We start from the raw sequence: 56,440 nt of genomic DNA on the forward strand, positions 1-56,440 counted from the left end.
CGCGACTCTCACTTGGATGAAGTGCCGGGCTTTAAACAGTTCAAGATGCTGCAGGGTGAAAGCCAGGAAGATCACACCGTGTTTATCTCCCACAGCGTGTGGGAGTCGGAAGAAGCCTTCCGCGCCTGGACTAAGTCAGATGCGTTCCGGAAGGCCCATGCCAATGCCAAGTCACCCGAAGGTATTTATCTTGGCCCACCAAAGTTTGAAGGTTATGAGGTGGTGCTGTAAGGCGTGTACGGCTAAACGAAGCAGGTTATCAGCGGGGTGGTTGCCCCGCTTTGAGGGCTTTAAAACAATGCCAAGCCAATAGAGAGCAGTACGCTATAAAGCAGCGTTGAAATGGCCGTTTTCTTCAGCATATTGGTCAAAATCTCGCCATTACGGGTATGGCTCAAAGTTCTGGCCGCGTCAGTTAGAGGTTTGGCCACCAGCAGGCAGCTCCATCCCTCCCACGGTACCGGCAGTACAACTAAATAGATCAAGGTGAGTAGCAGCGCGATGCCCAGCAGCGCCCAGTGGTAGCTAATCGCCTTAGTGCGGCCTAACCGCACCGCCAGGGTGATTTTGCCATTGCGTGCATCGCTCTCTATATCGCGCACGTTATTCACATTGAGCACGGCGGTGGCCAGCAGGCCGCAGGCGGCGGCAGGTAGAAATGGTAGCCAGCTTAACTGCTGTACATGCAGATAGTAGGTGCCCAAGACGCCAAGCAGACCAAAAAACATAAAGACCGCAATGTCCCCAAACCCTCGGTAGCCATAAGGGGTGCCACCTAGACCAACGGTATAGGTCACTGCTGCCAACAGGGCCGCAGCCCCTAAGAGAATGAAGATGAGGATTTGCCCCCACTGATTTCCAAACGCGGCGACTAGCAGTAACAGCCCCAGTAACGCGGCAAACGTTGCCACAATGATCATTCCCGTGCGCATTTTTTCCGCGCTAAGCAAGCCAGAAGAGACCGCTCTTGCAGGCCCTATACGCTGTTCGTCATCAGCACCCGATGCAGCATCACCGTAATCGTTGGCTAAATTAGACAGCACTTGAAGCGCAATGGCGGTCAGTAGGGCAAGCACAAGCACTGCCATATTAAGAGCATCCACACTCGCGGCTAGCCCAGTACCTAGCAGAATGGAAGCACACGCTAGCGGTAGCGTTCGGGGGCGAGCGGCTAACACCCAGGCTTGGTAGTGGCGGCGCTTACTATTTTGATCCATTCCGTTGATATTCCTGTTGACCGTTTTCATTTAATAAACATTCGGCAATGTATGATTAAGTGCGGAAAAGTAGATCTAAGTCAAAATATGCCGCGTCATCTTGTCCCACACTGCAAGCACCCCTTGAGTAGGAGTTTACGCGATGATTGGCGACTTATTTAGACATAACAAATATATGGCGGTAGTTTGGTTACTGCTACGGCTCTATTTAGGCATCACCTGGCTAACCTTAGGCATCGGTAAAATGACCGGAGGCTTTAACGCCGAGGGCTTCTTAAGCAATGCTGTCGCCAACCCTGTGATGCGCGAGGGAAGCGCGGTTTACCCTAATTATGTCGCCTTTCTAGAGAATTTTGCGTTGCCCAATGCGGATGTCATTAATTTCATTATACCGCTGGGAGAAGTGTTAGTTGGCCTGGGTTTGATCGTTGGTGTGCTGACCTCGTTTGCTGCATTTTTCGCCATCGTGATGAACATGTCGTTTTTGATGGCAGGCACGGTGTCCACTAATCCATGGATGATTGCGCTGACTTTCTTGTTGCTGGTGGCGGGTGCCAATGCGGGGCGGTTGGGTGGCGATCGGTGGGTGCTGCCCTATATGAAAAAAAAAGCTAGGCTTGAAGTACGCTGGTAGTTAATTGAAAACGCGGGTCTAACAGGCGAATTATGCACGTTACACACCCTATTGAAGCACTCAAACATCAGCTTGATGCGCTTCGTCATACGGATAAAAAAGGGTTTATGCGCCTAAATACGCCCTGTCAGGTCGGTAACCTGATGGGGTGGTTAAACGTGCAAAGCGTTTATCCCCGTCTCTATTGGCAATCCCGTGATGCTGGCGCCGTTGAGTATGCTGCGCTAGGGGTTGTTAGGGCGTTTGATTCGCTAGCCGCGCTGCAGGCCGACCTTGCCACACTGGCCGATAGTGGTGGCGAGCAGCCGGACTACTTCGGGGGCATGGCCTTCGACCCCGGTACGCCAGGGTGGGAGCACTTTCCGGGCTGCCACTTTTTGCTGCCGCGTATAGAGCTTAGGCGCCAGCAAGCGGGGGTGATGTTATCACTCAATCTGCGCTTTGATGATTGCTGCCCAGAGGCCGAGATAGCCCAGGCTCGTGCCTGTTTGGCTGCGCTGGAAGAGGAGCAACGGCTGCCTTGTTGGCTGCCTCATGTTTATCAGCGTGAAGACCATCCTGCGCAGAAAGAGTGGGCGGCGTCGGTAGAGCAGGTCACCCATCCTGATCACCTGAGTCACACACCCAAGGTGGTGCTCTCACGGGAGACGTGCCTAACCACACCTGAAACGCCCAGCCCTTGGGCGCTGCTAGCACGCTGGCAGGCCGGTGCCGCCGACTGTTTTCACTTTGGCGTCCAATTTACTCCCCATGAAGCCTTTATCGGCTGCCCGCCGGAACGGCTCTACAAGCGTAAAGGTAGGCATTTAATGACCGAGGCGCTGGCGGGTACCACTCGCCGTGGGCGGGATGCCCAGCAAGATCAAGCGCTTGCCGATGAACTGCTTGCCGATAAGAAAAACAGTCTGGAAAACCAGTGTGTCTATCAGCAGCTTTTGACCCAGCTTGAGTCGCTCTCTTCTCAAGTGGACATGGGCGAGGCGCATATTGTTAAGCTGCGCTCGGTGCAGCATATCCGTCGTCTGATTCACGCCGAGTTGCACCGAGACGTCACCGACCAGCAGTTGCTAGCAGTGCTGCCGCCTACCCCGGCGGTAGGCGGCGTTCCCCGCGAGTCGGCGCTGGCATTTATTCGCCAACATGAGCGCCATCGACGCGGTTGGTATGCGGGCGTTTTCGGGCGAATTAGTCACACCAGCAGCGATCTGTCGGTGGCCATTCGCTGCGCCCATATCGGCCCAGAAGCGATTCGTCTTTATGCCGGTGCAGGCATTGTGGCAGGCTCCCAGCCAGACGAGGAGTGGCACGAACTGGATACGAAAATTGCTGACATTATGTCGCTGCTTGGGATGGGATAACGTAGATGACAGCACTGACATCGGACGGTTTTGTGAAGAGTGGTTTTATGGAAGAGTACGCCACCTTTAATCATATATGGGCGGCACTAATACTGGAGGAACTCTACCGCTTAGGCGTGCGCGATGTAGTCCTGGCGCCAGGCTCCCGTTCATCGCCTTTGACTATGTCCGCCAGCGAGCATGCCGGGCTGCGCTGCCACTGCCATTTTGACGAGCGTGGACTGGGGTTTATGGCGCTGGGCATTGCCCGGGGCAGTCAGCGCCCGGTCGTTATTATCACTACCTCAGGCACTGCCGTGGCCAACCTTTACCCGACGGTGGTGGAAGCAAATTTACTCGGCGTCCCGCTTATTGTGCTCTCTGCCGACCGCCCTATTGAACTGCTGGATAACGGCAGCAATCAGGCGATTGATCAGCGGGATATATTCTCCCGCCATACCATTGTTCACCACGACCTGCCGCCGCCGGATGCTGAGATAAAAGCAGCGTTTCTACTCAGTACTGTTGATCAAGCCGTTGATCAGCAACGCCGTACCTCTGGGCCGATTCACATTAATTGCCGTTATCGCGAACCGCTTTACCCCGGCAACTGCCTGGTGGATGCCAGTGACTATCTCGCCCCGCTAAGGGACTGGCTGACGACTTCAAAACCGTGGAGTGATTGGTCATCCAGCACTGCGGTTCCAGCGCTCAACAACGAGTGGGAAACGTTTGCCCAACAGCGTGGCCTGATTGTTGTTGGCAGGGTTGAAGATAGTGTTGATGACTCCCAGCAGGGGCAGCAGATTGTTGAGCTATCCAAGCAGTTGGGTTGGCCGCTACTGGCCGACATACAGAGCCAAATTCATTTTGACCCTCACAATCTGATTCACTTTGATCTGGCGCTGCATGATGAGCGTTTCAGCGCTGAGCTCGCCAAAGCCGAGGTGCTGCTGCAGTTTGGTGGGCGATTAATCTCCAAGCGGCTAACGCAATTTATTGCTCAGCAGCCGTGGCAGGATGCCTGGTTGGTTGATCCACTGCCCCAGCGGCTGGATCCCGACTACTGCGTTAAGCGCCGTTTGATATGCTCGCCCGCCGACTTTATAGCCGCTTTGCCAACGATACCTGAACAACTCTGCTGGCATCAGCTGGCCAGCCTCCAACGACGCACTAGTCAGCTTGTGGAAGAGCGCTGTACAGCATTCTCAGAGTTGGGTGTTTGTCACCTTTTAGCGCAGTTGGCTGAAGGGCAGTTGTTTATAGGCAATAGCCTGCCCGCGCGGCTAATGAATATGCTGGGTACGCATCGCCAAACGCCGGTACGGGTATTTGCCAATCGCGGGTCTTCCGGTATTGATGGTCTTATTGCCACGGCTTACGGCCTCAGTTGCACATGCTCAGAGCCGACTACTATTGTGCTGGGGGATACCAGCGCACTGCATGATCTCAACAGCTTGGCGCTGTTAAAGCAGGCCACGCAGCCTCTGGTGGTGGTTATCCTCAATAACGATGGTGGCAGTATTTTCCATATGCTGCCGGTGCCTAAAGAAGACGATCTGCTGGAGCGCTATTATCGCCAGCCCCACGGCTTGCACTTCGAGCATGCGGCGAAGATGTTTGGGCTTGGCTACTTCGCGCCAGAGTCACTGGATGCCTTTATGGCGGCCTACACTCAGGCTTTGCAGGCGGGCGTTACGTTGATTGAGATTAACGTGCCCCATCAGCAGGTGGCCAATGATCTCAAGCATCTTGGCGCAGCGATTCGAGGGGAGCCGCGTGAGCAGTAAACCTCAGGCGCCGACTCTGGTAATGCTCCACGGTCTGTTGGGCGATGCTCAGGACTGGGGTGAGGTCATCGCTGACTTGGAAGGCATCAACTCCCTCGCGCTGGATTTACCCGGCCACGGCCAGAATCACCACGTGCAGGTAGGCTCTTTTGAGGCCTTTCACCACTGGCTTGGCGATACACTGATAACTCACGGTGTTCGCCATTACTGCCTACTGGGTTACTCCCTGGGCGGGCGCTTGGCGCTGTACCATGCCAGCCGTCAGCCACCGGGGCTGGAAGCACTCTGGCTGGAGAGTGCCCACCCAGGGCTGCCCGCCAGTGAGCGCTCTGCCCGAATTGCGCACGATGAGCACTGGGCAACACGCTTCGAGCAGGAACCATTGGAAAACGTACTTGCCGACTGGTACCAGCAGCCGGTGTTCGCCGACTTAACCGAGGTTCAGCGCGGTCGGCAGATTCAACGTCGGCTAGCGAATCATGGGTCAGCTATTGCCAGCATGCTGCAATCAACTTCCTTGGGTCAACAGCCTACGCTTTGGCAGTGGCTGGAAAGCACCTCGCTACCGGTGGGGTACTTTTCGGGGCAGCGGGACATCAAGTTCCACACTCTGGCGTCTCATCTGGCAACAATGGCCCCGCGCCTGCGCCATATTACGCTGGAAGGGGGCCACAATCTTCATGCTGAGCAACCTGAGATGATTGCTCAGCAGCTCAATGCCTGGTATCGCACGCTAGGCTAATGTTTATCAGCTGATCACCATTAACCAGGGCAGGCCGACCACCAGCCAAATTACCAGAAATAGCAGCCCGAAGATCGCCCCTAGGCGCCAAAAGAGCGCGCTGGGCAGGTAGCCGCTGCCGTAGTAAACCGGGCTTGGCCCTGTGCCGTAGGGGGTCAGAATGCCCATAAAGCCAAGTGTGGGTAGCAGTAGCAGAACAAACATCTGCATATCCAGACCGGCAATGCCTGATGCCGCTGCCAGAATCACCGGTAGCAAGGCGGTAACGTGGGCAGTAACACTGGCAAAGAAGTAGTGCAGTAGATAGAAAATGACCACCAGCGCCACCATGGCCATTAGAGGGTTGAAGTGGCTTATTTGCCCGCCAACCACATTGCCAAACCAGTTAACGAACCCTACTTGGCTGAGCCCGCCCGCTAGTGCCACCAGAGTGGCAAACCATACAAAGGTATTCCAGGCTGCTCGGTTATCGAGAATATCGCTCCAGGTCACAATGCCGGTTAACAGCATGCCGCAGATCACCACCAAGCCTACCAGCGACCCAGAGATAATATCGCCCGCAAAAATCCATAGCAGCAGGGCGGTGACCACCATAATGACCAGCATTATTTCATGGCGGGTCAGTGCTCCCAGCTTGGTTAACTCCTGCCCCGCCCAGTCGGAGATTTCATTCCCCGCTTTCACTTCGGGCGCGCATAGCCAGTAGCTCAGCAGCGGCACCAGCAGGAGCAGCAGAATGCCGACAGGTGCTACTGCCATAAACCACTGCCCCCAGTTGATATGAATACCTGTCGCGCTCTCGGTTAGCGCGATCGCCAATAGATTGGGCGCCAGAGCGGTCAAAAATAGCGAACTGGTCACACAGGTGGAAGCCAGCGCGGTCCACATCAAAAAGCTGCCCATGCGCTTCATGCTGGGGTCATTGGGGTGCGAATCGTAAAGCGGCGGCAGGTTGCGAATCACGGGGTAGATCGTGCCTGCGCTACGTGCGGTGTTCGAGGGCGTAAACGGCGCCAGAATGCCATCGGCAATCATCACCGCGTAGCCAAGAGTCAACGTACGTTTTCCCATTGCCTTGACCAGCCAAAGCGATATTCGCCTGCCGAGTCCGGTTTTTTCATACCCCAAGGCAAACATAAATGCGCCGAAAATCAGCCATACGGTGGAATTGGTAAAGCCCGACACCGCCCATGAGAATGCCTGGTTAGCAGCACTGAATCCGTCAGTCGCCAGTTGCTCCGGAGAGAACAGCACCCACCGGGAAAGTAGTGCCACCAGGGTAACGCCGACCAGGCCCACCACTGCGCCCGGCAATGGTTCAAGAATAAGGCCAACCACACAGCCGAGGAAAATGGCGAAAAAGTACCACGCATGAGGCGCAAGCCCCAGGGGAGTGGGTATCAGCGCGACGATGATAGCAACTGCTAGCGGCGCTAACAGTTTCCATCGCGGCGAGGGTTGAGCATCGGTCGTCATGCGGCACCTCTCTTCAGTGTTGGTAGTGTGCTCTTTTTGCTTGGTGGGCAGTGGTCTGCCCGGCAGTGAGTGATTTGAAGAGTAGGCGGTGCAGCACTAGGGTAAAAGTGATGCTAGCTCGATTCCTCCCTTTCTTGATGTACATCAATAGTCCTTTGGACTAATGAACAGGGCCTTCCCCTTGTATGGTAAGTTCGAATAGACAAGACGGCAGCGCAGATTGCCGCCAGTACCACCTTTGACTTGGCTAATGAAGGGGCTTTTCATGCAACAGCGAGATTTTGATATCGTCATTGTTGGTGGGGGTGGTGCAGGCTTACGCGCTGCTATCGGGGCTGCCGAGCAGGCCAAAGAGCAGGGCACTCCCCAGCGCATAGCGCTGCTGTCCAAGGTTTACCCCATGCGTTCCCATACCGTGGCGGCTGAAGGTGGCGCTGCCGCCGTCACCAGTGCCGAAGATTCCCACCAAGCGCATTTCGACGACACGGTGTCAGGCGGTGACTGGCTGGTTGAGCAGGGCGTCGTCGACTACTTTGTTCATCACGCTTATCAAGAATTGGTGCAGATGGAGCGCTGGGGCTGCCCCTGGAGCCGTAAAGGCGATGGCCAAGTGCAGGTGCGCCGCTTCGGGGGCATGAAAACCGCACGCACCTGGTTTGCGGCCGACAAAACCGGCTTTCATATGCTCCACACCCTGTTTCAGACCTCGCTGAAGTACCCAGAGATTGAGCGTTTTGATGAGTTCTTTGTGCTCGATCTGGCGGTACACGAAGGTGCGGTTATTGGCGTTATAGCCCTGCAGATCGCTACCGGTGAACTGACCCTGCTGCGCGCTAAAGCGGTGATTCTCGCTACCGGCGGCGCAGGGCGCTTGTTCCGCTTCAATACCAACGCGGGAATTGTCACCGGCGACGGCATGGCGATGGCCTATCGTCACGGTGTGGCGTTGCGGGATATGGAGTTTGTCCAGTACCACCCCACCGGCCTGCCCGGTTCTGGCATTTTGATTACCGAAGCGTGCCGGGGCGAAGGCGGCATTCTGCTCAATAAAGAGGGCTACCGCTATCTGCAGGATTACGGCCTGGGCCCAGAAACTCCGCTTGGCAAGCCGGAAAACAAATATATGGAACTGGGGCCACGGGACAAACTCTCCCAGGCCTTCTGGCAAGAGCAGCAGGCGGGCCGCACCGGCAAGTTTGGCGACAGCGATGTGGTCTATCTCGACCTGCGCCACTTGGGTGAAAAGTACATTCTGGAGCGCCTACCGTTTATCTGTGAACTGGCTAAATCCTATATCAATGTTGATCCGGTGAAAGACCCCATTCCCATTCGCCCGGCGGTTCACTACACCATGGGTGGGATTGAGACCGACCCTCAGTGCGAAACCTCCATTGCCGGGCTTTACGCCGCCGGGGAGTGTGCTTCAGTTGGTTTGCACGGTGCCAACCGCCTGGGCTCCAACTCGCTGACCGAGCTGCTGGTATTTGGCCGCTTAGCCGGTGAACAAGCGAGCCAGCGAGCGGCCAAAACCGAGTGGGCTGATGAGCGCTTGCTGGAAGCCCAGGGCGATCGCCAACAAGCCAAGCTGTTGCGGCTCTGTGACGGAACCGAGGGGGCAGAGAATTGGGTAGCACTCAAGCACGCCATGGTGCAAGCCATGGAGAGTGGCTGCGGTATTTACCGCACTGAAGAGGGCATGCGCCATTCGCTGGATACCATGCGTCAGCTACGTGAGCGCTTTAATAAGGTTCGCGTTAATGATACCAGCAAGATATTCAATACCGAGCTACTGGAATGTCTTGAACTGGAGTGTGGCCTGGATATTGCCGAAGCCTCTTGCTTAGGGGCGCTTGAGCGTCGTGAATCCCGTGGTGCCCATCAGCGCCTGGATGAAGGTATGCAGAAACGCGACGACGTTAACTACCTCAAGCACAGCCAAGTGTTTTATCAAGGCGATGCCCATGCCGAGCTACACTGGCAGGATGTCGATGTGCGGTTTTCCGCCCCGGCGGAGCGGGCTTATGGCGATGCGGGCAAGGGGGGCAAGGCATGAACACCCAGCAGATCAGCACCAAACAAATCAGCGTTAAACGCTATTTGCCAGACAGTTCGGCTGAGTCCTACTGGCAGCAGTACGAACTGCCGGTGGACGACAGCACCTCTTTGCTGGATGCCCTCAACCACATTAAAGAACAGCTCGATAGCACGCTGAGCTACCGCTGGTCGTGCCGGATGGCGATTTGCGGCTCCTGCGGGGTCATGGTGAATGGCATTCCCAAGCTCGGCTGCAAAACCTTCCTGCGCGATTATGAAGGCGAGATCCGCATCGAGCCGCTATCCCACTTCCCGGTGCAGCGGGATTTGGTGGTGGATATGGAGATATTCCTTGAGCACCTGGCCGCGGTTAAGCCCTACCTGATTGATGACAACCCGGTAAAACCGTATGACCCCCAGGCGCCGGAAACCTATCAGCAGTCCCCTGAGCAGCTCGCCCGCTATAAGCAGTTCGCTAACTGCATTAATTGTGGCCTCTGCTACTCGGCCTGCCCGCAGTTTGGCTTGAATCCTGAGTTCCTTGGCCCGGCGGCGCTAACGCTGGCCCACCGCTACAATCTGGATAGCCGCGACCACGGCAAGAAGCAGCGCATGGCCGAACTTAACCGCCACGAAGGCGTTTGGAGCTGCACCTTTGTGGGCTTCTGCTCCAAGGTATGCCCCAAACACGTTGACCCCGCCGCTGCGGTCAATCAGGGCAAGGTCGAAGCGGCCAAACACACACTCATTGCGCTGTTTAAAGGGTAGGGGAGGAACGTCATGGATAAATCATCATCGCAACGCCTGCCGCCACTGAAACGCAACTGGTGGCTGAAACACCGCTTTTTTAAACTCTACATGCTGCGCGAAGCCACTGTGCTGCCGCTGGTGTTTTTCACGCTCTGCTTACTCGCCGGTATGGTTGCTCTTCTTCAAGGGGCAGAAAGCTGGCAGGGGTGGATCGCCTTTATGGGCTCCCCCATCGTATTAGTGCTGAATCTTCTAGCGCTGGCCGCCAGCCTGTTTCACGCCGCCACCTTCTTTGTGCTGTTCCCACGGGTAATGCCGCTGCGTATCGCCGGGCATAGCTTGCCTGATCAGGCCATTGTTGCTGGTCAGTGGGCAGGGGTAGTGGCGGTCGCACTGCTGTTTATCTGGCTATTCGGGAGGGCGTAATTATGGAAAAACTAGCCATGAATAAACACAACACTCAGCATAAACAAGCCTTTGATGAGCCGCTCTGGTGGGGGCTGTTTAGCGCGGGTGGCGTCTGTTTTGCCGTCTTTCTACCTGCTGTGATTCTCTTTATCGCCGTTCTACTGCCCCTTGGCCTGCTGCCTGCCGAGGCGCTGAGCTATGAGCGGGCATCGGCACTGCTGTTCAGCGTACCGGGCTTTCTGTTTGTGGGGGCGGTAGTTTGCTTGCCGCTTTTTCATGCCGCCCACCGCCTACGCCATGGGATGTTTGATATCAGCGTGGGCAATGACATACTCAATAAAAAGCTAATGTACGGTGGTGCTGCGCTGTTAAGCATTGTGGCGCTGGGTCTAGTCGTCACAGGCATGCTGGGTTAAACGGCTCGCTGTAAGCATTTCGCCCTAACAGATAAGAAGAGACAGGCATGATCAAAGGACTCACTGAAACGGAACTCTATGCGCCGGTAGAGTGGCAGGATCGCTCCGATGGCTATCAGGATATTTTGTACCACACCACTGCCGATGGCATTGCGCGAATCACTATCAACCGGCCCGAGGTGCGCAACGCCTTTCGCCCGCTGACGGTTAGTGAAATGGCCCAAGCGCTGAATCGCGCCCGCCACGACAGCTCTATAGGCGCCATTCTGCTCACTGGCTCAGGCGACAAAGCGTTCTGTTCCGGCGGTGACCAGCGCATTCGCGGTGACTATGGCGGCTACCAGGATGAAGAGGGCACCCACCACCTCAACGTACTCGATTTCCAACGCGATATTCGTACCTGCCCTAAACCGGTAGTGGCGATGGTGGCGGGCTACGCCATTGGCGGCGGCCATGTGCTGCATCTAATGTGCGATCTGACCATTGCCGCCGACAACGCGATTTTTGGCCAAACGGGCCCCAAAGTAGGCTCTTTTGATGGCGGCTACGGCGCCTCGTATATGGCGCGCATTGTGGGCCAGAAAAAGGCCCGGGAGATCTGGTTTCTGTGCCGTCAATATAGCGCCGCCCAAGCGCTGGAAATGGGGCTGGTCAATCACGTGGTGCCGCTGGAGAGGCTTGAAAAAGAGAGCGTGCGCTGGTGCCGGGAAATGCTACAGCACAGCCCCATGGCGCTGCGCTGCCTAAAAGCTGCGCTCAATGCTGACTGCGACGGCCAGGCCGGGCTGCAGGAGCTGGCGGGCAATGCCACCATGCTCTACTACATGACCGAAGAGGGACAGGAGGGTCGTAACGCCTTTAATGAAAAGCGCCGCCCAGATTTCTCCCGCTACCCGCGTAACCCTTAATGCAGCTGGCGCTCTACCGCTACTCCCTCCCGTTCCGTCAGCCGCTAATGTTTAAAAGAGAGCGGTTGGCGAACAGAGAAGGGCTGTTAGTTTCCATTAACGGACAGTGGGGTGAGATTGCCCCGCTACCTGGCTTCTCAACGGAAACCCTGGCGGAAGCTGAAGCTGAAAGTTTGGCCTGTTTGGCTGCTTTGAGCCGAGGCGAAATAGTCTCCCCAATGCTGCCATCGGTGCAGTTTGGGCTCGACTGCGCCCAACGCTCTTGGCCGCTCAATCTTCCTGCGCCTTTACCACCCTATCTGCTGCTCCAGGGAGCGCCTGCCGCGCTGATCCAGTCTCTTTCAACCGCCGATTGGCAAGCCTCGCCACCGTCTCGGCTCAAGCTGAAAGTGGCACGCTATGCTATGGAAGAGGAATTGGCGCTGATCGAACAGCTTGCTGCCCGGCTACCCACCACCAAGCTGATGTTGGATGCCAACGGCGGCTGGACGCGGGAAGAAGCCCAGCGCTTCTGTGAGCACCTCCCCCTTAAACAGATCGACTACCTGGAAGAGCCCTGCGCGGCCTTTGCTGACACCATCGCCGTCGCAGAAGCCACCGGGGTAGCCATTGCCCTGGATGAAACTCTATCCCGCAGGGACGCTTGGAACTATCACCCGCAGCTTAAAGCACTGGTAATCAAACCCACGCTAATCGGCTCGCTACGCGACTGCGAAGCACTCGTTCAACGGGCACGGACGGGTAATCTTCGCGTGGTGGTCTCCTCCAGCTTTGAATCCGATCTAGGTCTTGGGTTGCTTGCTCGGTTGGCCAGCGAGTGGGCGCCCAATGAGCCGCCGGGGCTGGATACCGGCCATTGGCTTACCGAGCGTTTGATCACTACCACGGGCGAAGTGATGACAGAAAACGTGCACTGTCTCTCTAAAATGGAAAATTCAGCATGACAGACACCTGCCCCATTCACTACTGGGCTAAAGAGACCCCCGAGCATATTGCGGTAGAGGCTGGCTCCGTGTGTCTTAGCTACCGAACGCTTAATCGCCGGGTGGCGTCTTTAACGCAGCAACTGAAGCGCGCAGGTTTTGTGCCCGGTGATCGCTTAGTGGTGCCCGCCAAAGGCTCGCTTAAATCCTTGCTGCTGGCGTGGGCCTGTCTGCGGGTTGGGGTTGTTTTCTGCCCGTTTAACCCAGCATTCCCTGTTACCCAGCAGCTCAATTTAGCTGAGCGCTTGCAGGCTGGCCGCGTCTGCCAAACGGAAAGTGACAATGATTACTCTTCACAGCTAACCTCTTCACCGCTAACGCCGATCACCCTGGATTTCCTGGCGGAAGCTGGCTCAGGTGAGTCGCCAGCGCTCGATGGCAGCCAGCTGTGTAACACCATTTTCACCTCTGGTTCCAGCGGTACGCCCAAGGCGGTGCTACATCGTGTGGCCAATCATTTAGCCTCCGCCCGCGGTTCGGCGTCGCTGATTCCCGTTGATCAGAACAGCGGTTGGCTACTGTCGCTGCCGCTGTTTCATATCGGCGGCTATGCGATCCCGTTTCGCGTCTTTCTCGCCGGTGGGCGGGTGATCCTCGACGATGCTCCCGATACGCTGGCGGAGCGCCTTGAGCAGCAGGCGATTAGCCATCTTTCCCTGGTGCCTACCCAGCTTTGGCGGCTGCTGAAAGCGGGCTTTACGCCCCAGCGCACCCAACTACGTGAGCTGTTACTAGGCGGTGCGGCGATTCCAGCACCGCTGGTGGCGAAGATGACATCACTGGGGCTGACGCCGAAGGTTAGCTATGGGCTGTCCGAGATGGCCAGCCAGGTATGCACTGGCATACCCACCGCTCCGGGCGTCGTCGGTAAGCCGCTGCCAGGTCGTGAGGTCAGAATAGTCGAGGGTGAGATACAGGTACGCGGCGAGACTCTGTTCTGCGGCTATTTGAATAACGGCAAAATGAATCCAGGTCTCAATAACGAAGGCTGGTTTGCTACCCGTGACAAAGGACACTTCACTTCGGAAGGCGCGTTGGTGGTGGAAGGGCGGCTCGATAACGGTTTTATCTCCGGCGGTGAGAATATTCAGCCAGAAGCTATTGAGCAGCGCTTGGTTGATCACCCTGGCGTTGCCCAGGCGTTGGTTGTAGCAGTGCCCCACCCCGAGTGGGGCGAGCGCCCGGTGGCGTTTATCGATTGGCACGGTGAGGCCGTCCAAGAGCAGGCGCTAAACACCTGGGTGCGTGAGGCACTGCCCGGCTTTATGGTGCCCGACGCCTGGCTAGCCTGGCCGCCAGGAGTGGGCTTTAAACCCTCCCGCACGCGGTTTGCTGAGCTGGCGCGGGCACGCGTGAATTTTACCGTTTAGCGGCGCAACCCATTGGTGACTTAATACCTATTCCGCTAGGCCAGCAGCGTCCAGCATGGCGTGGAGCAGAACGTTACAGCCTGCATGAATGTGTTCCGGCGTGGCGCTTTCGATCTCGTTGTGGCTAATGCCGTCCTTGCAGGGAATAAAGATCATTGCCGCGGGGGCTACGCGGCCCACAAACATTGCATCGTGGCCCGCGCCGCTGATGATATCCATGTGTGATAGGCCGAGCTTCTTCGCTCCTTCACGCACCGCATCAACACATTCTTTGTTGAAGTGTTCCGGGGCAAAATCCGCTGTGGGCGTTAATTCATATGCCAGCCCGTGGCGTTGGCAAATGTCTTCCACGGCGGCGGCCACCGCCTTGCCCATTGCGATAAGGGCTTCAGGCTCCCAGTGGCGCATATCCAGAGTCATTTTAACCTGGCCGGGAATCACGTTACGTGAACCGGGGTGCAGCGTCATACAGCCCACTGTGCCACGGCCGTGGGGCTGATGTTCAAAGGCGATACGGTTGAGCGCTTGGGTGACTTCGGCTGCGCCCATCATGGCATCCCGACGTAGGTTCATCGGTGTAGGGCCTGCGTGGGCTTCAAGTCCAGTCAGCGTTAAGTCGAACCACTTCTGCCCAAGTCCGCCGATAACCACACCAATAGTGGTGTCGGTATCTTCCAAAATCGGGCCCTGCTCAATGTGTGGTTCAAAGTAAGCTTTGATCTCATCTGGCGAGACGCTGTCGCTGCCACGGTAGTGAATGGCGTCCAGGGCATCGCTTACCGTGACGCCATCGGCGTCGGTGCGCGCCATCATGGCATCAAATTCCAGCTCGCCGGTAAATACGCCGGAACCCATCATGCAGGGCGGAAAACGGCAGCCCTCTTCGTTAGTCCAGGCTACGACTTCGATTGGGGATTGCGTGGTGATGTTGTGCTGGTTAAGGGTGCGGATCACTTCCAGGCCAGAGAGCACGCCGAAGCAACCGTCGTACTTGCCACCGGTAGGCTGACTATCAAGATGGCTACCGGCCATAACGGTTTTGGCGGTTGGATCGCTGCCTTCCCTACGGGCAAAGATATTGCCGATATTATCAATGCGAATAGTGCAGCCCTCGGCACGGCACCACTGGATAAATAGGTCACGTCCCTGGCGTTCTAAATCGGTAAGCGCCTGGCGATTAACGCCGCCCTTAGGGGTGGCGCCTAGTTTGGCCATCTCCATTAGTGCTTCCCAGAGGCGGTCACTGTCAGTGCGCAAATCAGCTGTAGCGATTTTCGGTTCAGCAAACGAGTTCATATGACTTCCTTTTATTGAGCACGGAGGAAGCTGGCGACTCCCCGATTATTGTTTGGCTCATTGCTAGAGTAGAGATAAAAAAGCCGACGTTACGTATAGATTCTCTAACGTGAACAAAAGAAAAGCATAATTTTATAAACGTGTTTGCTGGCGCATGCTGAGACCAAGTCTTATAGCGATGGAGCTGGACAGCATGTTTGGAATAAAAAGCAAAACGAAGCCTGAAGCATCGAGCTCTTCTATGGAGGAGGTGTCTTCTAAAACGGCACTTAATCAGCACTACTGGATGCCGTTTAGTGCCAACCGCGACTTCCATGCCAACCCGCGTGTGATCACCGGTGCGGAAGGGCGCTACTACATTGATGACCAGGGTCGTAAGCTGTTCGATTCACTTTCCGGGCTATGGACCTGCGGCGCGGGCCACAACCGTGAAGAGATTCAAAAAACCGTAGCGGCGCAGCTAGGTAGCCTCGACTTTGCGCCTGGCTTTCAAATTGGCCATCCGTTGGCGTTTAAACTGGCGGAAAAGGTGGCCAGCCTTACGCCAGCCGGACTGGATCATGTGTTTTTCACCAATTCGGGGTCAGAAGCCGCAGATACCTCGGTCAAAATGGCCAAGGCTTATTGGCGGCTAAAAGGTAAGCCAGAGAAAACGCGCATGATTGGCCGCGCCAAGGGCTACCACGGGGTAAACATTGGCGGCACCAGCCTGGGTGGGATCGGCGGCAATCGCAAACACTACGGCCAGTTGATGGATGTAACCCACCTGCCACACACCCTCCAAGCGGGTCACGCCTTCACCCGTGGCCAAGCGGAAACCGGTGCCGAGCTTGCCGATGCATTGCTCGATCAAATCGCCCTACATGATGCTTCCACCATTGCTGCGGTGATTGTTGAGCCGATGTCCGGCTCGGCGGGGGTGATCGTTCCGCCGAAAGGTTACCTGGATCGGCTGCGTGAGATCTGCACTGCCCACGACATCCTGCTGATTTTTGACGAAGTGATTACCGCCTTTGGGCGTAGTGGAGCAACCACCGGTGCGGAAGCCTTTGGTGTCACGCCGGATATCATGAACGTGGCGAAGCAGATCACTAACGGCGCAATTCCCATGGGCGCGGTGATCGCGTCCAGCGAGATTTTCGATACCTTTATGCACGCCGGTGGCCCCCAACATGCCGTTGAGTTTCCTCATGGCTACACCTACAGCGCCCATCCGGTGGCCTGTGCGGCGGGTCTGGCGGCGCTTGAGATGATGGAGCGTGAAAACTTCCCTGCTCAGGTCAGCGCCATCGCACCTACCTTTGAGCAGAAGCTACACGCCTTGAAAGGCCGCAATCACGTTGTCGATATTCGTAACTACGGCCTAGCTGGTGCCATTCAGCTAACGCCCCGGGAAGGCGACCCAACGATCCGTCCCCGCGATGCCCACATGGCGCTCTGGGAAGCAGGCTTCTACGTGCGTTACGGCGGCGACACGCTGCAATTCGGCCCTCCCTTTGGCACCACCGAGGCCGAGCTAGAGCGGCTGTTCGACGCCGTGGCCACCACCCTGGATTCGTTAGCCTAAGATTCGCTGGCATAACCGACTGACCTAAATTTCAGAGAGTTTAAATATGAGTGTTGTTTCCCATCTGATTAACGGCGAGTTAGTTGAAAGTAAGCGTACGCTGGATGTCACCAACCCCTCCACCGGCAAAGTGATTCGCCAAGTGGCGGATGCCAATGCCGCCGATGTAGAGCGCGCCATTACCGCCGCCCAAGAGGCGTTTCCCGCCTGGCGCGATACGCCGCCCGCCAAGCGTGCCCAGGTGATGTACCGCTTTAAGCAATTGCTCGAAGATAACGCTAACCGCTTGGTGCAACTGGTCAGTGAAGAGCACGGCAAAACTCCCGAAGACGCCATGGGCGAACTCAAGCGCGGCATTGAGAACGTCGAGTACGCCTGTGGGGTGCCAGAGCTGCTCAAAGGAGAGTATTCCCACAATGTAGGGCCGGGCATTGATGCCTGGTCAAACTTCCAACCATTGGGTGTGGTGGCAGGTATCACCCCGTTTAACTTCCCCGCCATGGTGCCGCTGTGGATGTACCCCATGGCGATTGCCTGTGGTAATACGTTTATATTGAAGCCTTCGGAGAAAGACCCTTCGGCGGCCATGGCAGTAGCCGAACTGCTTCAAGAAGCGGGGCTACCCAAAGGTGTAATGAATGTAGTCCACGGCGGTCGCGAAGCGGTGGAAACGCTGCTGGATGCCAAGGCCGTTAAAGCCATTTCCTTTGTCGGCTCAACGCCAGTGGCTGAGGCGATCTACTCTCGTGGTTCCGCCGCGGGTAAGCGCGTTCAGGCGTTAGGTGGGGCGAAGAACCACGCCGTGGTGCTGCCGGATGCCGACCTGGAAAACGCCGCCAACACATTAATGGGCGCAGCGTTTGGTAGTTGCGGCGAGCGCTGCATGGCGATCTCGGTAGCGGTATGCGTGGGCGACGAGACCGCAGACCGTTTGGTTGAAACCCTACTTCCTAAAATCGCTCAATTAAAAGTCGGCCCCGGCACCAAGCGGGATCTGGATATGGGGCCGCTGGTGACCGCTGAGCACCGGGATAAAGTCCTCGGCTACATCGAAGATGGCGTAAAGGCTGGCGCGACACTGGTTGCCGATGGTCGCGACCTTCAAGTCTCAGGCTATGAAGAGGGCTATTTCGTGGGCGGCTGCTTGTTCGATAACGTCACCGCCGAAATGCGCATCTACCAGGAAGAGATCTTTGGGCCGGTGCTTTGCGTGGTGCGCGTGGGTAGCCTGGATGACGCCATGCAACTGATCAACGACCACGAGTATGGCAACGGCACCTGCCTGTTCACCCGCGATGGCGAAGCCGCCCGCCGCTTTACCGATGGTATCGAGGTTGGCATGGTGGGCGTGAATGTGCCGCTCCCGGTGCCCGTGGCGTACCACAGCTTTGGTGGTTGGAAGCGCTCGCTGTTTGGGGATCTTCACGCCTACGGGCCGGACTCGGTGCGCTTCTATACTCGCCGCAAGGCGGTCTCCCAGCGCTGGCCGTCGGTGAGCGAGGCCACCCGGGCCGAGTTCTCGTTCCCCAACAATCAAAGTTGACGTCTTAGAGTAACTAGGACATCTTCTCAGCACCGTCGCTCTGCGATGGTGCTTTTTTTGGTGCGTACTTCAGACGTATAGGGACGAGAACAGCGTGGCGAGAACCCAGGACGAAATTCGGCAAACCAACGTAAAAAAGATTCTCCAGGCGGCAGAGCAGTTGTTTGCCGAAAAGGGCTATGCAGGTGCTTCCATGGGCGAAATCGCACAACTGGCAGAGATCCCCAAGTCCAATGTGCACTACTACTTCTCGACCAAAAAAGCGCTGTATCAAGATGTTCTGTTAGAGCTTCTCGAGGTGTGGAAACAGGACGCGCTCTGCTTCGAGCTCTACGATGATCCTCGTGTCGTGCTTTCCACCTATATTCGCGCCAAGATGAACCACTCCCGCAACCGCGCCCACGGCTCGAAAGTTTGGGCGGCCGAAGTCATGCAGGGCGCGCCGATTCTTAAGGAGCGCCTGCGCGACAACCTTTACGAATGGGCCAAGCTTAAGGAGTCGAAAATTCGCGAGTGGGTCGAGTCAGGTCAAATCAACCCCGTCGAGCCTTCCTACCTTCTTTATATGATTTGGGCCTCCACCCAGCACTACGCTGATTTTGACTACCAAATCTACCTGCTCAACGACGACCAACCGCTGGACGACTTGCAGTTCGAAAAGGCTGTGCAGTCGGTGACCTCGGTGATTTTGCGCGGGATTGGATTGACGGCGTGAGCAGCATTCAACGACTGAGCTGCACAGACGTATCAAACTTATGCCGCTTACGCGACAGTAGCGTGCGGAACTTGCGCAGGTTGTCGTCGCCATAGAGCACGCGATCACAAAAGCTGTCGTACTCATCTAAATCAGCGACTGTCACGATCAATACAAAATCACACTCTCCGGTTACCTGATAGCACTGCTTCACTTCAGGGGCGCTCAGCGCTGTTGTTAAAAAACGCTGGTAGAGTGATTTGTTATCCCGCTCCATGGTGACTTCTACCACCATGTGCAAGCACTGCCCCAAGGCGTCAGGATTGAGTAGTGCTACCTGCTGCTCAATGATTCCAGCGTCGCGTAATCGATTAACGCGCTTTAAACAGGCAGAGGGTGAAAGCCCTATCTCGTCCGCTAGCGCTTGGTTGGTCAGGCTGGAGTTACGCTGAAGTTGGTCAAGGATTCGTCGATCAATGGCGTCCATGAAATAAAATGTCCTTTCTGAGCTCATAAAGAACGAATAGTGATTGTTAGTGCGGAATTGAAAAGAATATTCTGCGCCAGCCCCATTATCATAACCGTTGTTCAAATGATGGCAACGGGGGCTTGATGCAGATAAAAATTCATCATCTATTGGCTTGGGTAACTCACCTATTACAAGACGCGCTGCGCGTGTACCTGACGCTGCTCAAAATCCTGATTCCAGCGTTGCTTATCGTCAAAGGATTAGAGCTCTTGGGGGTTATCGGCTGGCTGGGAACGGTATTAGCTCCCTTAATGAGCATACTCGGTTTGCCCGAGCAGTTGGGCGTTGTGTGGGCGGCGGCGCTCTTTACCAACTTGTACACCGCCATTGCGGTATTTCTCCAAGTAGCTGGTGATATGCACTTGAGTGTCGAGCAAGTGACAGTGCTGGGTGCATTAATGCTGGTAGGGCACTCAATTCCTGTTGAGGGGGCCGTTGCCAAGCGCGCTGGCGTACCTTGGTGGGCTACGTTAGTCCTGCGCGTAGGTGGGGCTTTGCTGCTTGCTTGGCTCTTGCACTGCTTCTATTCGTATTTTGGTTTGTTGCAAGCGCCAGTAGCATTGGTATGGCAACCAAGCTTGTCGACAGCGCCAACGCTAAGCAGTTGGGCTATTGCACAGCTTGAAACGCTAGCGCTTATCTTTGTGATTATTTTAGCGCTGATTGTGCTCCTAAAACTTCTGAAAAAGCTCGGCCTGGAGCGCTGGATTCATCTTGGTTTGCTACCGCTACTCAAGCTATTAGGCATTGGCCGTTCGGCAGCTAATGTAACGGTGATTGGTTTTACGTTGGGATTAAGCTATGGCGCAGGGCTGCTGATTCGGGATGTGCAGAACGGGGTGCTTAGCAAGCGTGATAGCACGCTTGCACTGTGCTTTCTCGGCCTCTGCCATAGCGTTATAGAAGACACGCTGCTGATCTTGATGCTCGGGGCCGATATAGCGGGCATCTTGTGGGCAAGGCTACTCTTTGCCGTTATTGTCACCGCGATGATTGCCCGTTGGCCCGCAGCCACAATCAATAGGGCGCTACACCGGCTGCCGTAAGCGTAAAATGGATAGGCCCAATCCGATAAAAGCACTGCCCATCAGGCGATTGACCCATGTCACCCGCGAGCGACTGCTCAGCCAGCGGGCGAGATGCTTGGCAAGGGTGCCGTAGGTCATCAAGGTGACAAAGGAGAGTGCCATGAAGGTGCTTACCATGATGGAGAACTGAGGAAGCAAAGCGTGCTGCGTATCCAGAAACTGTGGAAACAGGGCAGTGAAGAACAGGATCGCCTTAGGGTTGCTCATGGCGACCAGTATGCCTTCACTGACAGTGCGCCATCTGGGAGTGGGTTTTGCCGGGCTGGTTGAGACCGCAAGGGAGGTGTTGCTGCGCCACTGACGAATGCCCAGGTAGATCAAGTAGGCTGCGCCGCCCAGTTTAAGCAGGTTGAACAGCACTTCCGAGGCGTTCAACACCACCCCCAGCCCCAAGACTGCTGCACTGGCCAGTATGAGTAGGCCAGTGATATTGCCCAGCGACGAAAGCGCCACGCGTTTGGCTCCTCCTGCCATGCCATTGCGCACCGCGACTAGAAAAGCGGGCCCGGGGCTGGCAATGCTGACTAGTGCCACGGCAACAAAAAGCAACCAAGTGGAAAGCAGCATGGGCGCATCTCCTGACGGGGTTGAAGTGACTCATCGCATTAATCCTAATGGATAACACCCGTGTAGACGACTAAAAAGCGTATTTAAGGTGTGGCGAATAAAATGAATGTGTTTCGCGCAATATAGGACTTGTCCTTTCGGTTTCCGGGTCAGGAAGTGGTCGGGTCGGCGACTCAAACTCTCAGCAAGCCTCTAATATCTCTTTTGACAGAGACTCCCCGTTCAGTGTGCGTGCGTACTGTGACAGCTAAACTTTGCTGGCGACCAAAAGGGCGGTCAGCGATCTTAGGCAATTCTGCCCAAAATACCGGATTTTGTAAGACATTCGCTATTGGGTTTGTAAGATATCTCTTAAAAATCGATGACTGAATTGATTTTGCTAGGAGATGCTGTAGTTTTTCCCGGCGTTGCTATCAGGGTTAAAGTCCTAAGCAATAAATGGCATCGACTTAATACGACTTTTTATAGAAGAGCCCTTTCTCAACAAGATGAAAAAGGGCGATCCCTCATGGCGGCATTCAGTATTGATGGCGCTTGTGTTTAGCCTTACTGGGTTTCAGGCGCATGCCTTTATTTATTTCGATTATTACCAGCTTTCCTACCGTCATCTTTACAGTACTGCTAAGTGTCGCCGTTCTTTACTGGTTAGTTTCGCTATCGGGATTGGTCGATAGCGACGTAGTCGAGGGTGATGTTGGCGAAGGCGGTTCGCTGGCGCTGGGTGGTTTACTGGCAACGCTGGGCTTGCACGGCGTTCCCCTGCCGCTAGTGATTACGCTGCTGGCATTAACCGGCTGGCTGTTTAGCTATTTCGCAATGCTGTTGTTAGGAACACACCTAAACCCAGGCCTGTTGCTGTGGGTGTTTAATGGCGTCGTGCTGATATTAGGGCTTGTTGTCGCCACTATCGTCACGTCCTTGCTGATTCGCCCTTTGCGGCCCCTTTTTCGCCCCGCTCAGCACCTGCCTATTGAGCAACGTCTGACAGGTAAGCAATGCACTGTTCGCTCGGCAGAGGTGACAAAAGAGAAAGGCCGCGCCGATGCGCATATCGATGGTGACCATCTTATTTTGCAAGTGCGAAGCGACTCAGCGCTGGTGCGCGGTGAGCGCGCCATCATTATTCAGTACCTGTTTACTGAAGATGCGTACTGGGTGATATCTGAAAAAGATTTTGAAGCCGGCTTAGCCGATTAATTGCCTTGGTGCAGGAGATGAAGATGGATTTGTCGTGGATCATGCCACTACTGGTTAGTGTCAGTGTGATTGTTATTGCACTGCTTGCAATACTGGCACTGTTTAAAGCCTTTTATCGAAAAATAGATCAAGGCCAGGCATTAATCGTCAATGACCTTTCCGCAACGCCCAAGGTTTACTTTACCGGGGCTATGGTGCTGCCCGTTGTTCACCGTTCCGAAACCATGAAGGTATCGGTGATCACCCTGGAGCTCAATCGTACCGGGAAAGAGGGGCTGATTTGCCGCGATAATTTGCGTGCCGACATTAGCGTAGCATTTTACTTACGCGTCAATGCCACTGCCGAAGACGTCTTGCGCGTTGCTAAATCCGTTGGCGTAGGCCGCGCCTCAGACCGTGATGCCGTTAATGAGTTATTTAACGCCAAGTTCAGCGAAGCATTGAAGACCGTCGGTAAAAAGATGGACTTCATGCAGCTCTTCGAAGAGCGCCAGCAGTTCCGCGACGCCATTGTTGAGACCATTGGTCAGGATCTTAATGGCTATATTCTCGAAGACGTTGCCATTGATTATTTAGAGCAGACGCCGAAAAGCTCTTTGGATCCGAACAACATCCTGGATTCAGAAGGTATCAAATGCATCACCGAGATTACCGCCCGGCACAATGTTGAGACCAACCGCCTGGAGCGCGACCAAGAGCTGGAAATCCAGCGCAAGAATGTATCGGCTCGCGAGGCTGCATTAGAGCTTGAGCGAACTCAGGCCGATGCCGAGGCGCGTCAGCGTCGTGAAATCGAAAGCTTGCAGTCTCGTGAGCAGTCCGAAGCCGAGCAGGTGCTTCAGCAAGAACGTGCGAAAAGCGAAGCCGCGCGGATTAAAACCGACGAAGAGCTAGCGATTGCCGAAGAGAACAAGCAGCGCCAGATCGAAATGGCGACCAAGGCCCGCGAACGTGCGGTACAGATCGAAGAGGTGCGCATTCGTCAGGCAAAAGAGCTTGAGGATGTGACCCGTGAACGTGCGGTAGAAATTGAACGAATCGGTATGGAAAAAGCGCTGGAAGAAGAGCGCAAAGAGATTGCCGACATTACCAGCCAGCGTATTGCGGTTGAGCGCAGCGTGGCGGAAGAAGAAGAGAATATTAACGATGTGCGCAACCGCGCCGAGGCGGAGCGCCAGAAGGTCACTCGCTTGACCGCTGCTCAAGCCGAAGCGGAAGAGCGCAAGCTCAAAGAGGTGCGCGCCGCGGAAGCAGTCTTCGAGCGCTCCAAGCTGGAAGTGGAGGAAGCGGTTATTCGCGCCCAAGCCGATCTGGATGCGGCAGAGAAGAAATCCGCCGCAGAAGAGAAGCAGGCACGCGGTCACCAAGCGCTTGCCGCCGCAGACGGGCTGGCCGAAGCGCAAGTGCTGGAAGCGCGTGCTCAAGCCCAGCGCAGTGAAGGCTTTGCCCTTGCCGAGGTTAAAACGGCCAATGCGAAAGCTGACGAAGATGCCGGGCTGGCGGAGGTGCGTATTCTTGAACAGCGCCTTGAAGCCGAGGCCATGGGCGAGGAAAAACTGGGCACTGCGAAAGCGCAGTCCAGAGAAGCAATGGCCAAAGCCGAAGCGAATGGCTTGGTCGAGAAGCTGCGCGCTTACGACAATATGTCCGAAGAGGCTCGCCACTTCGAAGAGTTCCGTATGAACCTGGAGGTTCACGAAAAAGAAGTCATGGCGCAAATCGAAGCTCAGCGCATCGGTATGCTCGAAAATGGCAAAGTAATGGCTGCCGCGATGCACAATGCCAAGTTTGAACTGATTGGTGGCGACAGTGATGTGTTTGAAAAACTCACCGCTGGCCTAGGCTACGGTAAAGCAGTTCAAGGCGTGCTTGATAAATCACCAGCACTGCAAGCTACCCTTGCGGGCTTGGCAAATCGTGCCATGAGTTCTGGCAAATCTTCCGAAACTGCCTAAAGGATAGGGCGGCTCTCTATGTGGAGAGCCGCCCTACCTTTGCCGTTAGTGTCGCGCCAAGCGGCCGGTGACCTATCCAGGCAGTTTTCGTAAAAGCCAAAGACCGCAACTGTCACCCAATTGCGGTCTTTGCTATTTCTAGTGAGCACTTTTCAGGATGAATACCTATGTCGAAGGAGCACGCTTCGGTTGAAAACATCGTCAGAGAAAGCACCGCATTCGAGACGATTCAGCGGCGGTTGAGAACCCAGGGCGGCGAACTGGGCGCTTCGATCGGAGAGCTGAACGCCGCCCGCGCTGACGTTTTCGGTAGCAGCAGCATGGCGCTGCTGGGCAGGGCCAGGGTACGTACCGAAAATAACGCCATTGCTCGCGATATGGTACGCATTGGCGAGCAAATTTTGTTTGGCTTTAATGTTCAATTAGGGCTGCGCAAAGAACTGGAAGCGAGCGATATTTTTGCGCTCTACCACCTCAAAGATGATGAAGAGGGGCTTGAGTTAAGTGAAGCGCCAATGGCGAATAGCTTCCTCACCGAGAGCCGCTTTGTTCAGGATTTCAAAGAACTCCAGAAATACTACAGCCATGCCACGCTGGTTCAACTGGTCACCCTTAACAATAAGCTGCTAATTGCTTTTCAAATCGGTGAAAAACTAAGCGATCTGCGCGTCTTCCGTTGGGAGTTAGCCGCCAGCGGCGAGGTGAGCCGCTATATCGATAATCGCGGCGAGCGCGACCTGATCTTTCCTGACCGCTTCGCTTTTTCCTGGCAAACCGCAGGCCGGGATATGCAGGAGCAGGGTCGCGCGCCCCATCTGAATATCCTTGATACCGTCTTCGTGGATAACCTGCGCGGACATATTACCTTCAAGATCGAGAACAACACCAGTAGCGGCGAGGGTGTCTTTAGCGACCCGGTGGAGTCAGACTCCCAGTCGCTGGACGATGCCAGCTTTGAATATGCTGATCTTGGTGCGGTGGTGCTGATCCGTATTTTGCCCTTCAATGAGCAACAGTGGCGCTACTACCTTTTCAATCGTGGCGAGCAGCACGTTAAACGTGTTGATGCCATGGCGGGCTCCGTCGTTGAGCTGCCGGAAAACCACGGCCTGATTTTTCCCTCAGGCTACTACTTAAATACGGGTGAGTTGACCACCTACGAAGTACCCGAGGAAGACCTGCGCTTCAAACGTATGGTGCGCTCGCCAAACGGCGAAGATGTTCTCTACACTTTCTACGCGCCGCAAACCGGGCAGGTGGTGCTTTATCGCTACAACTTGATCCGCAAGCAGGTCGATACCCCCATGGTGGGGCACGGGGCGGCGATACTTGAAAACGGTCACCTAGCGATTTTTTACGCTGAAGACGAGCCTACGCTGGTTCATCCTATCCAGGTATGGGCGACGCCCTTTATGTCGGAGCGCTTCCATGCCCAGGATGCGGTGCGTAACGACACGCCACTAGGCCGAATTGGTAACCCGGATCTAGTACGCGGCATTGCCGAGCTCAATAGCATCGTGCAGCTCGCTAACGAGCAGCAGGCATCAGAACGCCACTTTAACGCCATCATCCGGCGGGTTGACCGCACGCTGAACCAGTTCCACTGGATTGGTGAAGCTGACTTTAAAACCATTCACGCCGCGCTTGAACAGCTAAAGCACACCGCTGAACTGATGCTAGATGAGTATGAGAAAGTCCAGGCGATTCGTGCCCAGACAGCCCAGGCGCTAGATGAGGTTGAAAAACAGCAGGCGACGCTGCTGCGGGAGCTAAAGCCCAGCAGTTGGAAAACTCCCGACCTATTCGTCACCTACCTGAAGCACTTACGCGACCATCGTGGCCGACTGATGGCGTTGCGTGAGCGCCGCTACCTGGATGAAGAGCGCCTGCAAACGTTAGAGCAAGCGCTGGATAAAGCGGAGCAGTCGCTTACCCAGCAGACCTTCAGCTTTCTTGCCCAGCCTGAAGCCTTGGACGGCTACCGGGAAACCCTGGCGGCGTTAAAAGAGCAGGTCGGTGAGGCGGAAAATCGCCAGCAGCTGGCGGAGTGCGTGGAGCGTTATCGCGAATTAACCGCGGGCCTGGATATGATTCAAGGGCTGCTGTCGTCGATGTCCGGCGGCGATGCTATTGAGCAGACGCGGATTACCGAGAACATCTCCAGCATCTACGCCTCTATTAATCAGCAGCGCTCCGAAGCGGAGATTCGTTTAAGAGAGCAGGGGAGCGCAGAGGCTCAGGCGCAGTTTGCAGCCCAGATCCGCCTGTTTGAGCAAAGCTTGGCCAACGGTGTTGGTGCGCTGCGGGAGCCCGACGACTGCGATCAGCTAATGACCCGCATACTCGACCAACTCCAGGAGTTGGAGAGTCAGTTCGGTGAATTTGATGAATTTTTGACCACCATTCTCGAACAGCGTGAAAGTGCCCACGAGAGCATCGAAGCACGCCGCCAGCAGCTGCAGGATGAGCGTCAACGTCGCGTCTCTACTCTAACGGACGCCAGTCAGCGGATTTTGGCCAACGTGGAGCGCCGTACGGAGCGCTTTGAAACCCTGGAAGAGCTGCATAGCTTCTTCGCAGCGGATGCCATGGTGGGCAAAGTGCGTAGCATGATCGATGAGCTACGCGAGATGGGCGGCAATCTTGAGGCGGATGATATCGCCGGGCGGCTTCGCTCCTCCCAGGATGCCGCCATGCGTAGCGTGCGCGACCGTTCCGATATTTATGAATCCGGTGGCGATGTTATTCGCTTAGGGCCGCGCCACCGCTTCAGCGTCAACCAGCAGCATCTCGACTTAACCCTGGTGCCGCGCCAAGAGCGCATCATGCTGCACCTGACGGGCACTCAGTATTACGAGCCGCTGGAAGATGAGCGGCTGATCGAACTGCAAGACTATTGGGGGATGCTGCTGCCTTCGGAAAGCCCCGCAGTCTATCGTGCCGAGTATCTTGCCTATCGTTTTATGGACGAGTTGGCGAAGCCCGGTGCTAAGCCAATTAATGTGGAAGATTTCAGCGAGCTACAGCGCCAGATTGCTAATTTTGCCTCACCGCGCTATCGCGAAAGCTACGAAAAAGGCATTCACGACCACGACGCTGCGCTGATCGTACGCACCCTGTGGCCGGCTCGCCAAAGTGCTGGTTTGCTAGGGTTTGGGCCGCTGCCCCGGGCGCTGGCGATGCTGTTCTGGGCCGACCGTATTCATGATGAAGACGCGACCCGTAACCTTCGCGCCCGCTGCCTGTCGGCGGGTATTTTGTGCCGCATTATGAACAACGAGGATCTGCTCAATGCCTTGATCCAGGAAGTACAGCCGCAGCTTAACGCTTTTGTAGCGGCCCAGCAGATCAACTGCTCGGTGAGTGAGATAAGCAGTGCCACGGACTTTCTGGTGCGCCAACTGGCGGAAGAGGGGGAGCGTTTTCCGGTCACCCAGTACGCCGCCAGCCTGGTGGAAAGCTTTACCACCTCCATGCAGCAGCAGGGGCACTACGCACATTTCCAAGAGGCCCTGGCCGTGGTGGCGGGTAACCCCGGCGCCCGCTGGGTGATCACTTCCCACTGGCTGCAGGCCCACGCTGGGCAAGCCAAGCAAGAGGCATTGCTGCACTACCTTCCCGAAGCGATCGCCATGCTCAACACGGCTGACCGGCTAAGCACCGCCACCCATAATGTCGAGCTAGCCTTCACGGTTACCGGCTTGCTGGGCCAGCACGGGCGCCTGGAACAGCAGCAGCTAACCCTACAGCTAGACGACTTTCAGGAGCGGCTGCGCCACCACGAGCAGGTTGTTATAAGCAACTGGACGGCGTTACAAGAGCGTCGCCAGCTGATTATACGCGAGCAGCGGGAGCGGTTGCGGCTCGAAGAGTACCTGCCGAAGCCACTCAACTCCTTTGTACGCAATAAGCTGATTACCGAAAGCTACCTGCCCATTATTGGCGATAACCTGGCTAAACAGATGGGCACGGTAGGCGATACGCGGCGAACGGATAATAGCGGTTTGCTGATGATGATCTCCCCGCCCGGCTACGGTAAAACCACGCTTATGGAGTATGTGGCGAACCGCTTGGGGCTGATCTTTATGAAGATTAACTGCCCCAGCCTTGGCCATGATGTGACCTCGCTGGATCCTGACGCGGCTACCCACTCTACCGCCCGGGCTGAGCTGATGAAGCTCAACCTCGCCTTTGAGATGGGCAACAACGTGATGCTCTACCTGGATGATATTCAGCATACTCACCCGGAGTTTTTGCAGAAGTTTATCTCGCTATGTGACGGCAGCCGTCGGGTTGACGGCATCTGGAACGGGCGTACCAAGACCTACGATATGCGCGGTAAGCGCTTCTGTATCGCCATGGCGGGTAACCCCTACACCGAAAGCGGCGACGTGTTCAAAGTGCCCGACATGCTGGCCAACCGCGCTGACGTTTATAACCTGGGCGATGTATTAAGCGGTATGGAGGAGGTGTTTGCGCTCTCCTACATTGAGAACGCCATGAGTGCCAATACGGTGCTCGCCTCTTTGGCCACACGCGGCATGGACGATTTCTACCGCTTTGTGGATATCGCCATGGGCCGGGAGGTGCCGAGCACCGACTTTGAACACGACTATAGCGCCGCAGAGCGCGAAGAGATCGTGTCGGTGCTGAAGAATATGTTTAAAGCACGTGAAGTGGTGCTGAGTGTTAATCAGCAGTATATCGCCTCCAGCGCCCAGGCTGACGAGTACCGCACCGAGCCGCCGTTCCGCCTACAGGGCAGCTACCGCAATATGAATCGGTTGTCGGAGAAGATGTCGCCGATACTTAGCGACGACGAGCTTGAAGCCATTATTAATGATCACTATGTCGGCGAAGCGCAACTACTCACCCAGGGTGCCGAAGAGAATCTACTCAAGCTGAAAGAGCTTAGAGGCACCTTGAGCGAGGAAGAAAAACAGCGCTGGGCAGATATCAAGCGTGAGTTCCAACGTCGGCAACTAACTGGGGGTAATGAAGAGACCGGTGCCCTAGTGGTGCGTCAATTAAGCTTAATTGCGGAGGGGGTTGGTCAATGGGGGAAGGTAAGAACGGAGGATAGTTAATGTTGCCTGACGAATCGCTTCCACGTTTATCTATCAATATATGGGAAGGTGGAGGTGAATAAAAAACGGATCAAAGCGATATACCTACTGATTTCGATTGCTCTTGCCTTGATCATTGCATCACTGATGGTTTACGTAGCACTTGATCATAATACTCAAGGAGAGTTCTGCGCGTACACAACCGACATGTCTTCCTGCGATTACCAGCACGAGGCCATCGCTTCTGTATTTCTAGGATGGCTGTTTGCATCTTTGTTTGTCTTCGGAGTTCCGGCGGTTCTGGTGTGTATCATCAGTCGATGCATTGGCTTTTTCAGGCTATTGATAAAGCGATAGCCTGGGGACGATAACCATTTGATGGGATTACCTCGATACCGAGGTAATCCTCTTTCATATTATGAATATCCCCGACCTAACACCTGCCTAAAGCACTCACTCAATAGCGGAGTAAGGGTTTTCTGCCATTAAGAAAGCGCGTAAGTCGGCTTTTTGAGAGTGGCTATGCAGCCACTCGCGCACGTCACAGGCTTTTTGGTAGTCAGAATCACCAAACTTGCTGCGATACAGCTGCTCAAAGGTGTCACTGGTTTTTTCCTGACGTATCCGCTTTTGCCAGGTGTCTGTCAGTATGCTGTTCAGATTGCCCGCAAGTCCTTTGGCGACCAGCATTTCCCACTCGCCTTTATTCAGCCAAACGCCGCCTACCCGCGCGCTATAGTCGATCCTATGAGCATTATCTTTGGCGATTCGAAACTTGCTCATAATGCCGCCGGTCACTGGGCAAATAAGTGCGCCTACGGTATCTTCCACCTCAATGCTTTCAACGCAAATATCCTCAAACACATGTTCGGGATGACGTTCTTTCCAGCTAATGTAATCTTCAATCAAGATCCAATTGCCGCCGCAATTGTCGCAAGTATGACTACGGAAAAGAGCATCCAGAAAGCTGGGGACTAAGTTTCCCTGCTGGCATGCGGTACATTTCATCGGCGCGTTCCTAGTGTTAAGTTTATGATATTTTTCTCATATACAAAAGTTGTCACAAAGATTAATTAAGAGCAAGCTATCACGCCGAGTAATTGACTCTTAAAACTTCACCGACGCCTGCAGGCTAACTTCCAGTGGGTCGCCGACCACTACCCGTGTGCTGCCACCGCTTGAGGGGTAGTAAGTAGTATCGAACAGGTTCTTGGCGTTGAGCTGCAGGTGCAGGTTGTCGCCTAGCCAAGGGGTATCCCAGCCGATAAACGCATCGGCGACGGTGTAGGCGTCTAGCTGGAAACTATTGTCGGCATCGCCTTCGCGCTCACCCACATAACGAACCCCGCCGCCCAGGCGCCAGTTGCCCAGTTCCGGGCCGGTAGCTAGGTCGTGAGCCAAATAAAGGTTTGCGGTGTGGCGTGCGGCGTTGGTTAGCCGGTTACCCTCGGTACCTTCGGTATCTTTCAACACCTCGGTATCGGTATAGGCGTAAGCGCCTAACAGCGAAAGCTGATCGGTCAACTGGCCGGAAACCGTTAGCTCCACACCCCGGGAGCCCGCTTCGCCTACCGTGCGGGTGACGCCGTTGTCGGAGACGGCCACATTCTCCTTGCGGATATCAAAGAGCGCAGCGGCTAACGAGAACTGGTCGTTCCATAGGTGTTTGATGCCGATCTCGCTGCCCATACTGTGCTCAGGATCCAGCGTCTTGCCCGTATCACTGTCGGCGCCATTGGGCACAAAGGCCTCGCTATAGCTGGCATAAACGGACGTCTCAGGGGTTAGACGATGCAGCAAGCTGACCGACGGTAGGAAAATATCGTCGCTGATATCGGTGGCGGTCACGAAGGGGCGGCCACGGCCACCAAACTGCTCATAGTGAGCATAGCGCCCGCCTAGTCCCAGCGTCCAGCGGTCGTTGAAGTGCCAGCGGTCATTGAGATAAACGCCGGTCGTATTAATCTCATCCAAGCGGTTGCTTCGCGAGGTGTTAAGGCGATCGCTATCCAGATTAAGACCGCCGTAGCTCATATCATAAATATTCTGGTCGGTGACCGCCGAACCGCGATACACATCGCCCACGTAGTCCCGGCGGCGTTCGTGATCAATCCCGACAGTCAGGTCGTGGCGCATGCCAGCCAGAGTGGCGGTACCGGTGGTATCCCAGGCGGTGTATTGCACACGGCGGTCAAAGCCGTAGTTGGCGTCTGCACGGCGGGTTAGTGCGCCGGTGTCTTCATTCACACGCAATACCCGCGGTTGGCCATCGCTGTACTGGCGGCGGTTCCAGCCGTAGGTCAATCTTGTCGACCAGTCGTCGTTGATATCCTGCTCCCACCAGGCGGTGACCGCTTCGTCGTGACCAAATACCCGCGACCAGGGTTCATCGAAACGGCGGTCATTGGGTACCTTGGCGGGCTCACCGTCGACAATCACCGTGCCGCGATCCAGATCCAGGTCGTAATCGCGATACTCATAGGAGATCTGCGCGCGACTGTCGCTGCCTTCCCAGCGTAGCGAGGGGGCAACGGTAGTGCGTCGATTATTACCGAAGGCTCGAAAGGAGTCTTCATCTTCATGGTGGACGATAAAGCGGAAGGCAAGCCCGGTATCGGCAAGCGGGCCAGTGACATCGACGCTGGCGTTGCCGCCACCCAAGGAGGTGGCTTCGGCGCTGATTTCGCGCTGCCACTCGTACTCAGGGCGTTTGGTCACCAAATTGATTACCCCGCCAGGATCCTGCTGGCCTTGGAAGAGCGAGGCTGGTCCTTTGAGCACTTCGACATGATCCACCGTTGCCATGGAGAAGGTGCCGCGTGGCTGGCGGATACCGTCGATCAGAATTGAGCCATCGCTGTTGCTGCCAAAGCCGCGTTTGATATAGCCATCCTCGGTGCCCCCCATATTGTTGCCCTCGGTGACCCCCGCAACCATCGCCATCGCCTCAGTGAGGCTGTCGATATTATGGTCGGCCATTACCTGGGCGGTAATCGACTCCACGGTGCGGGCCTCTTCCAAAAACGACACCGGCTGTTTGCTGGCCAGGCTAGAGCGCTGGGCGCGATAGCTCTGCGGCACCACATCGGTTAGACGATCCGAGGTGACGATCAGTGTTTCTGAAGCGGTCTCATTGGTTTGTTGAGCATAGGCAGAGGGCAGCGGATTCAGAAGCAGCAGCGGCGAAAACAGCGCAATGGTTCGAGAGCGGAACATGGGTGGTATCGATCCTTTTTATCGTCAGTGGGTTGAGTGAGCAAGCGTTATTGAGGGTTGAGGGTGCCCCAGAAGTGACCTTCGCGACTTAGTACTGGCGTGGTGGGGAGCAGGGCGTCGAAGGTGGCGGCCGGGTCGAGGTCACTAAAAAGCGCGGGGTACAGCCACTGGGCAATACGCTCCAGTGCCACGATGGCGAAGGGGCCTTGGTGGAAACCGTGCCAAAGGGCATAGAATCGCCCTTGCTGAACGGCGTCGAGATGCTGCCAGCCGGGCAGTTCTTGACTAAGCGAGCGCAGGTTTTGGGCAATCTCTGCATCGCTAACCCCAAGCCCCACGCTGATACCATCCCCCGCTGCCCACTGCCCCGCGGTATTGATAACGACGTCGGGCGGGTGGCTCAGTACCCATTCGTTGCTTAGCGTCGCCGAAGCGCCGGGGGTTAACGCATCGGCGATATTATCGCCGCCTGCCCGCGCGACCAGGTCGGCCAGCCCGTTGCTTAAATTGGTACGGCAGCAGTCAACTTTTACTCCAGGGGCGACATTGATCAGTACCCTGGGCGGTTCAGTGGGATGCTCTGTCAACCTCAGCTCTGCCAAACCCTGGTCGATACGCGCCAAGCGCTGTTCAATCAGAGAGATCATACGATTGGCCCGTGGCGTCGCGTTTAATGCCTCACCTAAAAGAGCCAGGCTTTTGGGCGTGTTTTCCAACGGGTGACGGTTAAAGTCGATAAACAGGTAGGCAATGCCCAATTCATCGAGTAGCTGCGCCAAAGGGGAGCCTTCAACACTGCTGGCATGTGAGAGATCAAACAGCACTAGATCCGGGGCCAGATTCAGTAGCGCTTCGCTATCGAGCTGGGGGGTTGGCGCGTGTGAAAGCGTGGGCAGCTGGGCAAGCGCGGGCCACTGGGTAGTAAAACGCTGGGCCATGGAAGGGTCGAACACGGCCAACGGATAGGCCCAGCCCGCCAAGTGTTCGGTCGGGTTATCCAGTAAGCTGGCTAGCGCATAGAGCTGGCGCGGCTGGGTAAGAAATAGCCGTGATGGCGGTGCTGAAAGCGTTACCTGGCGCCCGGCGAGATCGGTAAGTTGTTTGGGAAAGCCCGCCTGTGAACCGGCTGCCCAACAAGCGGTAGTGCTTAACAGACTGATCCAACACAACAGATTGATAGCCAGGTGGCGCATTGGGTTATCCTGGATTGACGTCGCTAAATGGAGTGCGCAGTTTGCTCACTGACGCGATCGCTAAGCACAATTGGCCGCCCCAACGAGCATTGCTCGACCCGTGACTCGACCCCGTAGGCAGCGTGCAGTACGTCGGGGGTAATCACCGTGTGAGGGTCGCCGGCAGCCAGCAGACCACCGTTGCCAAACAGCAGCACTTGGTCGCAGAAGCGCAGGGCCAGATTGATATCGTGGATAGCCATCAGGCAGACCGACTGCCGTTCCGCAATCACTGTGCGCACGGTATCGATCAGTGCCAGCTGCCAACGCAAATCCAGCGCACTGGTGGGCTCATCCAGCAGTAACAGCGCCGGTTGACGGGCAATCGTCTGGGCCAGACCCACCATCTGGCGCTGACCGCCGGAAAGCTCGCTTAGCGGGCGTAAGGCTAGCGGTCGAATGGCCAGCGCATCGAACACACGCTCAATCAATGCCTCAATCGCCGCGCGGCTTAAATCGGGGCGCACCGCACGGCAGGCGCTAAGCACCGCTTCATAAGCGACTAACGTGGTGGCCTGAGGGAGCATTTGCGGCAAATAGCCCACATGGCGCATCCGCGCTGCGCCGCTGAGGGTGGCGAGGTCGATATCGTTGAGCTGCATTTGCCCGCTGGAAGGCTGTAGGCCAGCGACTGCTTTTAACAGGGTCGATTTACCCACCGCATTGGGCCCCAGCACCGCGACCAGCGAACCGGGTGGTAGTGTGGGCAGGCTTAGCTGGTCGAAGACGCGCCGTTTGCGATAACCGGTCGTGAAGTTGCTGAGCGTAAAACCTGCCTTCATCGTGCTCGCCCCTGCATCATGATCAATGCCATAAAGAAGGGGATACCCACCAGCGAGGTCACCAGACCCACGGGAAGCACCAACCCATCGACCAGCGTTTTACTGGCGATAGAGGCAAGCGAAAGCACCAACGCCCCGGCCAGGGCGCTGCCCGGTAAGTAAAAGCGGTGATCTTCACCCAGCGCCAGCCGGGCCATATGTGGGCCGACTAACCCTATAAAGCCGATAGTGCCCACAAACGCGACCGCCGCAGCGGCAAGTAAACTCACCCGCAGTAGCGAGATAAGCCGCAGACGTTCAACCGCAATGCCGAAGCTGCGTGCGTGTTCATCACCCGAGCGTAGTGCCGTCATCGCCCAGGCGCTGCGCAGCGAGAAGGGCAGGCAAACAGCCAACACGGCTGCCACGATGGCCACCGTCTCCCAGGAGGCACGGGACAGGCTGCCCATCGTCCAGAATACTAACTGCTGTAACGCATCGGGGCTGGCGATGAGCTGCAAAAGCGCGACCAGTGCATTGAGTACAAAGACCAGCGCAATACCAAACAGCACGATGATTTCACGGCTGGCCCCGTAGAGGCGCGACAGCGCATTGATGGTCAAAATCGACGCCGCCGCAAACACAAACGCCATTAAGGCGGTGGCGTAGTGGGCATTTAGACCCAACAGGGTGAGGTTAAAGACAATCACCAGCGATGCCCCGAGGGTAGCCGCTGCACCAACGCCCAGGGTAAACGGGCTGGCCAGGGGGTTATTCAGCACCGTTTGCATTTCCGCACCGGCCAGACCCAGGGTGGCGCCTACCAGTACCGCCATTAGCGCCGCAGGCATGCGGATCTCCCAGACAATGGCCTGCTGAATCGGGCCTTGAGCATGGGCATCAAACAACAGCGCGATTAAATCAGCCATTGGGATATGTGCAGGGCCACTGGCGATATCAGCCAGCAGGGAGATGACCAAGGCGATGGCTAAACCCGCGACAATCAGCAAACGGAGAACGATAAAACGCCGATAGCTGGATGCCAACGGCGCAATAAGTGGCGAAGAGGCGGGCATTATAAAGGTGATTCCAAGTGTGAAGCGAAGGAAACAAGAGGAGTCTTATTTGCGACTAACACTCATTCTTGATTGTGTTTTCATCTTTTAGTCGTAGTCTTGTCAACTGTAGGGAGACCTAGCGCCACCTGATTGCGGTGGTGCTTCCTCTATGCTCTATTGAAGCGCTAGGATCTGTCTGAAAACTGGCTGCGCTCGACCATACGGCGTTAAAAATCGGCTCAAAGTACTCATTTACACCATGTAAACTCCGTCTTTTCGTCGATTTTTGCCTTGTCTGGCCTTCGCTCGCCGAATTTTCAGACAAAGCCTAGGCTTTATTAAATCGATACGCTTTATTTAAGCAGTTTTTGGCATACACTTACTTTTTGTTACATACAAATATAAAGGAGCTCATCATGACTGATATAGCCGCTTTGCTTGGCAGTGACGCCGAGAGTTTGCTTAATCACACGTGCCAGGGCGTACCCCGCGATAGCTTGCACCTGCCGGGCCCAGACTTTATTGACCGTGTGATGGCGGATAGCGACCGCAGCCCAGCGGTGCTGCGCAATATGCAGAGTTTGTTTAATCACGGTCGTTTGGCGGGTACTGGCTACCTTAGCCTATTGCCGGTAGATCAGGGCATTGAACATTCGGCAGGCGCCTCTTTTGCTCCTAACCCACGCTACTTCGACCCGGCCAATATCGTTGAGCTGGCACTCGAAGGGGGGTGTAACGGCGTGGCATCGACGCTGGGTGTTTTATCATCGGTGGCGCGGCGTTATGCCCACAAAATCCCGATGATGCTCAAGCTTAACCATAACGAAACGTTGAGCCATCCGGCGATATACGATCAGACGCTATTTGCTGATGTAGACCAGGCCCACGACATGGGGTGCGTGGCGGTGGGGGCGACGATTTACTTTGGCTCCCATGAGAGCCGTCGGCAAATCATGGAGATTAGCGAGGCCTTCGAGCGCGCTCACCAATTGGGAATGGTAACGGTCTTGTGGGCTTATTTACGCAATCCAGCCTTCAAGCAGGACGGTACTGATTATCACGCCTCCGCCGACCTCACCAGCCAAGCTAACCATATGGCCGCAACCCTCAAGGCGGATATCGTTAAGCAGAAACTGCCTGAGAACAACGGCGGTTACCGTGCAGTAGGCTTTGGCCATACTCACGACAATGTCTACAGCGAGCTAACCACTGACCACCCCATTGATTTGGCCCGCTACCAGGTTGCCAACTGCTTTATGGGCCGCGCGGGTTTGATTAATTCCGGCGGGGGCTCCAAGGGGCATTCTGATCTCGGCGAAGCGGTGCGCACGGCGGTGATCAATAAACGTGCCGGTGGTATGGGCTTGATCTCAGGGCGTAAGGCCTTCCAGAAACCCATGCAGGAAGGCGTTGAGCTGCTGCATGCGATTCAGGATGTCTATCTCTCTACCGATATTACGGTTGCCTGATGGCTGGCAGTTGGCTAAGCGTAGGCCCTTAAGTGAGCACTAACAAACTTGATGAATATTAATTAATATTAAATAATCGTCCTATTGAGATGTTTAAAACGGCATACGCTTAAAGGAGCTATATCATGAGTGGAAAGCCAGCAGCACGTATTACTGACCTTACCGCGTGCCCTATCCCAGGGCACGGTACAAACCCACTAGTCAGTGGCTCGCCTGATGTTTTTTACGATAGCTTGTCTGCCGCAAGGTTAGACGATAAATCTGCTTGCGGCAGTCCTATTACTCACGAAGTCTCGTCCACCGTATTCGTCAACGGTAAGCCAGCCGCTGTCCTGAGCAGTGTGGGTGCCCACGGTAATGAAGTCATCACCGGATCGGGGACGGTCATCATCGGTAAGTAGTGGTGTCTGCCGCCATTGATCGGAGCGCTGACGGCCGTAAAAAAAGCCTCAAAAATTGCCATACAGACCCTTGAAAATCGACTGACCGCTCCTATTTTTTACATCGTAGAGGCTGCTTCTGTGGGTTGCGTAAGAGGCTGCCTCTTATGACAATTCTCACAGTCTGCTTAACGTAGGAGGTGTTCGATATGTTCGATGATCTCAAGCGTTTTGAAACCGGCTCGCCTCGGCAGTTTGACTGGTTTAGTCAACTGTTGGACGGCTTCTTCCCCGATGGCAATGCGATGGATATTCGTGCGGTGCCGCGGGGTAGTTTCCCGATGATCAATGTGGCGCGTAGCGATGATGCCGTGCGTGTGTATGTGTTTGCTGCGGGGTTGGCACACTCTGATCTGACCATTGATATTCAAGACAATGTGCTGACGCTACGTGGCAAGCGAGACTCTGTGACGAGTGGTAATGAGGATGGCAGCTCGCGCCCGGTATTTCGCCGAGAGCGCGCCAGCGGTGAGTTTGTAAGGGCGATTGCACTCCCCGATGGCTTAGATGCCGAGCGGGCAGAGGCACGCCATGCCCATGGTGTGTTCGAGATCGTGTTGCCTAAACGCGAAGAACTCAAGCCGCGGCGTATTGATGTTCAGGCGGCGTAAATCATGTTTGTTAACCTTGTATAAGGAGGGATAAATCATGAATAACGTTGTTCGTTCATCCAACCACTCCCCGCTTTTACAGCGTGGCGAGGAGCAACCTTCTCAAGAAACCCTGCTGCCAGCGGTGGATATCATTGAAGAGTCCAATGCGCTCAAACTGGTGGCAGATATGCCTGGCGTTACTAATGAAACGCTGAAAATAGAGCTCGACAACAACGTGCTGAGCTTGGAAGGTGAGATAGCGCTAAATATGCCCGAAGGGCTGAGCGCGCTGCACGCCGAGGTTCGCGGCCAGCGTTTTGCGCGGCGTTTTAACCTCAGTCACGAAGTGGACAGTGATGCCATTACCGCCACTCTCGTCAACGGCGTATTGACGCTAACGCTGCCCAAGAAAGACAGCCACCGCACGCGCCGTATAGAAGTGCAGGCGGCTTGAGGCCTGGTCTCCGAGTACAAACTGAGCGAAAAGCCGAGTGTCCGCTAAATAGCGGGCACTCTTTTTTGTGAGGCGGTTGGCTATCGTTCCAGGTAAAACTCGCCTTTGCCCACCACTTTTGCGTTACCGCCCACCGTCACAAGGCCGGGCTTGACCTCGCCATTGGCAGCGGTATGGATAACGCTGGGCCGCCCCATTTCGACACCCTGATGAATTTTGCAGTGCAAGGTGCCTGGTTGCAGTGATGCCAAATAGCCGGTTAAGGCCGCTGCAGCGCTGCCGGTAGCGGGGTCTTCGCAAATGCTGGAATGCATACAAAACATGCGGCTGTGAACTACCGTTTCTGCCCCGCCTTGTTGTTCAATCACATACAGGTAAATCTGGACGGCACTGCTAGACATAACAGCACTTGCCCAAGCCGTCGTAGAAATACGCACGCTCTCTAACGCTGCCACGTCAGTGAGTTCGATCAAATGAAAGGGGAGCCCGAAGGAGGCAATCACCGGATCACCCTTCACCTGATGGATGTCCAATCCCAGCAGCTCAACGGCAGTGGTGCGGTCAATAGTGCTGTCTGTGATCATGGCGGGTTGGGCGGTCTTAAACGTTGCCCTATCTTGTTCATACTTAACCACTAGCTTTCCGATGGAAGGGTGGAGCACAACACCTTGCTCGCGGTTCACTAAATCCAGTTCCCTGAGCAGATGCGCAGTGCCTACCGTGGGGTGGCCTGCAAAAGGTAGTTCACGAGTAGGCGTAAAGATCCGCATCGGGTAGTGATTCGGTTCAGTGGCAGAGCTTAAAAACACCGTTTCGGCCAGGTTAAGCTCATTTGCCAGCGCCTGCATGGTACTGGCTGCCAACCCATCAGCCTCTAGAAAGACGGCCAATGGGTTGCCGGTAAACGGCTGGTCGGTAAAGACATTGAGTAGGTAATACTCAGCGGTTGTCACAATTTCCTCCTTCACGTAGTGAATGATGCCAAAACGGTTTACGGCCCTCTTTTCTCGCCTGTTCGCGGGTGATGCCGATATCATCAAGTAGCCGATCATCCAATGCCAGCAGGTGGCGGCGGCTACGACGGTAGTGATGGTACTGCTGTAGTTGATAGCGCAACTGGTAACGAAGCTGGGTGAGGCTGAAGCGTGGCATGGCTAATCCTCCGTGTTATATGCCCAACCAGATTACTCAGTGCTATCATTTGAATACAGATATAGAGTTTACTGTTTTTAGGATACAGATAGGCGTGTTATACCTCTGTATGGTCGCTGGTCAGGGCATCTGTATCGTTATCAGGCTGTATAGGGGGATGAGTGTCATGACACGCTATGAAGAGGTCGCTGGCATTTTGCGGGAGCGTATCGAGCACGGTATTTACCGTGTAGGCGATCGGCTGCCGTCTATTCGCGCGGTGTGCCAGGAGCTGGACGTTAGCATTTCGACGGCTCAGGAGGCCTACCGTCAACTAATGGACGTTGCATTGATCGAGTCTCGACCAAAATCGGGCTATTTCGTGCTGCCTAGCCGCGTGCCATCGGTGCTGCCGTCGGTCTCACGACCCGCACAGCGCCCGCTGGATATTTCCCAATGGGATCAAGTGCTGGAGCTTGTCGCCACCCAGCGTGATGACGTGCGGCTACTTCTGGGGCGCGGCATACCGAATTTTGATTATGAGACGCTGCGGCCGCTGTCGAAGATACTCGCTGGCCTTCATCGTAGTAATGACCTGCATGGGTTCAACTACGACAAGTTGAACGGTAGCCCTGAGCTTCGCCAACAGGTAGCGCGGCTGGCTATTGCCTCCGGTTGCTTGCTACACCCAGACGACATCATGGTGACCACCGGCTGTCAGGAGGCGCTGGCCATCGCGCTACGCACCCTTACCCAGCCCGGCGATGTGGTGGCCGTGGACTCACCCAGCTTTTACGGCACCATGCAGATTCTTAAGGCCAACGGCTTAAAAGCGCTGGAGATACCCACCGACCCACAAACCGGCATCAGTCTGGAAGCCCTGGAGCTAGCGTTAGAGCAGTGGCCAATCCGCGCGATACAGGTCACGCCCACTTACAACAACCCGCTGGGTTACACCATGCCTGAAGCACGCAAGCGGGCGCTGTTTCAGCTTGCTCAACGCTTCGATGTAGCCATTATCGAAGACGATATCTACGGCGACTTGTCATTTAGTCTGCCAAGACCGCGCACCGTGAAATCCTTCGATGACGACGGGCGCGTGATGCTGTGCAGCGGCTTTTCCAAAACCGTGGGGCCGGGGTTAAGAGTGGGTTGGCTGGCGCCAGGGCGCTACCGTGATCAGGCACTGCATATGAAGTATGTCTCCACCGGTGCTTCAGCCACGCTGCCGCAGTTGGCAGTGGCGGAATTCGTCGCCAAAGGGCACTACGAGCGCCACATCCGTTACGCCACCCGCCAATATCAGCGCCAGCGCGATATCATGATCAGTTGGGTTCAGCGCTACTTCCCCAAGGGCGCGGGCATTAGCTACCCCGAGGGCAGTTTTTTGCTATGGGTAGAGCTACCCGCCGCCGTGGACTGCGTACGCCTTAACCAGCGCTTGGCGCAGCATGCTATCCACGTAGCGCCGGGATCGCTGTTTTCCGCCTCGGGTAAATTTCGCCAGTGCCTACGCTTGAACTATGCGTTTACGCTAACACCCACCATCGAAGACGCCGTGCGCACCGTGGGAGCAATTGCCACTGAAATGGTGGAAGAAGCGCAGGCGCATGCGGTGGAGGTAGAGTGATGGAGCAACATTTTAGCTGTTTAATGCTATGGGAGAGCCATCATGCAATCCAAAGAACACTGGGAGAAGGTCTACACCAAGAAAGCACCCACAGAGGTCAGCTGGTTTCAGGAACATGCGGCACTTTCCGTAAAGCTTATTCGCAATGCTACCCTTCCCGCATCAGCATCAATAATTGACGTGGGCGGTGGTGCCTCAACGCTGGTGGATGACCTGTTAGCGCTTGATTATGAAAAGATAACCGTGCTGGATTTATCGTCATCCGCGCTGGCCACAGCCAAAGAACGGCTTGGCAAGCGTGCATCACACGTCATATGGCGTGAAGAAAATGTGCTGGAGGCTGAGTTTACTGAGCATGGCTATGATGTTTGGCATGATCGCGCCGTTTTCCATTTCCTCACGAGTGCAGAAGAGCGTCATCGTTATGTACAACAAGTGATGGGGGCTGTTAAACCGGGTGGGCTTGTGATGGTGGCTACCTTTGCCGAAGATGGCCCAACTCAATGCAGTGGGCTCCCCGTGGTGCGCTACAGCGCTGGCGAGTTGCACTCAGAGTTTGGCGAGCCGTTCGAGCTTATCGGTCACGAAAGAGAGTCACACCAAACGCCTGATGGCAGTGAACAAAAGTTTATATACTGTCTTTGTAAGAAAATGATGTAACGACGCCTTTATTTAATAGGCCGTTGAAATGCCTGCCGCGCCCGCTCAGCGCGTTCGCGCGTGATACAAGTGAGCGAGTGATCATTGCGCAGCCCCATCACCTTCAATTGACTCGGCGACCAGGCGACACCTTAATCATTCAGCCTTATTTATATGCAGGTAAGCGGAATTGACTCCCTAGATTCGAGGTACCCATGCGTCGTCATGCTCTCACCTATCGCGCGTTCGGAAGGCCACTTGAAACATTGAACATGGAAACCGCGGAAGTTCCACGCCTGGGTCAGGGCATGCTCAGGGTGAAGATGTTATGTGCTCCAGTGAACCCGTCTGATCTGATTCCCATCAGCGGTGCTTACTCGCACCGTATAACGCTTCCCGCGGTCGCCGGCTACGAAGGGGTGGGGCGCGTTATTGACGCACCTAGACAGTATGCCTCTCTGATCGGAAAGCGAGTTCTTCCATTACGAAGCGAGGGCACTTGGCAGACGATTCTAGATTGTGATGCTGCACTCGCAGTACCTGTCCCCGATACCATTTCTGACGCCGTTGCCGCACGGGCCTACATTAATCCCTTGGCTGCCCTGACCATGCTTGAGACTTGGCCTGTCGAGGGAAAACGTGTTCTTCTCAGTGGAGCGGGTTCCAATTGCGCTGACTATCTTGGGGCGTGGGCATATCAGCACGGCGCCAGGGAGGTTATCGGCATATACCGCTCCGAGAGTAGAGTTGCCCGGCTGGAAAAGCTCGGTATTAAACCGGTATCGATTCAGGATATGTCCCTGACCTCGCGTGTGGCCCGTAAGTCTGACGTGGTGTTCGACGCTTTAGGGGGGCCAGTTGCGGCAAATATATTGCAACTCATGGCACCGAAAACGACATTTATCGCCTACGGGTTATTGACGGGACAGGCGATTCAAGTGGATTCGAAACCCAGGGCTCTCTATAGGAAGTTTCATTTGCGCGACCCTTTGTCCAGGATGTCCGCGGAAGCTTGGCAGCAAAAATTCTTGGCTATCTGGGGGCTTTTAGACCAGTCAGCGATGCCTGATTATCAAGTGTTTCCAGGTCAGGACTGGCGGCAAGCTGTCGAGAGGGCGCTTTGCCCGAGTGGCCAGAAAGTGCTTCTGGACTTGTCCACTCTTGGGCAATGAAAGCTGCTTTATGTCAGATCCATAAACGGATTGTAGGCGACTTCCCAGTAATGACCTTCTGGGTCGCGAAAGTAACCGGAATAACCACCCCAGAATACCTCTTCCCCAGGCTTTATAAGCTCTGCGCCGGCGGCAACCGCTTGTTCAAGCACTTGGTCAACGGCCGCTTGGCTGGCGACATTATGAGCCAACGTTATACCGCTGAAACCGCTCGGTGCATCATCAGCAATGCCGATATCTCTGGACAGCGCTTCACGTGGGAAAAGTGATAGCCAGGCCCCCTCCATTTTGAAAAAGGCAACTTCCTCGCTGTCCGTTTCATGCTCCGGCAGGCCCAGACCTTCACGATAAAAACGGATGGCGCGTTGCAGGTCATGTACACCAAGGGTGATCAGACTGATTTTCGGCTTCATGAGGTGCTCCTAATAGATAGCTTTAGCCGGGTCGCTGAAACTGCTGCCGCGACTGCTCTACGCGTTCGCGTGTAATGCAGTTTAGCGAGTGGTCGTTGAGCAGCCCCATTGCCTGCATAAAGGCAAAAGCGGTGGTGGGGCCGAAGAATTTCCAACCGCGCTTTTTCAGTTCTTTCGCCATTGCTACGGATTCGGGCGAGGTGGTCTGAGTCTGTGGTGTCGCTAATTCGGTCGGCTCATAGCGCCAGAAAAAAGCGGCCAAAGAGCCTTCTTGCTCAACCATTTCCTTTGCACGTTGGGCGTTGTTGATGGTCGCTTCGATTTTTCCGCGGTGGCGAATAATGCCTGCATCTTGGAGTAAACGCTGCACATCATCTTCATTAAAGCTGGCGACTTGATGGAAGTCGAAGCGGTGAAAAGCGGCGCGAAAGTTGTCGCGTTTATTAAGAATCGTGCGCCAGCTTAAGCCCGATTGAAAGCTCTCTAAGCAGAGCTTCTCGAATAGCCGCTGATCATCGTCTACCGGGAAGCCCCACTCATTATCGTGATAGGGCAGAAACTCTGCCGCGCCGCCACACCACTTGCAGCGGGGATGCCCATCGGGGGCGATAAAATCGTTGTCCATCAACTGCTCACCTATTAATTGAACCACTCTTGGGCAGTACGCCACAGGCATATGCCGATGAAATAAATCGATGTAATCCCCCACCCCCATAATGCCCAGGCGGCGTGCTCGGGGCTTGAGAGTACTAACGATGTTATACATGCGCACCATACGAGTGTGACGGTGATATTGAGCGGCATGAACTGGCGCACCCGAAAGGGGTGGAGGAATTTCATATTAGTCACGGTGAGGATGGCCAGAAAGGTGATAGCGGCAAAGGTGATAAAAGGCGGGAAATCGAGAATATAGAAATAGGCTGCGGCGATATTCCAGGCGGCAGGAAAGCCAACGAAGTAATTATCCTGGCTTTTCATATCAACATTGCAGAAACAGAACATCGATGAAAGCAAAATAATGAATACTGAGAGCAGTGCAAAATTGGGCGGCAACTCAATAAAGTAGTAGATGAAAAGGGCAGGGATAAAGGCCCAGGTCAGGTAATCAATCACCATATCGAGTGTTGAACCATCGAAATGGGGCAGTATGGCCTTCACTTCATACTTGCGGGCCAGAGTGCCATCGATTCCATCGATCATCATCGCGGCCCCTAACCAGAGCAGGCAGGCGACTGGATTATTGTCGACCAGAGCGAGCAGCGCCATGGTGCCGAGTAGCACGCCGCTGGCGGTAAATATGTGCACGCTCCATGCCTTCCATATCGAGGTGCGGGATTCTGTGTGCGAAGAGAGAAATTGAACCACATTAACCCCATTGGGAACGTGGGTCCCCTTTAAATTGAATTTATAAATAAGCCTGTAAAGAAAGATACACTACTACAAGAATGCTTCCAGAGAATATGTCGGAAGCCTATCCTGTGATGACGTGATTGATACTGGACTTCACACGCTATGCATTCACTAATGGTGTAAGCGCCGCCATGCCTCACTTAACCACTCACCTGCGTTCATTAGTTCGCTTTCAGTCGAGCCCGCATAGCCAAGCACTAACCCAGGGCGCTTATTTTTGGAAAGGTAATAGCGGGAAAGTGGAGAAAGCGTAATGCCTGCTTCACTGGCACGCTTAACGAGCATCTCTTCTTCCTCGATAGTATCGAGTTCAGCTAATAGATGCATACCCGCATGGCCGTCAGAAAGCCGAAGCCCAGCGGCCACTGCAGGCGTTAATGCCGTGCGTAAACACGCTTGTCGCTGACGATAAGCGGTCCGCATACGGGCGATGTGGCGAGTAAAATGCCCGCTGGTAATGAATTCAGCAAGCGCCGATTGCACGGGATAGTTACCTTCACGGTGCAGTCGGGCATGGGCACGTCTGAAGTCATGGGCAAGTGTATCAGGCAGCACCAAATAGCCTAAGCGTAAGCCGGGATAGAGCACTTTACTAAAGGTACCTACATAAATAACCGATGCCTGTTCCGCAAGGCCCTGTAGAGAGGGCGTTGGTGGCGTGCCGTAACGAAATTCGCTGTCGTAATCGTCTTCAATGATCCAACTGCCGGTGCGAGAAGCATGCTCAAGTAATGCCAGTCGCCTGGGCACTGGCATGGTCACGCCGCTGGGATATTGGTGGGAGGGTGTCGCGTAAATTAGCCGAGGTGCTGGCGCATTCTCAGGGGCAAGTGAAGGGTTTAACCCTTCTTTATCGACGGGGATGGGCGTTACCGTTAATCCTGACGCCAGAAAACAGGCCTGGGCGCCGCCGTAACCCGGCTCCTCCATCCAAACCGAATCCCCATGATCGGTGAGTAGTTGGGTAATCAGTTCAAATGCCTGCTGGGCGCCTTGGGTAATCACAATCTGTTCTGGTTGGCAGCGCACCGCGCGGGAGAGTCTTAGATAGTCACAAAGAGCCGCTTTGAGTACAGGTAGACCACCGCTGGTTTGATAATCCATCCATGCCATTTCCGCGTGATAATAGTGACGCCGTAAAAGGCGCTGCCACTGCTCGCGGGGAAACAGGTCGAGCGCCGGGACGCCTGGAGCGAAGGCGCGATGGCCGTGGCTCAACGTTCCGCTGAGTGTTAATAGCTTGTTACCCCGGCTTGAGTAGCGGACAGGCAAAGGTGGTGGAAGCTCGGCTCTGGTTAACAGCGCGGGGAGGTTCGCCACATAGAGCCCTGCTCCCTGGCGGGCAATCAGTAACCCTTCCGCCAGTAGCCGATCCATGGTTGCCAGCACCGTATTACGGCTAATACCCAAAGCGCGAGCCAAGTAGCGGGAAGAGGGAAGCGCATCGCCAGCCGTCAGCTCACCATGTTGAATCCACTCCTTAAGCGAGCAGTAAAGCTGCTGAACAAGCGTGGCTGCTTCATTCGCAGTTAGCCTTAGCGCTAGCGCCTCCGCAATCCAGTCGCTGGCAGCGTCACGTCTTTTCACTGGTTCCCTCAATTTAGCGATAAGTGGCTCTTTATCATAGACCACTATGACGGCAAGCTGTGTTGAATCACCACTCAAAGGGAGCAGTCGTTATGGTTAATGTTCGTTCGGCGGTACTCAATGACTTAGAGCCTCTTAGCGCATTACTTGATGGCTATCGTCAGTTTTATAAGCAACCGAGTGATATTCAGGCGGCGCGTGATTTTTTAGATCAGCGCATGGGGCTAGGGGATTCATTCATTCTGGTTAGCGAGAATAGCGAAGGCATGCTCACGGGGTTTGTGCAACTTTACCCAGGTGTTTCCACGGTGGGCTTAAATGCCCGCTGGACGCTAAATGACCTCTTTGTGCTGCCCAATTACCGTGATAAAGGCACCGGAAGGGCATTAATGGAAGCCGCCACCCAGCTTGCCCATGATCACGGCGTTGTACGTTTGATATTAATGACCCAGGTAGAGAACGAACGCGCCCAACACCTTTATGAATCATTGGGCTGGCAGCGTAATACGGCGTTTTACGGTTATTTGTTGGATATCAAATAAGGGGCAAACGATGACTAACGAGCATCAGTCTGCGGTGCTGGCGTTTCCGCCTGCTAAACCCGCCACAATGGCCGCCGCGATGTACGATAAGCTCTGCTATCACACGGATGCCTGGGATGTGGCGCAGGACTTGGCCAATGGTATTGCAGGTATTGTGGTGATCGATACCCGCAGCTTTGAACACTACTGCGCCGGGCATATTCCAGGGGCAATAAGCTTGCCGCATAAGGAGATGACGCCGGAACGCTTAGCTGGGCTGGATAATACCCTTGTTTACATCACTTACTGCGACGGTATTGGCTGTAACGGCTCAACTAAAGGCGCCTGGAAACTAGCGAGCGCAGGGCTGCAGGTAAAAGAATTGCTCGGAGGGTTGGATTTTTGGCGTCGTGATCAACACCTCATCGAAACAGGTGATCAACAGGGAAGTTTAATAAATGCAGAGCCTGTGGCATGTGGGTGTTAGCTTAGTAATGGTAGCGACAGGCAATGATAGTGAGAGTGGATTCATCGACGGCATAAATCAGACGATGCGAGTCGTCGATGCGTCGTGACCAGAAGCCAGAGAGGTTTTCCCTTAGGGGCTCAGGTTTTCCAATGCCCTCAAAGGGAGAACGCTGCGTATCTAAGATAAGTTTATTGATGCGCTTTAAGGTCTTTTTATCCTGCCCCTGCCAATAGAGGTAGTCGCTCCAAGCTTCGTTAGTCCAACATAGTAAGCGGTTACTCATCCATTAGCTCTCTTGGTTGAGCTTGCCCTGCACGGTATTGAGCAATGGACTTGTTTAAGTGCTCTGCGTTAGCAGGTGAGCGCATCAAGTAAACGGTTTCCATAAGGCTGTTATAGTAGTCAAGTGACATGACCACTGCATCTTCTGCGTCGCGGCGGGTGATAATCGTGGTATCGGCATCATTGACCACACCGTCCAGTACGCCTTTTAGACCATTACGCGCTTCGGTAAACGATATAACACGCATATTTTATATCCTGTACAGTGAGTGGTACAAGTATAGCGCTCTACTTCAATATGTACAGTATTAAAGACATCTTGAGTAGTGAGATGCTTGTGGGTTACTCCACCTTCTCCGGCAGCTTGCACACATCCACCCACTTGGCATTGACCAGCTCGGCCAATCGCTTGGGGCTTAGGCGTACGGCGCTAGTGGGCGAACCAGCGGCGGGCAGCACTTCGTCATAGGCGTGGAGCGATTCATCGCAGTAAACCGGCAGGTCGGTGGCGAGGCCAAAGGGACAAACGCCGCCAACCGGGTGGCTGGTGAGTTCCATCACCGTCTCGGCGTCAAGCATTTTGGCCTTGCCGCCGAAGGTATCGAGAATTTTGCGGTTGTCGATACGCGCATCGCCACTGGCCACAATGAGTAGCGGTTTGTCACCGACTTTGAACGCTAGGGTTTTGGCAATTTGACCTGGTGCTACGCCATGGGCATCAGCGGCAAGTTGTACCGTGGCAGTACTGGTTTCAAGCTCTTCGATGTTTACATCCGGCGCGTGCTCGGCAAAAAACTGGCGAACGGTTTCGATGCCCATCTTGGATTTCCTCGGTCATTAACATTCGTCGGTAACATTAGACGGTTCAATGACTAATCTAACGTGCCTTTGGTAGATTAGCCAAGCCACTGGGGCGTGGTGATTTTGGCAGGCTCGCGCTGCATGATGATCTCGCCGTGACGTACGGAAAGCAGCACTTCGCCTTGAGTGCGCAGCACACTGTAGTCATCCTCGCCCTCCAACAGGTTGAAGCTGGCGGGTTTGCCGACCTCGATACCATAACGCTCTTCAATATTGAGCGTGCGGGCGCTGTTATCGGTAATTAGTGAAAGCGCCTGGCTGAAGTCCTGATAGCCCATCATTTGGCAGATATGCAGGCCAAAATCCAGCGTTCGCAACAGCTTGCCATTCCCCAAGGAGTACCAGGGATCGAAGATGGAGTCCTCGGCAAAACAGACGTTAATGCCCGCTGCGTTGAGCTCCTTCACACGTGTCACGCCACGCCGCTTGGGGTAAGTGTCAAAGCGCCCCTGCAGGTGAATACTTTCGGTGGGGCAGGAGACAAAGTTAATACCCGAGCGTTTTAGCAGCAGAAACAGCTTGGAGCAGTAAGCGTTGTCGTAGGAGTGCATTGCTGTGGCGTGGCTAGCGGTCACGCGGCTGCCCAAGTCATTAAACAGTGCCTCGCAGGCCAATACTTCGAGAAAGCGCGAGTTGGGGTCGTCAATCTCGTCACAGTGCACATCCACCAGGCGGTCGTACTTGATCGCCAATTCGATCACTCGCTTCATGGAGGCCACGCCCAGCTCACGGGTGTATTCGAAGTGGGGGATGCCGCCCACCACATCGGCGCCGATCTCTAGTGCCTCCTCCATCAGCCGATCGCCGCCTGGGTAAGAGAGCAGGCCATCTTGAGGGAAGGCGACTACCTGAATATCAATTTTATCTTTTAACTCGTCGCGCAAGGCGCACAGGGTTTTAAGCCCAATCAGGCTAGGGTCGCTGGTGTCGGCGTGGGTGCGCACAAACTGAACGCCGTTGCCGATTAACAGGTTTAGGGTTTTAAGCGCGCGCTCGCGAATATCCGCTTCGGTGAGCATAGGCTTACGCTCGCCCCAGCGCTCAATGCCTTCAAACAGCGTGCCGCTCTGGTTCCAGCTTGGCTCACCTGCCGTAAGGGCGGCGTCCAAATGGATATGGGGCTCAATAAACGGCGCACAAATGAGCTTGGCGCCCGCATCAATCTGCCCTTCGCTCGCTGTTTGCGGCATGTCTTGCTCGGTAATCGCTGTGAACGTGCCGTTCTCAATCTCAAGTCGGTAAAGCTCAGGACGCTGGCGCAAACGGGCGTTAAGAATCTGCATGCTCATATAACAAGGCTCACTTATTTTATTACTTCGCAGTAGAGGGAAGCGTATCGCTCAGCGTAGCGTGGTTTAAACGAAGCAGCACGGCGTAGCTTCCTGCTGCCACTACAACACCTACCAGTGGTGGCAGTAACGGGGAGAAGTAAGCGGCCCCGGCGCCCAGCGCATACGCAGCTAACCCTCGGCGGTTGAAGTCGGGTAGTTGTGCTTTATCCAATGTGGGGTAGCGGCCTTTATGCTTGAGCCAAAAGTCCGCCATGATCACCCCGCCCATGGGCGGTATAAAGGTGCCGAGTAACACCAGAAATGGGATGAGTAGGTTATACATACCGCCCACCGCCAGCACGGTGCCAATCGCCGCGCCACCCACAGTGACCAGGCGGCGCTTTTCGGTGCGCAGCAAATTACAGCCCGCCACGGCGAAGTTGTAGATAGTGTTGTCCTGGGTTGTCCAGATATTCAGGAACAGCATCAGCACGGCGATGGTGACAAAGCCCTGAGCGATCAATACATCCACGATATCCGCCTGCTGGTAAATCATGGTGCCAAGAGCGCCGGTCAGCACCATTAAGCCGTTACCGACAAAAAAGGCCGCCAGGGTCGCGATCACGGCAATTTTCGGCGTTTTGGCGAAGCGGCTCCAGTTAGTCGCTTGGGTACCGCCGCTAATAAAGGTACCGATAATCACGGTAATTGCAGCCGCCACACTCATACTCTCCGTGGGTGTTTGCTGGCTTAACCCTGCAAAACCGCGCACATCCACCAGCCCCGTGAACAGGCTGATCAATATAAATAGCATCATGGCCGGGACAGCAAAGCGCGACAGCCAGTCCATACCTCTATAGCCAATCATGGCAGTCACGCAGAAACCAAACCCAAATAGCACCATTAAGGGGATTTCCAGCCATTCAGGCATCCCGGTGGTGCGTACTAACACTAGCGCAATCGTGGCAGTGCCCCAGGCGTACCAGCCGATCTGGGTAAAACCGAGAATAAAGTCGGAGAGTTTGCTGCCTTTTTCGCCGAAGCAGAAGCGTCCCATCAGCACCGAATTGAGTCCGCTTTTACAAGCAATATAGGCGAGGGCTGCCGCATACATCCCCAGCAGCAAGTTGCCAATCCCTATGATCCATAGCAGTTGGCCAATCGGAAAGGCTTGGCCTAACGTGCCGCCCGCCCACATGGTGGCGGTGAAAAACGTAAATCCAAGCAGTACTGCCGAGGTAGAAAGCAGGCCCTTGCGGGCACTGGTAGGGACTTCACTGAGTGGATAGTCAGAATGGTGCATCACGCTCTCCTAATATAAATCAGCAAACTTGTTAGCTACTTATAAAGCAAGAGATATGCCAAAAGGGTAGGGCAATAAGAATGATTACGCTTGTCATTTTTTAAGACATGCCCACTCATTTTAATGATACTTTAGTAAATAAAACCTAATTGTTTGTGTACGTTTGCCGAATAAAATAGTGGTCAAAAAAGCTTGTTTGTTAAAGAAATGGTCGCTCATTGTGATTACGTCCAGATACGCCCGCTGCAGCTATAGCCATGAAGGAATCGGAGTAGATGCCAGAACCCCAGCATAGGAGTGCTTCACTGCCTGCGGCTAAACTTCCTTGGCATCATACCCTGGTGGGTAAGGTGGTGATGTTTATGCTGATGGGCGTGCTGTTTGCGTATGTAACGGGGGCGCTGTCAGGTTTTTTTATGGTTGAGCGTGGGGCTCGGGAGCAGTGGTTGCGTGAAGCGCAGGTGAATGCCCAGATAGTGAGCGCGACTATTAGGCGTATTTATACGTCCGTGGCGGTTAAGACCGATGGCACGGGTCAAGTCACGCATATCATTTCCCAGCGCCCAATTGGCGATGAAGAGTCGGTTCTGGAAACTGGGTTTAGCCCGATTGATGTATTAGCGTTAGCAAGTGCACAAACACGTAACAACGTATGGCTGTTCACTAAGTCATCAGAAGGTTCTCTCACCGTAGTGGCTGATGCGCTTAACACACCATCAGACTCACCTGCCAACTTGGCAGTAGATACATGGCAAACAAAAGCGGATGCCGTTGATTTTTATGTTGGATTTGCCAGCATTGGCAATGAAGAGCACTTCATTAGTTCGCTGCCCATTGTTACTCCTGATGGTCAACTGTTAGGCGTGCTGGTAGCCACTATAGGCCAGAAAGGTGGGCTGTATCAGATGCGTAATGATCTGATCAGTAAAGCATTTGTAGCGCTACTGGTGGTATTGGTCGCAACAGCCCTGCTAGTCACTGTTTTGATGCGTCAGTTATTTACACCCGTGCCAGTATTAATTAAGTCGCTCACCGAAATCGCTAAAAACCAGACTGCTGACAGCACGCCTTATACCGACCGTAACGATGAAATTGGCCGGATGGCAAAGGCCATAGATGCGCTTCGTAAGAAAGTCATTGAGCGTGAACACTTACTTGAAGTTAAAGACGAAGCGCTGCGCTTTCAGCATCTTGCTCATCATGATGAGCTGACCAAATTGCCCAACCGCGTGCAATTAAATAATGCTTTAAAAACCGCTGTGCACTCACTGCTTCAAGGCGACGTATTTAATGTCATGCTATTTGATCTTGACCATTTTAAAGCAGTTAACGATAGTCTGGGGCACGCGGCGGGTGATGCTTTGCTCGTTGAAGTTAGTCAGCGGGTGCAGGGGCTGCTGACCGACGATGATTTGGTGGCGCGCCTTGGTGGCGATGAGTTTGCCATCATTCAACGCGTTGTGCGTAGTGCCACCAATGAGGCAAAAGTACTGGCAGAAGCAATTGTGTCTGTTCTACGTGAACCGTATCAGTTTAATAACCAGGAAATTAACATTGGAGTGAGTGTTGGCATTGCAACCGCACCCGCTGATGGCCGCAATAGCCACGATCTGCTACGTCACGCAGATCTGGCGCTCTATGCGGCCAAGGCGAAAGGGCGCGACCGCTATATGCTCTATGCCGCAGGGATGACAATGGATTCCGGGATCATCGAACAAAGGTAAGCCTATGAAGTGGCTAGTAGCGTTATTAATGACCAGTGCGGTGTGGCAAGGTGCCGCTGCTGGTGAGGAGATCGCCTCCTCGCCGACGTTGTCGCGTATTGTGTCTACTGGTGAGATTACTATCGGCCATCGTACCAGCGAAGCCCCCTTCTCCTACCTAGTTAATGACCAGCCAACAGGCTATGCGATCGACCTGTGCCTAAACGTCATCGAAGGTCTGGAGGAAACATTGGGCTTAGGTGATCTCAAGGTAAATTATGTGCCGGTAACGCCTGCAAATCGGTTCATATTAGTACGTAATGGTGAAGTGGATATCGAGTGTGGAGTGACCACCAATACCCCTGAACGTCGCCGTCAGGCCGCTTTTTCATACCCTCATTTTCTGACCGCAACGCGCTATGTATCCCTCGCCGAGCAGCATATGGACAGTTTGCAGGATTTGGCGGGCCGCAGCGTGGTATCAACAACGGGCACTATCAATATTGCCCAGCTCAACGAACTCAATCGCACCGAGGGGCTAGCAATATCGGTAATGCTAAGCCGTAATCATGAAGAAGCCTTTGATATGGTGGCTTCAGGACAGGCTTCCGCGTTTGTGATGGATGAGGTTTTGTTAGCAGGTTTGGTTTCGTCTGCCGTTGACCCTGCCGCTTTTCATATTTCTCAAGCAACACTGAGTAGTGCCGAGCCCTATGGCTTAATGATGCCGCCTGATGATCCTGTTTTTGTTGAGCTGGTCAATAAGGAACTGCGTAACATTTATCAGAGTGAAACTATTCACACTCTTTATGAAAAATGGTTTTTGCAGCCGCTCCCTCCCGATAACCGAGTATTGAACTTGCCGCTAGCGCCAGCGCTTGCCGCTATTTTCGCCAATCCTGAGCAGTACATAGAGTAGAGGAGGTGTGTTATGCGCCGAAGTTTATTGCTTGGGTGGTGTAGTTTGCTGGTAATGATGTCTGGTGGAGAGGCAGCACATGCAACGACACCTATCGATTCGCTTGAACGCATAGAAGCAACCGGCGTGTTAAGGGTTGGCTATGGTGATACAGCGCCATTCTCTTATTTAGATAATCAGGGTAACGTCGTCGGTTACTCTATCGATATTTGCCAACGTTTAGCGAAACAGCTGCAAGTGCAATTAGACCTGCCTTCTCTTGAAATAGCCTATGTGTACCGTACGCCCAGTAACCGGGTGCAACTGCTCAATAGCGGCGATATCGATATTGAGTGTAATGCCAGTACTAATACACAACAGCGGCGGCAGAGCGCGCAGTTTGCGCTTAGCCATTTCTTTGTCTCGGTGCGTTATGTGGCCCTGAAGGAAAATGGCTTTACCACCTTGGAGGACTTGGCCGGGCGTAGCGTGAGCGTGGCGCGTGGCACCGTCAATGTCAGCCAGATCAATCAGGTAAATCGAGAACGCCAGCTGAATTTATCGGTGGTGCCCGTAGGTACATTGCAGGAAGCGTTTGATTTAGTTGCTGATGGGCGCGTAGCGGCTTTTGCAATGGATGATATATTACTAAGCACAATGATTGCTGAGTCCCAACACCCCGACGCGTACGCGCTTTCCGAAGAAGCCATTACGTCGACAGAGCCACTCGGTTTTTTAATGCGATTGGGCGACGACGCCTTTGCAACTGAGGTGAATAAGGCTCTTGAGCATATTTATACCAGTCCCGAAATGTCGCTGCTTTACGAACGATGGTTTCAGCAACCTATTCCTGGCAAAGACATTACGCTTAATGTGCCGATGAGCACCGTATTGGCTGAGCATTTTATCGCCCCTTGCGAGATAAATGCAGATTAAGTGCATTAGATAAATATAGATTAAGATTTAGCGCAGGTTCATACGGTCTGAGTGTTAAATAAACCACGCATTAACGTTTCCACGATACCGCTGCTCTCATCCGCCAGAGAATGCTGCTGGGGATCCTGCAGCCAGTCGAAACAGACGCCAATCAAAAAGCCATGAAATTGGCGCCGGGCGCTGGCTGGGGTTAAGTCAGCGCGTAAAGTGCCAGCGATTTGGGCCTGTTCAAACAATTGCTCTACTCGCGCCTCTGCGTGCTCAGAGAGTCGAGTGATCATGCAAATCCGCGGGTGCTCCTCTTCCAGTTTCTCGCAGCGGTGCAATACGATGGTGGCTGCTCTCTGCAGTGGCAGGTCGTGGGAAATGGCTGCCAGCGAGCGTAGAGCAATGTCGCGTAAGCAGTCTGCCGGTGCTGAGCCTAGGTGTTCCACCACCTCATCGACAATTTCATCCAGAGGGACACGCACGCGTTCCAAGAGTGCATCGAACAATGCAGCTTTGTCTTCAAAGTGCCAATAAATGGCCCCTCGTGTCACGCCTGCTGCCTGGGCGATGTGCGCCAAGGTGGTACGCGAAACGCCTTGGGCTAAAAAGGTGGTCTCTGCCGCGTCCAGAATGATTTCTCGGGTACGTTCGGCGTCGGCCTTACGACGGGACATAGCGGCTCCTATTATTAAAATAAGCGGTATTTTGGCAGTGATGGATAGCAAAGTCGCGGGTGGGTGATTATTATACACCTCACTGACATTCATGAATGTCAGTGAGGTGACTATATTATTCAACTTGTACCCTGAATGCAGGTTTGAAAATCATCACTGACCGCCATCAAGGAGCTACTCGTGCCCGTTACTCTTCTCCGTTCACTGCCCATCATACTGGCTCTGCTTGTGCTAACGGGCTGTGAGCAACCCCAGGCGCAGTCGACTGATGCCACACGACCGGTAAAATTGATGACACTGCAGTCGGCAAATGCTACGGCCTTACGGCAGTTTCCCGCGCGGGTGGAAGCCTCTACGCGCAGCAATTTGTCATTTCGTATGGCCGGGGAATTATTGGAGCTCAATGTGAGCCCCGGCCAACCGGTGAGCGAAGGCGAGGTGATTGCGCGCATTGATGATCGCAATGTGCAAAGCGAGCTGGACAGCGCCCGCTCGCGCTTGGAGCTCGCCGAGGCAACGCTAGAACGCATGCGCTACACCCTGCAGCGTGGGGCAGTCAGCCAATCCCAGTTTGATCAGTCGGAAAGCGAGTGGCGGGCCGCCCGGGCCACCTTCGAACAGGCCCAAGAGCAGGTCGAGCATACAAAGCTACGCGCCCCTTACGATGGTGTGATTGCCCAGGTGCCAGTGGATAACCGCCAGATAGTCCAAGTTCAAGAAACGGTCGCGGTGATCCAACAGCCAGGGCAGCTAGACGTGGTG

At 54.8% G+C, this 56,440-nt stretch carries 54 protein-coding genes (2 of these 54 only partly in view); 32 read left to right on the forward strand and 22 right to left on the reverse strand.

The features are described 5' to 3' along the window. Positions 1–231, forward strand: the 3' portion of a protein-coding gene (locus K7H09_RS02135) for an antibiotic biosynthesis monooxygenase family protein (RefSeq protein ID WP_022521683.1). 72 nt of this gene lie to the left of the window's left edge; only the last 231 of its 303 coding nucleotides appear in the window; its start codon lies off the left edge, out of view; its stop codon occupies positions 229–231. A gap of 59 nt (positions 232–290) precedes the next feature. Here K7H09_RS02135 and menA read toward each other — a convergent pair whose 3' ends face one another. After that, a complete protein-coding gene (menA, locus tag K7H09_RS02140; protein ID WP_230803373.1) occupies positions 291–1,217 on the reverse strand; it encodes a 1,4-dihydroxy-2-naphthoate octaprenyltransferase in 927 nt (308 codons plus the stop codon). Positions 1,218–1,359: 142 nt separating this feature from the next. On the opposite strand from menA, the gene K7H09_RS02145 reads away from it, so the two are divergent. The 4 genes from K7H09_RS02145 to menH are packed head-to-tail and all read left to right on the forward strand — an operon-like array spanning position 1,360 to position 5,720. Next, the gene (locus tag K7H09_RS02145) at positions 1,360–1,851 is read left to right on the forward strand and encodes a DoxX family protein (protein ID WP_230803374.1); all 492 of its coding nucleotides are present in this window, start codon (positions 1,360–1,362) and stop codon (positions 1,849–1,851) included. Positions 1,852–1,883: 32 nt separating this feature from the next. Then, positions 1,884–3,209, forward strand: coding sequence for an isochorismate synthase (locus K7H09_RS02150; RefSeq protein ID WP_230803385.1), 1,326 nt, complete (start codon positions 1,884–1,886; stop codon positions 3,207–3,209). A 5-nt stretch (positions 3,210–3,214) separates the two neighbouring features. Continuing rightward, a complete protein-coding gene (gene menD / locus K7H09_RS02155) occupies positions 3,215–4,978 on the forward strand; it encodes a 2-succinyl-5-enolpyruvyl-6-hydroxy-3-cyclohexene-1-carboxylic-acid synthase (protein ID WP_230803387.1) in 1,764 nt (587 codons plus the stop codon). Then, a complete protein-coding gene (menH, locus tag K7H09_RS02160) occupies positions 4,968–5,720 on the forward strand; it encodes a 2-succinyl-6-hydroxy-2,4-cyclohexadiene-1-carboxylate synthase (RefSeq protein WP_230803388.1) in 753 nt (250 codons plus the stop codon). The genes menD and menH overlap by 11 nt, the downstream gene beginning before the upstream one ends. A 6-nt stretch (positions 5,721–5,726) precedes the next feature. Here the strand turns inward: menH and K7H09_RS02165 are convergent, their stop codons facing one another. Further along, positions 5,727–7,196, reverse strand: a complete 1,470-nt coding sequence (locus tag K7H09_RS02165; protein ID WP_230803389.1) for an anion permease — start codon at positions 7,194–7,196, stop codon at positions 5,727–5,729. A 265-nt stretch (positions 7,197–7,461) separates the two neighbouring features. On the opposite strand from K7H09_RS02165, the gene frdA reads away from it, so the two are divergent. From frdA to menE, 7 genes are read left to right on the forward strand one after another with little or no spacing between them, the layout of a single operon-like run. Further along, entirely contained in the window at positions 7,462–9,249 is a 1,788-nt protein-coding gene (gene frdA, locus K7H09_RS02170) for a fumarate reductase (quinol) flavoprotein subunit (RefSeq protein WP_022521692.1), read from the forward strand. After that, the gene (locus K7H09_RS02175; protein ID WP_009285922.1) at positions 9,246–9,998 is read left to right on the forward strand and encodes a succinate dehydrogenase/fumarate reductase iron-sulfur subunit; all 753 of its coding nucleotides are present in this window, start codon (positions 9,246–9,248) and stop codon (positions 9,996–9,998) included. The genes frdA and K7H09_RS02175 overlap by 4 nt, the downstream gene beginning before the upstream one ends. Positions 9,999–10,010: 12 nt before the next feature. Beyond that, positions 10,011–10,406, forward strand: a complete 396-nt coding sequence (locus K7H09_RS02180) for a fumarate reductase (RefSeq protein WP_041158705.1) — start codon at positions 10,011–10,013, stop codon at positions 10,404–10,406. A 17-nt stretch (positions 10,407–10,423) separates the two neighbouring features. Beyond that, on the forward strand, positions 10,424–10,804 hold the full coding sequence (gene frdD / locus K7H09_RS02185; RefSeq protein WP_230803390.1) for a fumarate reductase subunit FrdD: 381 nt from the start codon (positions 10,424–10,426) through the stop codon (positions 10,802–10,804). A gap of 47 nt (positions 10,805–10,851) precedes the next feature. Further along, positions 10,852–11,712 carry a 1,4-dihydroxy-2-naphthoyl-CoA synthase gene (menB, locus tag K7H09_RS02190; RefSeq protein WP_230803392.1) on the forward strand — a complete coding sequence of 287 codons (861 nt, stop codon included), beginning with the start codon at positions 10,852–10,854 and terminating at the stop codon, positions 11,710–11,712. Next, complete coding sequence (menC, locus tag K7H09_RS02195) at positions 11,712–12,656, forward strand: o-succinylbenzoate synthase (protein ID WP_230803394.1); 945 nt, start codon at positions 11,712–11,714, stop codon at positions 12,654–12,656. Before menB ends, menC begins: the two co-directional genes overlap by 1 nt. After that, positions 12,653–14,065: an o-succinylbenzoate--CoA ligase gene (menE, locus tag K7H09_RS02200; protein WP_230803396.1), complete on the forward strand. Its 1,413-nt coding sequence runs from the start codon at positions 12,653–12,655 to the stop codon at positions 14,063–14,065. The genes menC and menE overlap by 4 nt, the downstream gene beginning before the upstream one ends. A gap of 27 nt (positions 14,066–14,092) precedes the next feature. On the opposite strand, the gene K7H09_RS02205 is transcribed toward menE, so the two are convergent. After that, on the reverse strand, positions 14,093–15,361 hold the full coding sequence (locus tag K7H09_RS02205) for a Zn-dependent hydrolase (RefSeq protein ID WP_027957061.1): 1,269 nt from the start codon (positions 15,359–15,361) through the stop codon (positions 14,093–14,095). 193 nt (positions 15,362–15,554) lie between these two features. Between K7H09_RS02205 and K7H09_RS02210 the strand changes: the two genes are divergently transcribed. The 3 genes from K7H09_RS02210 (at position 15,555) to K7H09_RS02220 (ending at position 19,186) form a co-directional block, all read left to right on the forward strand. Then, on the forward strand, positions 15,555–16,928 hold the full coding sequence (locus K7H09_RS02210; protein ID WP_027957060.1) for an aspartate aminotransferase family protein: 1,374 nt from the start codon (positions 15,555–15,557) through the stop codon (positions 16,926–16,928). Between the two features lie 46 nt (positions 16,929–16,974). Beyond that, entirely contained in the window at positions 16,975–18,471 is a 1,497-nt protein-coding gene (locus K7H09_RS02215) for a CoA-acylating methylmalonate-semialdehyde dehydrogenase (protein WP_230803397.1), read from the forward strand. 94 nt (positions 18,472–18,565) lie between these two features. Continuing rightward, the gene (locus K7H09_RS02220) at positions 18,566–19,186 is read left to right on the forward strand and encodes a TetR/AcrR family transcriptional regulator (RefSeq protein ID WP_041158696.1); all 621 of its coding nucleotides are present in this window, start codon (positions 18,566–18,568) and stop codon (positions 19,184–19,186) included. Positions 19,187–19,193: 7 nt separating this feature from the next. On the opposite strand, the gene K7H09_RS02225 is transcribed toward K7H09_RS02220, so the two are convergent. After that, the gene (locus tag K7H09_RS02225; protein ID WP_027957057.1) at positions 19,194–19,652 is read right to left on the reverse strand and encodes an Lrp/AsnC family transcriptional regulator; all 459 of its coding nucleotides are present in this window, start codon (positions 19,650–19,652) and stop codon (positions 19,194–19,196) included. Positions 19,653–19,777: 125 nt separating this feature from the next. Here K7H09_RS02225 and K7H09_RS02230 point away from each other — a divergent pair, with 125 nt between their 5' ends. Beyond that, entirely contained in the window at positions 19,778–20,740 is a 963-nt protein-coding gene (locus K7H09_RS02230) for a nucleoside recognition domain-containing protein (RefSeq protein WP_035538744.1), read from the forward strand. Here the strand turns inward: K7H09_RS02230 and K7H09_RS02235 are convergent. After that, positions 20,723–21,349, reverse strand: a complete 627-nt coding sequence (locus K7H09_RS02235; protein ID WP_230803399.1) for a LysE family translocator — start codon at positions 21,347–21,349, stop codon at positions 20,723–20,725. The two genes, K7H09_RS02230 and K7H09_RS02235, sit on opposite strands and share 18 nt — an antisense overlap. Positions 21,350–21,913: 564 nt before the next feature. Between K7H09_RS02235 and K7H09_RS02240 the strand changes: the two genes are divergently transcribed. The 3 genes from K7H09_RS02240 (at position 21,914) to K7H09_RS02250 (ending at position 29,588) form a co-directional block, all read left to right on the forward strand. Beyond that, positions 21,914–22,546 (forward strand): hypothetical protein, encoded by a 633-nt coding sequence (locus K7H09_RS02240; RefSeq protein WP_230803401.1) that lies wholly within the window; start codon positions 21,914–21,916, stop codon positions 22,544–22,546. Positions 22,547–22,569: 23 nt separating this feature from the next. Further along, positions 22,570–24,501, forward strand: a complete 1,932-nt coding sequence (locus tag K7H09_RS02245; RefSeq protein WP_230803403.1) for a hypothetical protein — start codon at positions 22,570–22,572, stop codon at positions 24,499–24,501. A 167-nt stretch (positions 24,502–24,668) separates the two neighbouring features. After that, positions 24,669–29,588, forward strand: coding sequence for a DNA repair ATPase (locus K7H09_RS02250; RefSeq protein ID WP_230803405.1), 4,920 nt, complete (start codon positions 24,669–24,671; stop codon positions 29,586–29,588). Between the two features lie 432 nt (positions 29,589–30,020). Here K7H09_RS02250 and K7H09_RS02255 read toward each other — a convergent pair whose 3' ends face one another. From K7H09_RS02255 to K7H09_RS02275, 5 genes are all read right to left on the reverse strand, one after another. Further along, positions 30,021–30,575: a zf-TFIIB domain-containing protein gene (locus tag K7H09_RS02255; RefSeq protein WP_230803407.1), complete on the reverse strand. Its 555-nt coding sequence runs from the start codon at positions 30,573–30,575 to the stop codon at positions 30,021–30,023. Between the two features lie 99 nt (positions 30,576–30,674). Further along, the gene (locus K7H09_RS02260; RefSeq protein ID WP_230803409.1) at positions 30,675–32,783 is read right to left on the reverse strand and encodes a TonB-dependent siderophore receptor; all 2,109 of its coding nucleotides are present in this window, start codon (positions 32,781–32,783) and stop codon (positions 30,675–30,677) included. 47 nt (positions 32,784–32,830) lie between these two features. Beyond that, positions 32,831–33,976, reverse strand: a complete 1,146-nt coding sequence (locus K7H09_RS02265; protein ID WP_230803411.1) for an ABC transporter substrate-binding protein — start codon at positions 33,974–33,976, stop codon at positions 32,831–32,833. A 23-nt stretch (positions 33,977–33,999) separates the two neighbouring features. Beyond that, the gene (locus tag K7H09_RS02270; RefSeq protein ID WP_230803413.1) at positions 34,000–34,797 is read right to left on the reverse strand and encodes an ABC transporter ATP-binding protein; all 798 of its coding nucleotides are present in this window, start codon (positions 34,795–34,797) and stop codon (positions 34,000–34,002) included. Further along, positions 34,794–35,852 (reverse strand): FecCD family ABC transporter permease, encoded by a 1,059-nt coding sequence (locus tag K7H09_RS02275; RefSeq protein WP_230803415.1) that lies wholly within the window; start codon positions 35,850–35,852, stop codon positions 34,794–34,796. The genes K7H09_RS02270 and K7H09_RS02275 overlap by 4 nt, the downstream gene beginning before the upstream one ends. A 398-nt stretch (positions 35,853–36,250) precedes the next feature. Here K7H09_RS02275 and K7H09_RS02280 point away from each other — a divergent pair, with 398 nt between their 5' ends. From K7H09_RS02280 to K7H09_RS02295, 4 genes are all read left to right on the forward strand, one after another. After that, positions 36,251–37,303 carry a class I fructose-bisphosphate aldolase gene (locus K7H09_RS02280; RefSeq protein ID WP_230803417.1) on the forward strand — a complete coding sequence of 351 codons (1,053 nt, stop codon included), beginning with the start codon at positions 36,251–36,253 and terminating at the stop codon, positions 37,301–37,303. A 125-nt stretch (positions 37,304–37,428) separates the two neighbouring features. Further along, the gene (locus tag K7H09_RS02285; RefSeq protein ID WP_082116848.1) at positions 37,429–37,704 is read left to right on the forward strand and encodes a PAAR domain-containing protein; all 276 of its coding nucleotides are present in this window, start codon (positions 37,429–37,431) and stop codon (positions 37,702–37,704) included. Between the two features lie 188 nt (positions 37,705–37,892). Next, a complete protein-coding gene (locus K7H09_RS02290) occupies positions 37,893–38,354 on the forward strand; it encodes an Hsp20/alpha crystallin family protein (protein WP_022521744.1) in 462 nt (153 codons plus the stop codon). Between the two features lie 37 nt (positions 38,355–38,391). Further along, the gene (locus K7H09_RS02295; RefSeq protein WP_022521745.1) at positions 38,392–38,790 is read left to right on the forward strand and encodes an Hsp20/alpha crystallin family protein; all 399 of its coding nucleotides are present in this window, start codon (positions 38,392–38,394) and stop codon (positions 38,788–38,790) included. Between the two features lie 80 nt (positions 38,791–38,870). Here K7H09_RS02295 and K7H09_RS02300 read toward each other — a convergent pair whose 3' ends face one another. Both K7H09_RS02300 and K7H09_RS02305 read right to left on the reverse strand, forming a co-directional pair. Further along, positions 38,871–39,743, reverse strand: a complete 873-nt coding sequence (locus K7H09_RS02300) for a PhzF family phenazine biosynthesis protein (protein WP_230803419.1) — start codon at positions 39,741–39,743, stop codon at positions 38,871–38,873. Next, positions 39,730–39,942, reverse strand: coding sequence for a DUF1127 domain-containing protein (locus K7H09_RS02305; protein ID WP_230803421.1), 213 nt, complete (start codon positions 39,940–39,942; stop codon positions 39,730–39,732). Before K7H09_RS02305 ends, K7H09_RS02300 begins: the two co-directional genes overlap by 14 nt. Positions 39,943–40,108: 166 nt before the next feature. On the opposite strand from K7H09_RS02305, the gene K7H09_RS02310 reads away from it, so the two are divergent. The 3 genes from K7H09_RS02310 (at position 40,109) to K7H09_RS02320 (ending at position 43,362) form a co-directional block, all read left to right on the forward strand. Further along, positions 40,109–41,551: an aminotransferase-like domain-containing protein gene (locus tag K7H09_RS02310; RefSeq protein WP_230803423.1), complete on the forward strand. Its 1,443-nt coding sequence runs from the start codon at positions 40,109–40,111 to the stop codon at positions 41,549–41,551. A 42-nt stretch (positions 41,552–41,593) separates the two neighbouring features. Next, positions 41,594–42,211 (forward strand): class I SAM-dependent methyltransferase, encoded by a 618-nt coding sequence (locus tag K7H09_RS02315; RefSeq protein ID WP_230803424.1) that lies wholly within the window; start codon positions 41,594–41,596, stop codon positions 42,209–42,211. A gap of 194 nt (positions 42,212–42,405) precedes the next feature. Then, the gene (locus K7H09_RS02320) at positions 42,406–43,362 is read left to right on the forward strand and encodes a zinc-dependent alcohol dehydrogenase family protein (RefSeq protein ID WP_230803426.1); all 957 of its coding nucleotides are present in this window, start codon (positions 42,406–42,408) and stop codon (positions 43,360–43,362) included. Between the two features lie 8 nt (positions 43,363–43,370). On the opposite strand, the gene K7H09_RS02325 is transcribed toward K7H09_RS02320, so the two are convergent. The 4 genes from K7H09_RS02325 to pdxR all read right to left on the reverse strand — a co-directional run bounded on the left by K7H09_RS02325 (position 43,371) and on the right by pdxR (position 46,772). After that, positions 43,371–43,775, reverse strand: coding sequence for a VOC family protein (locus tag K7H09_RS02325; RefSeq protein ID WP_022521750.1), 405 nt, complete (start codon positions 43,773–43,775; stop codon positions 43,371–43,373). A 22-nt stretch (positions 43,776–43,797) separates the two neighbouring features. Next, on the reverse strand, positions 43,798–44,400 hold the full coding sequence (locus K7H09_RS02330) for a DNA-3-methyladenine glycosylase I (protein ID WP_022521751.1): 603 nt from the start codon (positions 44,398–44,400) through the stop codon (positions 43,798–43,800). A gap of 14 nt (positions 44,401–44,414) precedes the next feature. After that, positions 44,415–45,098 carry a phosphatidylcholine synthase gene (gene pcsA / locus K7H09_RS02335; RefSeq protein ID WP_342211988.1) on the reverse strand — a complete coding sequence of 228 codons (684 nt, stop codon included), beginning with the start codon at positions 45,096–45,098 and terminating at the stop codon, positions 44,415–44,417. 198 nt (positions 45,099–45,296) lie between these two features. Further along, entirely contained in the window at positions 45,297–46,772 is a 1,476-nt protein-coding gene (pdxR, locus tag K7H09_RS02340) for a MocR-like pyridoxine biosynthesis transcription factor PdxR (RefSeq protein WP_230803428.1), read from the reverse strand. A 92-nt stretch (positions 46,773–46,864) separates the two neighbouring features. On the opposite strand from pdxR, the gene K7H09_RS02345 reads away from it, so the two are divergent. Both K7H09_RS02345 and K7H09_RS02350 read left to right on the forward strand, forming a co-directional pair. Further along, the gene (locus K7H09_RS02345; RefSeq protein ID WP_190374552.1) at positions 46,865–47,314 is read left to right on the forward strand and encodes a GNAT family N-acetyltransferase; all 450 of its coding nucleotides are present in this window, start codon (positions 46,865–46,867) and stop codon (positions 47,312–47,314) included. Between the two features lie 10 nt (positions 47,315–47,324). Further along, positions 47,325–47,780: a rhodanese-like domain-containing protein gene (locus K7H09_RS02350; RefSeq protein ID WP_230803430.1), complete on the forward strand. Its 456-nt coding sequence runs from the start codon at positions 47,325–47,327 to the stop codon at positions 47,778–47,780. 1 nt (position 47,781) lies between these two features. Here the strand turns inward: K7H09_RS02350 and K7H09_RS02355 are convergent, their stop codons facing one another. From K7H09_RS02355 to codB, 5 genes are all read right to left on the reverse strand, one after another. Beyond that, positions 47,782–48,045, reverse strand: coding sequence for a Txe/YoeB family addiction module toxin (locus tag K7H09_RS02355; RefSeq protein ID WP_022521756.1), 264 nt, complete (start codon positions 48,043–48,045; stop codon positions 47,782–47,784). After that, positions 48,038–48,292 (reverse strand): type II toxin-antitoxin system Phd/YefM family antitoxin, encoded by a 255-nt coding sequence (locus tag K7H09_RS02360; RefSeq protein ID WP_022521757.1) that lies wholly within the window; start codon positions 48,290–48,292, stop codon positions 48,038–48,040. The genes K7H09_RS02355 and K7H09_RS02360 overlap by 8 nt, the downstream gene beginning before the upstream one ends. Before the next feature lie 94 nt (positions 48,293–48,386). Further along, complete coding sequence (locus K7H09_RS02365) at positions 48,387–48,863, reverse strand: YbaK/EbsC family protein (RefSeq protein WP_190374554.1); 477 nt, start codon at positions 48,861–48,863, stop codon at positions 48,387–48,389. 77 nt (positions 48,864–48,940) lie between these two features. After that, a complete protein-coding gene (gene codA / locus K7H09_RS02370) occupies positions 48,941–50,194 on the reverse strand; it encodes a cytosine deaminase (protein WP_230803432.1) in 1,254 nt (417 codons plus the stop codon). Positions 50,195–50,216: 22 nt separating this feature from the next. Then, positions 50,217–51,479: a cytosine permease gene (gene codB, locus K7H09_RS02375; RefSeq protein WP_230803434.1), complete on the reverse strand. Its 1,263-nt coding sequence runs from the start codon at positions 51,477–51,479 to the stop codon at positions 50,217–50,219. Between the two features lie 362 nt (positions 51,480–51,841). Here codB and K7H09_RS02380 point away from each other — a divergent pair, with 362 nt between their 5' ends. Genes K7H09_RS02380 through K7H09_RS02390 form a run of 3 tightly spaced genes read left to right on the forward strand, consistent with a single transcriptional unit; the run spans position 51,842 to position 55,016 of the window. Beyond that, complete coding sequence (locus tag K7H09_RS02380; RefSeq protein WP_230803438.1) at positions 51,842–53,203, forward strand: diguanylate cyclase domain-containing protein; 1,362 nt, start codon at positions 51,842–51,844, stop codon at positions 53,201–53,203. 4 nt (positions 53,204–53,207) lie between these two features. Next, positions 53,208–54,101 carry an amino acid ABC transporter substrate-binding protein gene (locus K7H09_RS02385; protein ID WP_022521763.1) on the forward strand — a complete coding sequence of 298 codons (894 nt, stop codon included), beginning with the start codon at positions 53,208–53,210 and terminating at the stop codon, positions 54,099–54,101. Between the two features lie 12 nt (positions 54,102–54,113). Continuing rightward, positions 54,114–55,016, forward strand: coding sequence for an amino acid ABC transporter substrate-binding protein (locus K7H09_RS02390; protein WP_230803440.1), 903 nt, complete (start codon positions 54,114–54,116; stop codon positions 55,014–55,016). Between the two features lie 38 nt (positions 55,017–55,054). Here K7H09_RS02390 and K7H09_RS02395 read toward each other — a convergent pair whose 3' ends face one another. After that, positions 55,055–55,678 (reverse strand): TetR family transcriptional regulator, encoded by a 624-nt coding sequence (locus tag K7H09_RS02395; RefSeq protein WP_022521765.1) that lies wholly within the window; start codon positions 55,676–55,678, stop codon positions 55,055–55,057. 180 nt (positions 55,679–55,858) lie between these two features. Here K7H09_RS02395 and K7H09_RS02400 point away from each other — a divergent pair, with 180 nt between their 5' ends. Next, on the forward strand, positions 55,859–56,440 hold the 5' portion of the coding sequence (locus K7H09_RS02400) for an efflux RND transporter periplasmic adaptor subunit (RefSeq protein ID WP_230803442.1). It continues 513 nt past the right edge of the window; only the first 582 of its 1,095 coding nucleotides appear in the window; it begins with the start codon at positions 55,859–55,861; its stop codon lies off the right edge, out of view.

The organism is Halomonas sp. IOP_14 (genome assembly GCF_021021315.1).
GTDB classification, from domain to species: Bacteria; Pseudomonadota; Gammaproteobacteria; order Pseudomonadales; family Halomonadaceae; genus Vreelandella; species Vreelandella titanicae.

What these genes read in the sequence shown, in the direction of transcription:
- codB (WP_230803434.1), bottom strand. Translation starts at nt 51,479, where the DNA reads ATGCACCATTCTGACTATCCACTCAGTGAAGTCCCTACCAGTGCCCGC.
- frdA (WP_022521692.1), top strand. Translation starts at nt 7,462, where the DNA reads ATGCAACAGCGAGATTTTGATATCGTCATTGTTGGTGGGGGTGGTGCA.
- K7H09_RS02150 (WP_230803385.1), top strand. Translation starts at nt 1,884, where the DNA reads ATGCACGTTACACACCCTATTGAAGCACTCAAACATCAGCTTGATGCG.
- K7H09_RS02235 (WP_230803399.1), bottom strand. Translation starts at nt 21,349, where the DNA reads ATGCTGCTTTCCACTTGGTTGCTTTTTGTTGCCGTGGCACTAGTCAGC.
- K7H09_RS02390 (WP_230803440.1), top strand. Translation starts at nt 54,114, where the DNA reads ATGCGCCGAAGTTTATTGCTTGGGTGGTGTAGTTTGCTGGTAATGATG.
- K7H09_RS02270 (WP_230803413.1), bottom strand. Translation starts at nt 34,797, where the DNA reads ATGAAGGCAGGTTTTACGCTCAGCAACTTCACGACCGGTTATCGCAAA.
- K7H09_RS02265 (WP_230803411.1), bottom strand. Translation starts at nt 33,976, where the DNA reads ATGCGCCACCTGGCTATCAATCTGTTGTGTTGGATCAGTCTGTTAAGC.
- K7H09_RS02315 (WP_230803424.1), top strand. Translation starts at nt 41,594, where the DNA reads ATGCAATCCAAAGAACACTGGGAGAAGGTCTACACCAAGAAAGCACCC.
- menE (WP_230803396.1), top strand. Translation starts at nt 12,653, where the DNA reads ATGACAGACACCTGCCCCATTCACTACTGGGCTAAAGAGACCCCCGAG.
- K7H09_RS02175 (WP_009285922.1), top strand. Translation starts at nt 9,246, where the DNA reads ATGAACACCCAGCAGATCAGCACCAAACAAATCAGCGTTAAACGCTAT.
- K7H09_RS02255 (WP_230803407.1), bottom strand. Translation starts at nt 30,575, where the DNA reads ATGAAATGTACCGCATGCCAGCAGGGAAACTTAGTCCCCAGCTTTCTG.
- K7H09_RS02280 (WP_230803417.1), top strand. Translation starts at nt 36,251, where the DNA reads ATGACTGATATAGCCGCTTTGCTTGGCAGTGACGCCGAGAGTTTGCTT.
- K7H09_RS02295 (WP_022521745.1), top strand. Translation starts at nt 38,392, where the DNA reads ATGAATAACGTTGTTCGTTCATCCAACCACTCCCCGCTTTTACAGCGT.
- K7H09_RS02320 (WP_230803426.1), top strand. Translation starts at nt 42,406, where the DNA reads ATGCGTCGTCATGCTCTCACCTATCGCGCGTTCGGAAGGCCACTTGAA.
- K7H09_RS02210 (WP_027957060.1), top strand. Translation starts at nt 15,555, where the DNA reads ATGTTTGGAATAAAAAGCAAAACGAAGCCTGAAGCATCGAGCTCTTCT.
- K7H09_RS02385 (WP_022521763.1), top strand. Translation starts at nt 53,208, where the DNA reads ATGAAGTGGCTAGTAGCGTTATTAATGACCAGTGCGGTGTGGCAAGGT.
- codA (WP_230803432.1), bottom strand. Translation starts at nt 50,194, where the DNA reads ATGAGCATGCAGATTCTTAACGCCCGTTTGCGCCAGCGTCCTGAGCTT.
- K7H09_RS02225 (WP_027957057.1), bottom strand. Translation starts at nt 19,652, where the DNA reads ATGGACGCCATTGATCGACGAATCCTTGACCAACTTCAGCGTAACTCC.
- K7H09_RS02395 (WP_022521765.1), bottom strand. Translation starts at nt 55,678, where the DNA reads ATGTCCCGTCGTAAGGCCGACGCCGAACGTACCCGAGAAATCATTCTG.
- K7H09_RS02180 (WP_041158705.1), top strand. Translation starts at nt 10,011, where the DNA reads ATGGATAAATCATCATCGCAACGCCTGCCGCCACTGAAACGCAACTGG.
- K7H09_RS02250 (WP_230803405.1), top strand. Translation starts at nt 24,669, where the DNA reads ATGTCGAAGGAGCACGCTTCGGTTGAAAACATCGTCAGAGAAAGCACC.
- menD (WP_230803387.1), top strand. Translation starts at nt 3,215, where the DNA reads ATGACAGCACTGACATCGGACGGTTTTGTGAAGAGTGGTTTTATGGAA.
- K7H09_RS02240 (WP_230803401.1), top strand. Translation starts at nt 21,914, where the DNA reads ATGCCTTTATTTATTTCGATTATTACCAGCTTTCCTACCGTCATCTTT.
- K7H09_RS02290 (WP_022521744.1), top strand. Translation starts at nt 37,893, where the DNA reads ATGTTCGATGATCTCAAGCGTTTTGAAACCGGCTCGCCTCGGCAGTTT.
- K7H09_RS02360 (WP_022521757.1), bottom strand. Translation starts at nt 48,292, where the DNA reads ATGCGTGTTATATCGTTTACCGAAGCGCGTAATGGTCTAAAAGGCGTA.
- K7H09_RS02165 (WP_230803389.1), bottom strand. Translation starts at nt 7,196, where the DNA reads ATGACGACCGATGCTCAACCCTCGCCGCGATGGAAACTGTTAGCGCCG.
- K7H09_RS02380 (WP_230803438.1), top strand. Translation starts at nt 51,842, where the DNA reads ATGCTGATGGGCGTGCTGTTTGCGTATGTAACGGGGGCGCTGTCAGGT.
- K7H09_RS02365 (WP_190374554.1), bottom strand. Translation starts at nt 48,863, where the DNA reads ATGGGCATCGAAACCGTTCGCCAGTTTTTTGCCGAGCACGCGCCGGAT.
- K7H09_RS02215 (WP_230803397.1), top strand. Translation starts at nt 16,975, where the DNA reads ATGAGTGTTGTTTCCCATCTGATTAACGGCGAGTTAGTTGAAAGTAAG.
- K7H09_RS02345 (WP_190374552.1), top strand. Translation starts at nt 46,865, where the DNA reads ATGGTTAATGTTCGTTCGGCGGTACTCAATGACTTAGAGCCTCTTAGC.
- menA (WP_230803373.1), bottom strand. Translation starts at nt 1,217, where the DNA reads ATGGATCAAAATAGTAAGCGCCGCCACTACCAAGCCTGGGTGTTAGCC.
- K7H09_RS02285 (WP_082116848.1), top strand. Translation starts at nt 37,429, where the DNA reads ATGAGTGGAAAGCCAGCAGCACGTATTACTGACCTTACCGCGTGCCCT.
- menC (WP_230803394.1), top strand. Translation starts at nt 11,712, where the DNA reads ATGCAGCTGGCGCTCTACCGCTACTCCCTCCCGTTCCGTCAGCCGCTA.
- K7H09_RS02145 (WP_230803374.1), top strand. Translation starts at nt 1,360, where the DNA reads ATGATTGGCGACTTATTTAGACATAACAAATATATGGCGGTAGTTTGG.
- K7H09_RS02310 (WP_230803423.1), top strand. Translation starts at nt 40,109, where the DNA reads ATGACACGCTATGAAGAGGTCGCTGGCATTTTGCGGGAGCGTATCGAG.
- K7H09_RS02230 (WP_035538744.1), top strand. Translation starts at nt 19,778, where the DNA reads ATGCAGATAAAAATTCATCATCTATTGGCTTGGGTAACTCACCTATTA.
- K7H09_RS02330 (WP_022521751.1), bottom strand. Translation starts at nt 44,400, where the DNA reads ATGGACAACGATTTTATCGCCCCCGATGGGCATCCCCGCTGCAAGTGG.
- menB (WP_230803392.1), top strand. Translation starts at nt 10,852, where the DNA reads ATGATCAAAGGACTCACTGAAACGGAACTCTATGCGCCGGTAGAGTGG.
- K7H09_RS02350 (WP_230803430.1), top strand. Translation starts at nt 47,325, where the DNA reads ATGACTAACGAGCATCAGTCTGCGGTGCTGGCGTTTCCGCCTGCTAAA.
- K7H09_RS02205 (WP_027957061.1), bottom strand. Translation starts at nt 15,361, where the DNA reads ATGAACTCGTTTGCTGAACCGAAAATCGCTACAGCTGATTTGCGCACT.
- K7H09_RS02325 (WP_022521750.1), bottom strand. Translation starts at nt 43,775, where the DNA reads ATGAAGCCGAAAATCAGTCTGATCACCCTTGGTGTACATGACCTGCAA.
- K7H09_RS02355 (WP_022521756.1), bottom strand. Translation starts at nt 48,045, where the DNA reads ATGAGTAACCGCTTACTATGTTGGACTAACGAAGCTTGGAGCGACTAC.
- K7H09_RS02245 (WP_230803403.1), top strand. Translation starts at nt 22,570, where the DNA reads ATGGATTTGTCGTGGATCATGCCACTACTGGTTAGTGTCAGTGTGATT.
- K7H09_RS02305 (WP_230803421.1), bottom strand. Translation starts at nt 39,942, where the DNA reads ATGCCACGCTTCAGCCTCACCCAGCTTCGTTACCAGTTGCGCTATCAA.
- K7H09_RS02260 (WP_230803409.1), bottom strand. Translation starts at nt 32,783, where the DNA reads ATGTTCCGCTCTCGAACCATTGCGCTGTTTTCGCCGCTGCTGCTTCTG.
- K7H09_RS02275 (WP_230803415.1), bottom strand. Translation starts at nt 35,852, where the DNA reads ATGCCCGCCTCTTCGCCACTTATTGCGCCGTTGGCATCCAGCTATCGG.
- frdD (WP_230803390.1), top strand. Translation starts at nt 10,424, where the DNA reads ATGAATAAACACAACACTCAGCATAAACAAGCCTTTGATGAGCCGCTC.